Below are 57,671 nucleotides of genomic sequence, written 5' to 3'. Positions count from 1 at the left end.
AAATGGATTCTAAAAAATCGTTATGTTAATATATTTGGAGGTTAGAGTTTTCTAACCTCCTTTTTTATAAGAAGAAAATAAAGTTCTAAATATGAAACAAAAAAAATGTTATAAATCTTTTAATAATAAGCATATACATATATAAATAAATAAAAAGATAAATAAAAAAGTTATAAAAGTTTCACATATGAAACCTTTTTGTATAAAAAGATGTTTTATTTTTATACAAAGAAATGTATAAACTTACATAAGATGTATTTTTTAGAGAAAAATTCAGGAGGGAATTATGAAAAAGAAAATTTGGTCAATTTTATTTTTAGGAGCATCGATATTTACGTTTGGAAAAGAATTTCCAACTAAAAATGTAAACTTAGTAGTACCTTTTGGTGCCGGTGGAGGAACAGATGCAGTAGCGAGAAAATTATCAAGTATAGCTGAAAAAGAATTAGGAAAATCGATTGTTATAGTAAATAGAACAGGAGGAGCAGGAGCAGTAGGAATGACTTATGGGGCAAAGTCAAAAAATGATGGTTACACAGTAACTATGATAACAAGAGAGATTGTGTCATTACCATTAATGAAATTATCACCAATATCTTATAAAGATTTTGATTTAGTTAGTTTGATAAATATGGATCCAGCAATTGTATTAGTAAACAAAGATTCGAAGTATAATTCAATTAAAGATTTATTAGAAGATGCAAAAGCAAATCCAGGAAAAATAAAATTTGCAAGTACAGCAAAACCTAACTTTTATGCTTTAGCTATCGAAGTAGAAGAAGGTATCAAGTTAAATCATATTCCATATAATGGAGCTTCTGAAGCGATTCCCGCAGTATTAGGGAATCATGCGGATTTGACAATTGTAAATCCAGGAGAGGCTATCGGACAAATAAAAAGTGGACAATTAAAACCAATTGGAATAATGGCTGATAAAAGGTTGGAGAATTTAGAAGAAGTATCTACTTTGAAAGAACAAGGTTACGATATAGTTTCAGGAACTTGGAGAGGTTTGGCAGTTCCTAAAGGGACATCTCCAGAAATAATCGAAAAATTGAATCAAGTATTTAAAACTGCTTCAAATTCAGAAGAGTTTAAAGAATTTATGGATAACTCAAATTTTGGAATAAAATATTTAAATGCGGAAGAATTTAAAACTTTTATTGAGGAAGATACAGTAACTATAAATAAAATTATAGATAGTATAAATTAAATAATAAGGAGTAAGTACAGTAATGATAGAAAAAATATTTTCAATATTTCTTTTAATTATAAGTATGATAGGCTATCACTTGGCAAGAAGTTTTGAGAATGGATTTATGATAGATAATGGGTTAGGAGCAGGATTTTTTCCGAAGGTAGTATGCATAGTATTAGGAATTTTATCGTTAATAATGTTTATAAGGAGCTTTAAGAGTAATGCCAACTACAAGTTTTGTAAAGATAATAAGAATACATTTGTTGTAATGGGATTATGTATAATATATTTATTTTTGATGCAAAGAATAGGATATTTGTTATCAACAATAATTTTTTCTTTAGGAGTAATTAATGTTTTAGACAGAAAAAAAATAATTATAAATATAATGTTTTCTGTAATATTTACGATTGGAATTTATTATTTATTTTCTAAAGTATTTAATGTATCATTACCAACGGGAATTTTATAGGAGGAAATTATGTTTAATCATTTGTTAGAGGGGTTTAGTACAGCACTTCAACTAGGAAATCTTTTTTATCTTATAGCAGGAGTTACCGGCGGAGTTGTGATAGGAGCACTTCCAGGTTTAACTGCAACTATGGGAGTTGCTATACTTCTTCCATTTACTTTTGGAATGAATGCAGTAACAGGATTGATAATGCTTGTAGGGATATATATAGGAGCTATATATGGAGGTTCGATTTCTGCTATTTTATTAAATACTCCAGGTACACCGGCTTCAGCTGCGACCTGTATAGATGGATATCCATTAGTAAAAAAAGGGCAGGCAGCAAAAGCATTAAGTGCTTCAACAATAGCGTCAGTTGTAGGTGGATTGATAAGTTGTTTAGCATTAGTAACAATTTCACCATATTTAGCAAAATTTGCATTACGTTTCAGTGCGCCAGAATATTTTTCATTAGCATTATTTGGATTGACGATAATTGCAAGCATCTCCTCTGATAATTTTTTGAAAGGGGTTATAGCAGGAATTATAGGATTATTAATTTCAACGATTGGAATGGATCCTATCACAAGTTTTCCAAGATATTCGTTTAATATAGTAGATTTATTAAATGGACTATCTGTTATACCGGTATTAATTGGATTATTTGCAGTAGCAGAAGTATTTAATCAAATAGAAATTTTAGTAAAAGAAAAACATATAAAAAGTGACATAAAAATGGATAGAAATTACATGTCATTTAAGGAGATAAAAAAATCTTTACCAACAATGATAAAGTCGGGAGTATTAGGAACTTTTATAGGATCTATACCTGGTGCAGGAGCTGATATCGCTGCTTTTGTTTGTTATAATGAAGCTAAGCGAAGCAATAGAGATGAAAAATTTGGAGAAGGAAGCTTAATAGGAATATCGGCACCAGAAGCTGGGAATAACGGAGTTACAGGAGGAGCGCTAGTTCCTTTGCTTACCTTAGGGGTTCCTGGTGATGCAGTAGCAGCAGTTTTATTGGGAGCGTTAATAGTTCAAGGATTGACACCAGGACCTCTACTGTTTGAACAAAATCCTGAGATAGTTTATGGGCTGTTTAGTGCGATGATCTTAGGAAATATTGTTTTATTATTTGTAGGATTAGGAGGAATTAAGTTTTATAGCAGAATAGTGGAAATTCCGAAATTATTAATGATACCAAGTATTTTAATATTGTCAACAGTAGGTTCATATTCAATGAATAATAGTCTTTTTGACGTTGCTGTAACATTAGGTTTTGGAATTATTGGATATATTATGGGTAAAATAAAAATGCCAAGTTCTCCAATTGTTTTGGCAGTTATATTAGGTCCAATGTTAGAAACTAATTTAAGGAAGGCAATTTTAATGTATGAAGGTTCATATTCTTTTCTTTGGACCAGACCAATAACAATAGTATTTTTAATTTTAACAGTACTTTCTTTAATCTCAGCATATAGAAAAAAGAAGATGTAAAGCTAAAGAGTAAAAAAAGATTGCAGATTTAGTGCAATCTTTTTTTGTTGAAATTAAAATCTTAAAGAGAGACAGCTAAGGCCACCATCAATCTTTTTAAATTCAGAAGTATCGACAGTGATAATTTTATAATTCAACTTTTGAATAGCTTTTTCAATTTGTGGATAACCTTCAGGAACTATGATTGTTCCATTTACCCATATACAGTTTGCAGCATAAGCTTCATTTATATCAACAATAATTTTGTTGAACTTTTCAAACTCTTTTTTATTTATAAACTCTCCTGAAACAAGTAGATTATTATTTTCAATATAATTAACACCAGTTTTTAAATGTAAAACTTCATCTAAAGTAACTTCAGAACCAGATAAGCCATATCTATTTAATATAGAGATGAATTGATTAATTCCTTCTTTATTCGTTCTTGCTGATTTTCCAATATAAAAGTGATCTCCAACCATCATAACATCTCCACCTTCTAATGTTCCAGGAAATTTTATATATTCAATATTTTCATCTGAATAAAATTGTTTAAGAGCAGGAATAATATATTGAATCTCTTTATTTCTAGATTTAGCACCAGGATTACTTACAATTGCACATTTTTTGGTTAGAACAGCAGTATCTTCAACAAAACAAGAATCAGGAAATTTTTCTAAAGCTTCCAATTCAATTACATTGACTCCACATGATTTTAAAGCTTTTATATAGTCAGAATGTTGCTTTAAAGCAAGTGAATAGTTTGGGGCTCCTAACTCTGGAGAAGAGGTAATACCATCACATATAGTTTTACTTGGTTTTCTAACAATTACATTTTTGAACATAATATCCTCCTGAATTAATTTTCTATAAAATATTTTTTATTTAATTTCTCAAAAGTTCCATTTGATTTTAGAGTTTCTAAAGCTGTATTTATGTTCTTTACAAGAGTCAGATTTTGTTTTCCAACAGCAATAGCGTAGTCCTCTTTTGCTAATTCGTTATCAATATATTTTAAATTGGAATTATTTTTAACAAAATTTTTAGCAGGTTCAGAATCTAAAATTACAGCATCTATTTTATTAGCATTTAAAGCCATTATAGATTCTGAAGTTGTATTGTATCTATAAAGGGTTATAGAGTTGCCCATTTCAGTAGTAATAACATCACCAGTACATCCTAATACCACACCAACTTTATGCCCTTTTAAGCTTTCAAGAGTACTTAAAGTACTATTTTTATTTACAATTAGTAGTTGTTTTGATGTGTAGTAGGGATTGGAAAAATTAATATTTTTTTCTCTTTCAGCTGTAACCGTCATTCCAGCAATAATAGCATCTAATTTTCCAGTTTGAAGAGCAGGAATAAGACCATCAAATTGTATGTTTTTCAATACGATTTCTTTATTCAAAATTTTTCCAATCTCTTTAATTAAATCGATATCAAATCCTTTGATTTCACCATTTTCAATATATTCGAAAGGTGGAAATTCAGTGGCATCTGTACCAACATAAAGTTTTTCTTGAGCGTAGGTATTTGTTTGTAATAAAAATAAAGGTAGAAATAATAATTTGATAATTTTCTTTTTCATAGATAAACCCTCCTTTGAAAGTAAATAAAAAAACAGACTCATACCTTAAAAAGTGTAAGTCTGTTATATTAATATAAATATAATAAAAAATTCGTCTTGAAACTAAGAATTAATTAAATAAAAATTTTCTTAAGACGAGTAAATAAATATATTTTAGACATACAAAATAAGGTTGTTATTAAATTGATATAAAAAATATTAAATTTCCTTATTAAAGTTGTCCTTAACATATTTTCGCCTCCTATAAAAATTTATTAGCGTAATAATATCATATCGAAATTTTTTAGTCAAGAAAAATTAAGCTACTTTTTTATTTGATTTTGATTATTAACTATAATTAATAAAATTAATATGAAAGATATATAAAAATGTTTTTTCTAAAATAGAACATTTTTTTGACTTCTTGAAGTTTTTTTAAAAAAAAATAAAAAAATTTCAAGTAGTTAAAAAATACTAAATATGCTAGGATAATAGTAAAAATATTTTATAAAAATAAAATTACGCAGAAAGAAATTAAATAGTTAATAAAAATGGCTGATTTTATTGGGATCAGTCTTTTTTTATTGAGAAGGAGAAAACGATGATTTATTATGATAATGCATCAACAACATATCCTAAATTTAGTAGTGTTTATGAAGAAACTATGAAACTATATAGAGAAGTAGGGATTAATTTTAGTAGAAATAATTCAGATAAAAGTAGAAATGCCAGAGTTATAAAGGAAAATTTAATAGATAACATAAAAAAAATATTCTCAACAAAAAATGAAGTTATATTAAATTCTTCATCAACATTTTCATGTAATGAGATAATATTCGGACTAAATTATAACAATATAAAAACAATTTATATTTCACCTTTCGAACACAACTCAGTTTATAGAGCTATAAAAAAAATATCAAAAGAAAAAAATATAGAATTAAAAATTTTAAAATTTAAAAAATTTGAATTAGATATTGAAGATATGAAATTACAATTTATGTCTCAAAAACCAGATTTGATTATACTTAATCATGCTTCCAATGTTTTTGGAAACATTTTACCTGTTCGTGATATTTTTGAGGCTGGAAAAATTTATAATGCAATTACAGTTTTAGATGCAAGTCAAACAGGAGGTGTTTTAGATTTTTCTGAGATTTCTGGATTGGCAGATTTTATAATATTTGCAGGTCATAAAAATTTATATGGTCCTTCAGGAATAGGAGGATATATCTATAATAAAAAAATTTCTCTAAATCCTCTACTATATGGTGGAACAGGAGTTAAATCTGAAGATGAAGAAATGCCAGAGGAGTTACCTGAAAGATTTGAAGCTGGAAGTCCAAATATTTTAGGGATGATAGGACTTAAAATAGCAACAGATGAATTGATAGAGATAGGAATAGAAAATATAAGATCAAAAAAAGAGAATAATTTCAAAAATTTATATGATCTTTTAGAGGAGTATTCATATGATATAAAAATATACTCAGAAAAAGAGAATAATATAGGAGTTTTATCGATAACTGCTTTTGATTACTCACCTCAAGAGTTAGAAGAGATTATGAATGACAACGAGATTATAACAAGGAGAGGGATGCATTGTGCACCGCTTGCTCATCATCATATAGGAACTCAGGATGGAGGAACACTTAGGTTTTCAGTAAGTTACTTTAATAATGATGAAAATTTAGAAGTGTTAAGAGAAACTTTGGATAGTTTATTTTAGGAGAGGTTATGTTAAATAAAATTAAAAGTATATTTAAAGATGAAGAGTTAGAGAGAGAAATAGAACGTTTAAAAATGGATTTAATAGAAAAGGAATTTCTTTATAATGAACTTTTAAAAACAAATATTATTTCTCTTCAAAAAAATAAGGAATTAGAAAAGAGTTTAATTGAAGAAAGAAAAAGAAATGAAAATTTAAAAGATGAGTATACGAATAAAATCATTGTTGAAATGGATTTGGTTAAAGAATTAAAAAATGAAAAAGTAGAGTTTGAAAAAGAGATATCAGTTTTAAAAGCAGAATTTCCAAAACTAGAAGCTGCTTATTCTGATGAATATCAAAAACGTCTTAAAGCAAAATTGAAATTAGAAGAAGAAAAATTAGAAAAAAAGATTTTAGAACTTCAAAATGAGTATTCTAAATATTTTTCAGAAGAAACAGAAAAATTTAAACTAAAGATTGAAAGCATAGAGAAAGAAAAAAATGAATTATATATAAAAACTAAAGAGATTCAAAAAAATTTTGAAAGACAGAAAGTAGACCTCCAAAAGAGTTTACTTTTAGAAAAGTCAGCTAAAGAAAATCTATCAAAAGAAATATTAAGTTTAAAAGATAAGTTAACAAAATTAGAAGAGTTAAAAAATTTAAATTATAATTTGAAAGAAGCAAAGCAGGAAGAGCTGTTAGAGTTACTAGAGAAGTTAAAATTAGAAGAGTTAAAGATAAAAGATTTGACTGCTAGCTATGAATTAAAATTGAAAAAAGAGTTAGAAAAGCTAGAGCAAGAAAAACTAAAGAAAATTAATGTGTTGAAAGAGTCAGAGGTTTTAAGAAATAAACTTATTATGTTTACTAAAATAGAAAAAGAATTGATAGATTTAAGAAGAGTCAAAGCTATCAATAACCAAGAAAAAGAAATATTATCTAAGCAGAAAGATTCATTATCTGAAGAATTAAAGAATTTAAACCAGAAATTAATTAAAAGTGAAGATTTGAGAAAAAAATTAGAAATTAAAAATTTAGAAGAGTTAAGAATAAAAGATAAATTGTTAAAAGAAACAACAGAATTAGATAAAAAATTAAAAATAGAATTGGACAAACAAAAAAATGAAATACAAACAACTCAATCAAAATTGAATTCGCTTATTATAAATGAAGAGCAAGTTAAAATGGAAGAGTGGAATATAAAATCTTATACGAAAGATGACTGGTATAAACTGTATGAAATAGCTAAAGCATTAAAAGTAAAAGAAAATATTGTAAAAGATTTATTCGTATTATGGAGATATAAAGCAACAAATTTAAAAATATCTGATAGCCAGTATGGTGTAATTTTAAAAAATTATTTTGAATTACGTGAAGTTATAACAAAATTTGAAGTGAAGAAATATGGTGTAAATAATACTAAAATGAATTTAAAGAAAGAGAATTCAATAGTTGATTTGCTGAATAAAGTAGAAAAAGAGTTGTTGTATTTAAGAGAGGTAAGAACTAAAGAAAATCAGGAAAAAGAGAGATTAGCTAGAGAGAGGGATTCATTAATTCAAGAAATAGAGAGTTTTAATAGTAAGTTGAAAGAAGTAAAACTATCAATGTCAGAGGAGATAAAAGAGTTATCGGATAAATTAAAAGTAGAAGAGTTAAAAGTAAAAGATTTGACAAGTAATTACGAATTGAAACTGAAAAAAGAGTTAGAAAAGCTAGAGTTGGAAAAGTTGGAGAAAGAAAAATTATCTAAAGAGAGAGATTCGTTATATCAAGAGGTAGAGAATTTAAATTTCAGCTTGAAAGAAGTAAAGTCATCAATATCAAAAGAGATAAAAGATTTGACTCCAAAAGAAACTGAAATAACAAAAGATGATGAGCAAAATATAAATTTAGAAATACATATGGTAGACGAAAAAAAGGCAGATAAATTAGTTGAAACTAACAAACAAAATCTTTTAAGTAGATGGGCAGATAAAGATAAGTTTTTGGAATATAAGGATAATTTAACAGAGTTATTAAAAACCTTTAATGGAAATGATTTTAAAGAGATGTATTTAGAAGGTAAGAAAAGAGGAGTTTTAAAATCTCTTAAAGATAGAGATTTTAGCAATATTATAACTCGTTTAAAATTGAAACTACCTTTAACAACTATGAGTTTAGAGAAAATAGAAGATTTTTATGAAGGATTAATGAATGATATTTATTCACAAGAGTTCTCATTGGTAAAAGAAGATGTAGAAAGTACTAAAGAGAGTGAAGAGAAAATAAATGCAGAAGATGAAAATAAATTTGAACGAGAAGAATTTGATATAGAATCTTATACAGCAAAGGATTGGTATAGATTTTATCAGATAGCTCAAGAGTTTAAAGTGAAAGATTATCTTCAAAAAGCAATTTTTACTTTATGGAAATATGAAGAAAGAGATTTGATGATATCAGATAGTCAATATGCAACGATTAGGAGAAATTATTCGGAGTTATATGAGGTTATAAAGAAGTTTGAGTCTGAGAAAAATAAAATAGGTATAAACAACAAGATTACAGAGTTAGTTATTGATAAATATACCGAAAATAAAATATTAAAACACGAAATTGAAAAAAAATCTGAAAATTCAAAAGTAATAGAGTTGGATCAAAATATTGCAGATATATTATTCTAAAAAAGGAGAAGTTAAGTGAATTTATTTAAAGAGTTAGATTTGAAAATCTCTTATAGAAGTGATACAGACAACATATATTGTGATTTTTTAGAAAAATGTTTAAAAAATTCTATTTCATATGATAGAGCTGTAGGATATTTTACGAGTGATAGTTTATATCTATTATTAGAAGGAGTAGAAAATCTTATAAAAAATAATGGAATAATGAGAGTGGTTACATCTCCACAACTTTCAGAAAAAGATATCTTAACTCTTAAAACTTTACATAATAAAGAAATTGTTAATCTGAAAATAGAGGAAGAGCTCCAAAAATTTTACTCAGGGAAAGAAGAAGATACAACTAAAATATTTTCATGGTTAGTTAGTAAAGATATACTTCAAATAAAAATTGCGTATCAAAAAGATTATATTGGAATTTATCATGAAAAGTTTGGGATATTTAAAGATTCAGAAGGGAATAAAATAGCTTTTTCTGGTTCTGTTAACGAAACCATAGGTGGGATGAGTAGAAACTTTGAATCGATAGATGTTTATTCTTCATCTGATGGAAAAAAAGATTTAGAAAGAATAGAGAATAAAGAGATAGATTTTGAAAAACTATGGGGAAATAAGACAAATAAAATAGAAGTTATTGATATAGATGAGGCAATTAAAAAAAAAATAATCTCGAGAGCTCCAACGAATGAAGAAGTAAGTGTTATATTAAACAGAAAATTTGAGAAAAATAGATTAAATGGATTAGTAAAGCCAGAATGGTTCAGTGTGAGAGAGTATCAAAAAAATGCTTTTGAAAGTTGGAAAAATAATCAGTTAAAAGGGATATTAGAGATGGCAACAGGAAGTGGAAAAACACTTACAGCATTAAATATAATGACAGAGATATCAAAAGACAAAAGGATGTTCTTTGTAGTTGTGTGTCCACAAACGTTTCTAGTTAGACAATGGGCTGAAGAAATTAAGGCATTTGGAGTAAAATCAGTTATTTGTAATTCAGAAAACAAAAATTGGAAAGATCAAATAAATGCTAAAATCTTTTTATTAAACGAAGACCAGATAGATGTTACAGTTGCAGTTGTAACAAATAAAACATTACAAAACGCATCTTTTTTAAGAGCTTTAAAAAGAGTAAAAAAAGAGATGATGATTATTGTAGATGAGTGTCATAATATTGGAAGTTTTAGCTTTGAAGAGTTTTTAGAGAGAGATGAGTTGAAAAAAAATTCGATAAGACTAGGTTTGTCAGCAACTCCTGATAGGCAAGGAGATCAAAAAGGAAATGAAGTTATTGAAAAGTATCTAGGAAAAGTTATTTTTCAGTTTTCATTAGATGATGCTATTAAAGGAGGATTTTTAACTAATTATAAATATTTTCCTTACTTTGTAACTTTAACAGAAGATGAAGAGAGAGAATATATAGAACTTAGCAAAAAAATAGCATCGCTAAGCTTCTCTAAAAACTCTAACTTGAAAGATAAAAAGAAAGAATCGACACCTTTGGAGATGTTACTTTTTAAGAGAGCTCGATTGTTGAATTTGACTAATAATAAAATATTGAAACTGCTAGAAGTTATTGATGAGTTTAGTTTTAATAATTTGATTTATGTTGGAGCTGGAAAAAGCAAAGAAGAAAGCGAAGATAGAGAACAAAAGTTTATAGATAAAACGATAGAAACAGTTTCTGAAAAAATGGACTTTAAACTTATGAAATTTACCTCTGAAGAATCTAAGAATGAAAGAGAAATTGTTATACAAAAGTTTAAAGAGAAGGATATAAATGCTGTTGTGGCTATCAAATGTTTAGATGAGGGAATAAATATTCCATCAATTGAAAGAGCATATATTTTGGGAAGTACAGGTAATTATAGAGAGTATGTTCAAAGAAGAGGTAGAATACTTAGAAAATCAGAAAATAAGAGTATTGCCGAGATACATGATTTTATAGTTATACCTAGAAGTTATGAAAGTTATCAACCAATTCAAGATTGTAATTTTAATTTTGAAAAAAAATTAGTGGAAAATGAATTGAAAAGATTAGAAGAATATAATTCATTAGCTTTAAATAAAAATAGAAATGAAAGTGAGTTAAGAAAAATTAAAGAATTTTATGGAATAGGAGAGGGTAATAAATGAGTGCAAAATCAAAAGGACAAGAGTTTTTTGCAAGTTTAACAAAAGAAGAACAAAATGCGATTATTCAAATAATAAAACTAGAAAATGACCCAGATAGATTAACTAAAAAAGAGAGCACGATAACAGTTAAACAAATTAAAGAGATAATCGGACAATATTCAATGGAGTGGAATGACTAATGATATTTAAAAGTATAATTTTAGAAAATTTTAGACCTTATTATGGGAAAGTTAAATTAGAATTTTGTAATGGTGAAAAAAACATTACACTTTTAAAAGCTGAAAATGGATCAGGAAAAACAACTTTATTACAAGCAATAAGATGGGGATTATATGGTGGAAATTTAGATTTAACATCAGGAGATCCTAAAAAGTTTGGTGCAAGCAGTTTTATAAATAAAAAATATTTAGAAGAAACAAAAGGAAAAACATATGCTAAAGTAGAGTTGAATATAGTAGGAAAAGTTTCGGAAGAAAAAGAAGAGCAGGAATATAAAATTATAAGACAGATAAATTTTGAAAATGATGTGTATATTGGAGTAGATTTGATTTTAGAATCAAATGCTGGGAAAATAAATCAAAGATCGGAAGCAGGGTGCCAAGAAATAATAAATCGTTTACTACCAAAAGAAATTAATTTTTTCATTGATGGAGAAAGACTAGAAAAAATAGCTCCTGAAAAAGAAAATCAAAGAAAAGTAAAAAAAGAAAGCTTAGAAGCAATAGAGGAATCTATAAATAGAGTGCTAGGAATAAAAAGTTTAGAAAATGCGGTTACAGATACTGCAAAGGTATATAGAGATTTAGAAAAAGAATATTCTGAAAGTAGTAGTGCTAATAAGGATATTGTCGAGTTAGAACAGAAAGTAAAAAAAATAGAAAAAGAATTTGAAGATAAGTTACAAGAGAAAGAGGAAAAACAAAAGGAAACAGAGCTTCTAGATATAGAAAAAGAAGAGTTGAGCAACAGAATAGATGAAATTTTATTGATAAGTCAAGAAGATGAAAAAAATAAGAAAGTAGTAGAAATGTTGCAAGATGAAAAAAAAGAGTTAGAAAAATCATTAGAAGCAATTCAGAAAAAGTATAAGGAATTTTTATCAATAAAAGGTGTCGAAGCGATTGCACCAAAAATTTTAAATAATGCTTTTAAAGTAATAGAAATAAAGAAAGATAAGGGCGAAATTCCATCGAGATATGAAAAAGAGTTCTTAGAAGAATTGATACATTTAAAAGAGTGTATATGTGGGGCATCTTTAGTTAGTCATACAGATAATTACAGAAAAATAATGCAAAAGTTAGAAAATGCAGCAACAAGAGAAAATAGAGAGAAAGTTAGCGAAGTGTACTTTATGTTGAGAGATATAGCAAGTGAGGATATTTCAGAGAATGTTAAGCTAATAAAATTAGAAATATCTAAGATTCAGCATAGAATAGATTATATTGAGCAAGAGTTAGAAGTGTTAGTAAAAGATAGTAACTACGACTTCCAAGTGGAGTTGCAAAATATAAAAAATATATTAATTAGTAAAGAAGAAATAAAAAAAACACTTCATAAAAGTATTGGAGCCTTAGAAGTTGAGTTAGAAAGAATAGAAAAAGAATTAATTTCAATTAGAATAGAGAAAACTGAAGCAGATAAAAAGAATATAAAGAGTAAAAGAGAGAGAGAAAAAAGAGATTTTGCGAAAAAGATAATGCTGAATCTTGAAACTCTAAAAAAATACAAAGAAGCTCAAGGTAGAGAAGGGCTAAAGAGTAAAATAGAAGAAGTTTACTCTAAAATAAATAAAAAGGGTTATAAAGTTGAATTGACAGAAGAGTTTGATTTTAAAGTTTTTGATATTGATGGAAAAGAAGCAGGAATGTCAAAAGGAGAAGCAAAAAATAAAGCTCTAAGTTTCATAGGTGGATTAGTTTACTACGCAAAAGAGTTAAATAAAGAAAAAAATAAATCTGATTTGGATTCAGATGGAGGAATATACCCACTTGTATTGGATGCACCTTATGGTGATTTAGACAATGAATATAGACTAGATTTTACTAAAATGTTACCGGTTTTATCAGAACAAATAATAGTCATGGTTTCATCAGGGCAATGGAATTCAAAGATAGAAGATGTTGTTAAAGATAGAATAGGAAAAGTATATACTTTAGAAAACGAAAGAAGAACGGGAATAGATAAAAGATACGATATTACAAGAATAAAAGAGGAGATTTAAAATGGAAGATTTATTTCAAGAGGAGCTAAGAAAAAGAAGACGAGAAGATAAGGAATTAATAGGATTTGGTCATGAAAAAAATTATGATGGCATATATAATGAACTTTTAAGTCAAAGAGGAGATGGATTCTTTGTATTAAAAAAAGATGTTCATGTTTTAGCAGCTTTGATAGGATTTAATCTATACTCGAATCAACCTAAAGAAATTGAAAATCATAAATTAGATAAAGTTGGTTTTAGAGCACTTTCACCTGTCGATTATAGTGAATATTATCATCTTATATATTCAGTTGTTTTATCTTTAAATAATAATATTGAGGATATTTTAGATAATAAAAAAGTAGTAGATATATTCAATAACTGTGCTAGTTTAGGGATAGAAAAACTGAGAGACATATTAACTAAAGATAAAGAGGGATATATTAGAAATTTTGAAGATTTTTTAGAAAGTCCAGAAGATTTTTTAGAAGATATGTTTGATGGCGAAAGAGAAGAAAGAGAAATAAGAGAAGCTAAAGATATAATTTTCTAGAAAGTGGAGGATACAATGAAAGTAAAGAGGTTAAAGGAGATATTTCAAGACGAAGATGAAGGAAGAATAATACTTCCAAATTTCCAAAGAGATTTTGTCTGGGATACAAAGCAACAAAAAGAGTTGTTAGCAACATTTTTGGTGGAATTACCTATAAGTAGTATTCTTTTGTTAAAAGGAAGTTGCAACGATTTTAATTATAGAAAGTTGTGCTATTCAAACGAAGTTGAATGTGCTAAAGATGAATGTATGTATCTTTTAGATGGTCAACAAAGAATGTCAACTTTAAAAGCTATGTTTGTTGATTTATTTAAAGGTGAATGGGAGAATAGTTACTCAGATTTATATGGGAAAATAAAGAATAGATGGTTTTTAAAAGTATCAACTTCAGATGATGAAACAGAGGATATATTTGGTTACAATACTTTAGATTTTGATTATGGTAGTTTGAGAAAATATACACCAAGTGAAATAGTGGATTTTATTCAAGAGTATAAAATTCATAAAACAACAAATACAAATTTTTGGTATCATCCAAAATTTAAGTTTGAAAAAACAACTGATTCAGGAAAGATAAACGAGTTTGCAAATTTATGTTCTGATCAAAATCTTATTCCACTATTTGGATTAAATGAGAGTAATAAACTTCAGGATAAAGTTGTGGAAAAGATTGCAAATAAAAGAGCAGATAAAATAATAGATGAGATAGAAGAGTACGAAAACATAAAAAAAATAGAGAAAATAAAATGTTATTTTAAGGATTTTTCTTCTGAAGTAGATGAAGAAGAATTAATAGATGAATTTGAAACAAGAAAAAATAGTTTAAAGTATGAATTGTCAATGAAATGGAAAACTAAAATTATAAATTTCTTAGATAAATTAGTAGAACAAGAGGTTTCGATAATTGAAATAGAAAAAAATGAGATAAGTAGAGGAATAGCCATATTCGAAACAATAAATAAAGGAGGAACTCCTCTAGATAACTATGATTTAATTGTTGCCAAAGCAGCAAAAGACTCTAAATTAGAATCTTTAACTCAAAGAATAAAAAGAATCGTAGAGCAGGGAATAGAGTTGCCAGAAGATTTTAGAGAAAAAAATTGGAATGGAGTGAATTTTGGTTTAATCGAAGGTCAAGAGGAGCTAAATAAAAGATTTAAAAATCAATATTTAAATCTACTATCAATTTTTTCTCATGTAAAAGATCCTTTAAAACTAAAATTAGATCATATAAAAAGAGATAAAATATTTGAAATATCTTCAGTAGATATAAATTCATTAACTGAAAAAACAATAGTTTCTTTATTAAGAGCATTAGCATTTGTTAATACTAGATTAGGAATAACGAAATTTGGTAACTTCTCATTTGAATTAATGGTTTTACCTATGGCTTATATATTTTCTGAAGATAAAAATTGGAATGATAAAAAAGTATTAGATAAAGTAGAGTATTGGTATTGGACATCGATATTTATAGGAAGATATAGAGAACGTCAAAATATAAGAACCGTAGATGATTTAAAAACTATTTACAAATGGATTGTTCAAGAAAATTTAGACGATTTGAAAGTTAAAGAATTAGTTTATGAAAATATAGCGAAGGTATTAAATGTAGAGGAGTACTCAGATTTAGAAACATTATTAAATGATTCTAAAACTCCATCTCCAGTTAGTAAAAATTTATTATATTATATTTTAAGTTTAGAACCATTTGATTTATTACCAGAGAATCATTCGAAAAAACTTAAAGCATTTGAGATAACAGAAGCATCAGTAGAACTAGAAGATCATCATTTAATACCTTTAGGAACAGGAACTAAATATGGAGAACTGAGTTCTAAAATAAGAAACGATAAGAATCATATTTTAAATAGTGTTTTAAATAGGACTCTTATAAGTAAAGAAGCAAATAGAAAAATTAGAGATATGGGATTTGAAAAGTATATGCAAGATGTCCAAGATATATCTAGAATAGGTCAGATGATAAATAAAGACCTATTACAAAAAGAAAATGAACAACAAGATGAATATTATAGAAGAGTTTTACAAAATAGATTTAATACAATAAAAGATACATTGTTAAGAGAGCTTCACTATTTAAGTGAAAGATAGAAAATGAGGATGTAAAAATGGAAAAAAAAGATGTTAAAATTTGTTGGAATGAAATAGATAATGTTCCAGTAATTTTAGAAGAGGGTGTGACATCATCATTAAAAGAGGTCGCAAAAGATTTAAGACCAGTATTTTTACAAGAAAAATGGTTATTAATGAACTTGTTTCCAGATAGATTAGATGATAAATTCTTAAAAAAATCAGTTTGGGCAACAAAACAGAATAGATATATAGTTGACGGTGAGATGGTTGATTTAATAGCAACATCAAAATTTAAAAAAATGACTCAATCAGAAATTGAAAATTTAAGGAAAGAAGTGATGAAGTTTTCAATAACAGAGGAGCATTTAGAAGTTGAAAGAGATTGCTTCGATAAATTTATAAAAGCAAACAGTAGTCGTTTTAATATACTGGTAAAAAGTGAGAATAGAGACGAAGAGGGAGAGTTCATAGGAGCAATTCCTTTTATCGTTGAAAATGCAGAAAAATATAAAAATAGAATGATGCTAGTATCTTTCTCTGGTGGAAAAGATTCTACAGTTGTTTCTCATTTGGTAAGATTGGCTTTAAATAATCAAAGTATTTTACATATATTTGGAGATACAACATTAGAACTGCCTAAGTCATATGAATATGTAGAGAGGTTTAAAGAGGAAAATCCATTTACACCATTTTTCGAAGAGAGAAATGAAGAGAATAATTTCTTCGAAATGTGTGAAGAGATTGGACCACCAAGTAGAGTTAAAAGCTGGTGTTGCTCAATATTTAAAACTGGACCAATGGGAACAACACTTGCAAATTTTGATGAAAATATAATAACATTTTTAGGTCTTAGAAGAGGAGAGTCAGCGTCTAGATCTAAATATAAAAAAGTATCTCAAAGTCCAAAAATATTAAAACAGATGGTAGCTTCTCCAATTATAGATTGGTGTGACTTAGATGTTTGGTTATATATGCTAACAGAAGAATTAGATTTTAATGATTCATATAGACAAGGATTTGCAAGAGTAGGATGTTGGGTATGTCCAAATAACGGTTCATGGTCTGAACTTCTTTCATCAATATATAATTCAGAGGAATATGATAAATGGTATTCATTTTTAATTAATTTTTCTAAAAGAATAGGGAAGTTAGATTATGAGGATTATGTTAAAGATGGTAAATGGAAAGCAAGACAAGGTGGAGATGGATTAGAAAAAAGTACAGAGATAATTGTAGAGGCTAAAGAGTGTATCAATGAGAAAAATTCAAAAACGTTTGTATTAAATAAATCTGTAAACGAAGATTTTATTCAACTTTTCAAGCCGTTTGGAACTATGAAGATATTTGAAAAAAACAAAGCGGTTGAAATAATTTTAATGGATAGAGGCAACACTCCAATCTTCAAGTTATCTTATAGAGTTGAGGGAACGGAAGTTAAAGTTACAATCATGAAAACTGATGATAAATATATATTCAATAAAATTCAAAAGCAGTTTAATAAATTTAATAGTTGTCTTTACTGTCAAGGGTGTAACTCGGCTTGTCCGACAGGAGCTATATACGTTAGCAACGGAAAATACATAGTAGATGAAAATAAGTGTGTAAACTGCTTAAAATGTATAGATAAATTTGATTCGGGATGTTTAATAGCATCAGCATTAAAAATAAAAAAGAGGTAGAAATGAAAATTATAATGAGTGGTCATAGTTCTTTTTATATCAGAGAGAACTGGATAAATAAACTATTTTACAAGGTGTTTGAACAAGATGTAAATAAAAAAATAGAAAGTTCATTTTTCTCTAAAGCTAACTTAATAAATGCAATAGATATCTTGGGTGTAGGAAGTAAGATGGTAGAATCTATAAAGTTTTGGGCTGATTTTTTAGGTATTCTTGAAAAAAAAGCTAAAAGTATAGAGTTAAGTGAAAGTATGAAAGTCGTTTTTGAATTAGATCCATACTTACAAAATAATAACAGTTTATGGATTTTACATTCAAATATTTTTTTGAAAGAAAAAGAGAAAGCTCTAGTTTGGGAGAAAGCTTTTTCATTACCTGAAGGTGCTACATTTACAAAAGAGAGTTTGGAAAAGAGTATAGAGCTTTACTATATAGAGAATGGAAGTAAGTTTTCAAGCAGAATGGTTTTAGATACAATAAATGTTTTTATAAAAACATATTATAAAGATTCTAAAGAGAGTGTTAATCCAGAAGAGAATATAGTTTCTCCATTTGTAAGATTAAATTATTTAAAAGAGATTAATGGTGAGTTTAAATTTCAAAATATGGAGAGAAAAGATATTTCTGATTACGTGATATACTATTTACTTTATAAAAAATCTAAAAAGATGGGAATTGTAAATCAAACAACAATAAAAGAAGCTTACGAGTATGTAAATAAAATAGTGAAGATGAGTTATCTTAATTTTGAGAAAACTATACAGGAGTTAGAGTTCCAAAATGAGTTATCTGTAGATAGAGCAGCAGGACTACAAAATATAACTATAGATACAAAGAGATATTCAGAGAAAGAAGTCGTAAAAAAAATACTAGAAAGTGAGTTAGTTTGATGGATAAAGTAATAGAGATTACAAAAGTAGGGTTTTCAGTAAATATTGAGAGAGATTACAAAGATAACGAGAAAATTAATTCATATATTCCTACAGAGAAAAATATAAAACTTTTAGCAAAACTTACAAAAGGAGTTTTGAATAAAAAAAATGGATCATATATTTTATCAGGAGCATATGGAAGTGGAAAGTCATATTTTCTTTCGGTATTACTAAATCTTTTATCAGTAGAAAATAAAAGTAAGATAGATATATTTTTAAATAGAGCTGAGGAAAAGTTTCCAATAAAAGAGATATATTCAAAATTAAATGAACAAAAATATTTAGTAGTATTTGCAAAAGATAGATACTCTAACTATGAAAAATCAGTGCTACACGGGATACTAGAAGTTATAAAAAAGGAAGATTTGAATATAAGTTTAAATCTGGAAAGTAAAATAATTTTAGATAAAATTGAATCTTGGAAAAAGAACTATTCAGATATAATTTTTAAATTTGAAGAAGCTTTATTAAAAAGAGATACAGATTTAGAAAAAATAGAGCTTCAGCTTCAAAATAATAACTCTAATGCTATAAAAATATTTAAAGAGTTATATAAAGAGATTTTTTATGGAGAAGAATTTGTAAACTATGAATCTAATTTCCAAATTGTAGACTTACTGAAAGATTTTGAGGAGAAAGTTATTGAAACGACATCATATAAAGGTGTTATCTATGTTTTTGATGAGTTTGGAAGATATTTGGAATCAAATATAAACAAAGTCGATGTAAAAGAGATACAGGATATGGCAGAGTACTGTAATTCTGAGGCTTCATCATATCTATTTTTAATAACTCATAAAGATATTTTCCAGTATACAAATAAATTGAATAGAGAGGATAATATATTTGAATGGGAAAAAGTAAGTGGAAGATTTCATAAAGAGCAGATGACTTATGACAAAGTTACTTCTTTGAGTATATTGTCACAAGTAGTTTATAAAAAAGAGGGGTTTAAAGAATTCTATAATCAGAATATAGATAAGTTTAATAGATATAATAGAAATCTTGGTGAATCTAATATATTAACTGAAAATTTGGATAAGGCAATAAAAGATTTTTATCCTTTAAACTATTTAACAGCATACATATTACCTGAGTTATCTCAAAAGATTGCCCAAAATGAAAGAACTATGTTTGCTTTTCTAAGTTCTGGAGATGTTAAAGGTTTAGAGAGTGTATTAAAAGATGATTTTATAGTGGGACTAGATAGAATATACGATTATTTTGAAGAAAACTTTAAGTTTTTAAATCATGAAAGTTTAGAGTATAAAAGTTATTTCAATACTAAAAAAGCTTTAAACTTAGTAAAAGATTTTAATCATATAAAATTCTTGAAAAGTTTAGGAATGTTACAGATATACAATAGACCAATTGAGATCCCACCAACAAAGGAGATTTTAAAGTTATCTTTAAATATAGATGAGATTGAATTAGAGAAAATTTTAAAAGATTTAGAAAATGAGAATATAATAAGTTTTAAAAGAAATAAGAGACATTACAAGATTGTAGAGGATAGCGATATAAATATTCAAAAGGAGATTAAAGAGTATGTAATAAACAAATTACACAGTCTAAATTTGACTGAATCATTGAATAAATTTATAGAGCTCGATTTCTATTATCCTGTTAAATACAATTTTGAAATGGATATAACAAGATATTTCCAGCAAATATATTTAGATTGTTCAAACATAGGTTATTTAGATAAGTTGAAAGATAAAGTAGATGGTAGGGTTGTTTATTTAACAAATATATCAAAAGCTTTAGATTATGATTCTATAAAGACCTCTTTAAAATTAAAAGATATTATTATTGTATCAAATATAAAAAATTCTAATTTAAAAATAGATGGAATTTTAAAGGAGTTAGAAGCCATTGAATGTTTAGCTTTACTAGAGAAAAATTATAACAATAAGGCTATTTTAGAGGAGTATAGTTTATATAAAGAGGAATTGATTCAAACTTTAAAAGAGGAACTGAATAGGTATTTCTCTAAAGATGAGAGAGAGATAACGTACTTAGGAAAAACTCAAATAGAGAAAGATTTACTTCAAGTGACATATTATTATTTAAATGAAAAATTTAAGAATTATATTCCTATAAACTATGAGTTGTTAAATAAAGATAAAATAAGCACTCCAATGAAAAAGGTTAGGACGACACTTCTTCAAATGTTGTTAGAAGGAGATAAAAGCTTATTAGAGAATAGTTTCTATTTAGAAACAGGAGCGATAAATTCAGTAGCGAGAACTATTTTAAGTAAAATTGTATCTATTGATGAAGCAGAGATAATTTTTAAAGATAAATGGCAAGACTTAAGTGTTGAAATTTTAAATAGATTACAAAATGGAGAGTGTGAATTAGAAGAGCTGTATTTAGATTATACAAGTGATAAAAGAGCTTATGGATTAAGAAGTGGTATTTTTACTTTATTTTTAGGTGTACTTTTAATAAAAAATAAAAATAGTCTTTTAATAATTGAAAATCAAAATAAACAAAAAGAAAATTTAAGTGGAGATCTGATTGAAAAAATCGAAAAAAATCCTGAGAAGTACTATCTGACTTATGTTGAGAAAAGTGAAGAAGAGGAAAGATATTTAAATGAGTTGAAGAAAAGTTTAGGAATCTACTTTGTAGATAGTTTAGATATAGAGAACGGTATAGTTGAAGGATTAAAGAGTTACTTCTACTCTTTAAGTAGATTGATAAACAGAGTTTCATTAGATAATTGTAAACTACTTTCAAAAGTATTTAAAGGTTTATTCCAAGATAAGGATCCGTATAAGTTTTTATTTGAAGAGTTACCTAAAAGAGCAAGAGCTAAGAATTATGATGAGGTTATCTCTTTAATAAATACTGAGATGACTTATTTAGAGGATGAAAAATTAAAAATTGAAGAGCAATTAAAATTATTAGTAGTCGATGGATTAAAAGGAAGTACAGATTTAAAAGAAGCTTTAGAGAACTGGCAGAAACAAGATAATATATTGGATAACGGGATTAAAAGTTGGTTAAAAAAATATAGATATATTGGTGATAGAAGATTCATACTGGATATTACTGCTAAAATAAAAGGCTTTAGCTATGAAAATTGGTCAAACTTAGAGGATATAACTGATTTTGAAAATAAAATGAAAGAGTTTTTAAGTATAAAGGAAAAGGTTGAGAATGTTGAGACTGAAAACTCTGTTCAAATTATATCAAATGGAGAGAGGGTTGTATTAGAAATCATGAAAGAGCATACACCGATAGGAAAGATGCTGAAGACAAAGTTAGAAGCGACTATTAAATCTATGGGTATGGCTCTTAAAGAGGAAGAGAAAAAGTCGATTTTATTAGAGATATTGAAGGATATGTAGATACATTGATAACTAAATCCAGTTCAAAAAGTACTCATAATAAAGCACTATATAAATAATAGTTCGATTTTAAAGGCATAGTTTTTTAAAATGATATATTTTCAAAAAAAGTCCATAAAAATGACGCTTTTATTTTAATTTTAAGGCCATCTAAAAAAAAGGTCCTTAGGTAAATTAGAGTCGAAAAAATACGTCGTGAAAAGTCTTAAAATACCTTGAAAAGGCCTTCGAAACGCTTATGAAGCATATCTATTAGAGAGGGTTTTCGTGTAGTGTAATCAGATTTAAGAAGATCCTGTTAAAAAAATAAAACTCATATAGAAGTTTTAGAAAGTTACATTGATAAGATTTTAATCGGAGAAGATATTTAGTAAATCAACTTGATTTATGAAAGAATAATACAGGAGAATGATGTCACAGTATTTTTATTGTGGCATTTTTTATGTTATAATAATTTTGAAGTTTAGAAAATAAAATTATAGAAGTTAAAGGAGAACAAATGAACAGTTTTTTAAAACAAATAATTACCCCTATGAATATTGGTTTTGGAGTATTAATGTTAGGTTTATTTTTAATATCTCTAAAAAAAATGATTTCAAAGCCGAAAGAAAGCACAACAATCCCCAACTTGATAGCAGGATTAGGAATCATAGGAACGTTTTTAGGAATTTTTATGGGGTTATTACAATTTGATACCATAAACTTGGATAAGAGTATACCAAAACTTTTAGAAGGAATGAGAACAGCCTTCTTTACATCTTTAGTTGGATTAGTTTTATCAAATATTCTAAAATCATTCCAATCAAAGAAGATAAAAGAAGCAATAAAAAATGAAAAAGAGAATGTTGGAGAGGTTTCTTTAGAAAAAATAGCAACATTAATGTTTGAAATGAAAGAAGCCATTGTTCAAAGTAATAAACAGGTTGTTGAAGCAATAGTTGATATAAAAGAAAATACACAAAAAACATCAGAGATAAGTAGAGTAGCAATTGAATCTCTAGTACAAGAGTTAACAGGAGATAAACCTACATCTCTTGTAGGTCAAATGAAAATTTTAAGAGAGAGTATGATAAAAGCTCAAGAAAATGCTCAGGAAAGATTGAATTTGGGGCTTGAAAATATGGGGAGCCAACTGGATAACTTAGTAAAGACAAATAATGCAATTAGTACAGAGATAGAAAGAGGAAATAATGTTTTAATTGAAGAGTTTAGAATTTTTGCTAAAAATATGGCAGAAAATAATATGAAAGCTTTTACAGAAGCTATTCAAGAGTGTATAAGAGACTTGAATAATCAACTACAAGAGCAATTTGGTGAAAACTTTAAACACTTAAATTATGCAGTGGAAAAATTATTAGAGTGGCAAGTTCATTATAAAGAAACAATTGAAAAGACAAATGATAATCAAATAGAACTTTATAATGGAATGATGATGGCCAGAGATTTAATTGTTGAAATAAATGAAAGAAGTTCTTCAATAGTTGAAATTGCAAATAAACTTGGAGATAAAATAGTAACATTTGATACGCAACAACAAAATTTAAATAATTCAATAGAAGTTTTAAATAAAATTTCTTTAGAAGCAAGAGAGTTAATTCCAAATATAGATGTATATATGGCGAATGTCAAAGAAAATATAGTTAAGTCTACAAATAATATTGAGCAGTACATAATAGAAGTAGATAGCAAATTATTAGAACACACAGAACTTGCGACAGAAAAGATAACAAACCATGTAGTTACGGCAACGGAAAAAAGTCTTGAAGAAGTTAATAAATCATCTGCTAATATATTAGATAAAATAACTTTAGTAAATCATGCAGCTATAAGTAAAATATCTAAACTATCTGATTCTTTTGAAGAGCAATCATTAAAAACAATTGAACATATAACAAATATTCAGAATAGTCTGAAATCTACATCTGATGTTATATTAAATAATTTTACTGAAGTAGCAGAAAAAACTAGTAAAAATATAGATGAAAATAATGCTCAAATTATTTCAGTAAGAAATTCAATTAAAGAATTAACATACCTATCGACAGAAAGCATAAAAAAACAGCAAGTAGAAGTTATAGCGGCTTTAAAAGATTTAACAGTGAGTATTACAGGAGCAAGCGAACTTAATATAAAAGCTATGGAGAATCAAATTGTATCTATAGAAAAGGCGATTGTTAGATTTGAAAATGAAGGATTTACATTAACAAAAAAAATCTCTGATAATATTCAAGTAATGGTTGAAAATAATAACTCAAATGTACAAACAAGTGTTGAACACTTAAATAAAACTTTAGGAGTAACGTTAAATACATCTTTAGAGTCTTTAGGAAATCAATTAGCAGCTATTTCAGAGAAGTTTGTTAGTGATTATACTCCACTGACTATAGAGCTTCAAAAGCTAATTAACTTGGCAAAAAAGGTAGGGTAATCAAATGAATAAATACATACAAAATGATGATTTTTGGCCGTCTATATCAGACTTGATGTCGGGATTGATGATTATATTTATGTTTATCGCAATATCTTTTATGTCACAGGTAGCAAAAGAAAAACAGGGGATGACTGACTTGGCTGAAGAATATAGAAAAATCAAGATATCAATTTACCAAGAGCTTTTTAAAGAGTTTCAAAGTGATTTAAATGAATGGAATGCTTATATAGATGAAGAAACATTATCAATAAAATTTAGAGAGCCAGATATATTTTTTCAGCAAGGAAGTAGCGAGTTAAATGATGGATTTAAAAATATATTAAATGATTTTTTCCCAAGATATATAGCAATATTAAATTCTAAAAAATTTGAGTGTGAAATTGAAGAGGTAAGAATAGAAGGTCATACATCAACAGAGTGGACAAGAAATTCATCTCCTATGGATTCTTATTTTAAAAATATGGAGCTATCACAAAATAGAACTAGAACAACTTTGCAATATGTAATGACACTACCTAGAATGAGAAAGCATGAGAAGTTTATGATAGAAAAAGTAACTGCGAATGGATTGTCATATAGTAAAAGAATTATAACTAAGGGTATAGAGGATAAGAAAATGTCTAGAAGAGTTGAGTTTAGAATAAGGACAAAAGCTGAACAAAAGATAGATCAAATACTGGCAAAGAATGATAGAGAAAGAGGCGAAAAAAATGAAATTAATTAATTTTAATGAGTTTTTAGCTTTTAAAAAAATAAGAAAAAGTATGGGTATTTCAGAGGATTTTAAGCCAAATTTTCAGAGTTCAGAAGCTGTTATGAAAGAGCTAAAGCTTAGTAATATAAAAACAAAGGGTTTAGATATATCATTTGATGAATTAGTTGTAGCAAAAGATAAGACGCTAGAACATAAAGATTTTCCTGGGCAGAAAATGCTTGTGTATATAAGAGACTTTATGGGTGATTATGTAAAGGATGAAAGTGACAGATCGAATTATCCAAAGTTTCATCTATCTTGGTGTCAAACTTTAAATAAGATGCATGAAAGTAAAAAATATGATAGATATGTTGTGAGTCAAAGAAACGATGGAATATTTTTACTGAATAAGACGTCGAATGGTAGAGTAGTTAAAAAGGATATTGAGCTAGAGCTATTGGTTTGTAAAAATTGCTTACAAACCTTAAATTATAAAGGATATAATAGCTCTTATAATTCAAGACTTAATGTTTTTAATAGTTTTAATATAAAAGAGTTTTTAGATGAATATAATACAGAGATTTATATAGAACCAACTCATACTTCAAGCTCTCAACCATTAAATGAATATGTAGATGAATGGAGAGAGATAAGTTTCAGATATAAAAAGAGCAAGAGATTTATTTGTCAAGATTGTGGAAAAGATTGTTCTAAAGATACAAATGAACTGCATGTCCATCATGTAGATGGAGTCAAATCAAATAATAATCCGTCAAATTTAGAAGTAGTTTGTGTGAGTTGTCATAGTAAAAAACCTATGCATGGACATATGCTAACTAATCCTAACTTTAGCAGATATATGTAATTTGTATAAATATTGTTAATGAAATTGACAGCGAGTTTTTTTGAATATATAATGTTTTGAACATTATTTGTTCTTCTAGAAAAAAAGGTTTTGGAGGGAGATATTTTGAAAAAAATTATAAGTGGGTTTTTATTACTTTCATCGATAGTGTTGGCTCAAGAAAAGGCAACATTGCTATATTTTAATGATTCACATGTAATCTATCCAGTGGTGGATAAACATGGTGAAAGAGGGGGAGTAGCAAGGGCTAAAACTGTGATAGATAAAGCTCGTAAAGAGAATAAAAATACCTTAGTTCTTCAAGGAGGAGATTTAGGAGGGGGAGTTTTATTTGGAGCTATTTATCATGGCTTTCCTATGATTGAAGCTTTCAATAAGATTCCGATAGATATCTCTAACTTTGGACAACATGAATTTGATTTTGGAGTAACAGAAGCTAGAAATTTAGTAGATAAATCAAACTTTGAATGGATTTCAAGCAATTTAAAAGAGAGTTCAGGAGAAGCATTCAATAAATCAAAAGAGTATATTGTAAAACAATTTGGAGATTTAAAAATAGGTTTTCTAGGAACTACAGATGGAATGAGTACAACAATCCAGACAACTGAAATTCATCAAGCTGATATATTTAAGAGTATTGAAGAGAATTTAGGGAAGTTAAAAAAAGAAAAAGTAGATTTTATAGTTTTACTAACTCAATCTGAGCCAGAATTAAATATTGAAATTTTAGAAAAATTCCCAGAGATTAACTCAATTTTAGCTGAAGAAAAATCTGAGAAGTACAGCTATGTAACTTATGTAGGAGAAAAACCAATTGTGTCTCCTCAAGGAAACATGGGATCTATTGTAAAAATTGAAATTATAAAAGAGAATGATGGTAAGATATCACAGAACCTATCATTTATTCCTTTGAATAACTCTGTAGAATCAGATAAAGAGTTGTTAAAATTGGAGAATTATTATAAAGATAAATTGGAAAAAGATTTAGGGGTTGTGATTGCTGAGGCTAAGATTAAGTTGGATTCAGGTTTCGGAGAGAATCATCATGCTAGATATGAAGAGAGTAATGTTGGAAATCTAATTGCAGATGCGTATAGAAATCATTTCAAAACTGAGATAGGATTTATGAATGGTGGAGGACTGAGAGCCAATATAGATGCAGGTGAATTCAAATTAAAGGATGCAATATCTTTACTTCCATTTTCAAATAAAGTTGGTGCTTTTGAATATACTGGGAAAACAATAGTAGAGGCTATAGAACACGGTGTAAGCAGTGTAGAGAAGAAAGCAGGAAGATTTTTACAGGTATCTGGACTAAAATATGAATATAAACCAGACAATAAAGTAGGAGAAAGAGTTCTTTCTGTCACAATAGATGATAAACCAATCCAGTTGGATAAAGTTTATACAGTAGCACTACCTCTATATATAAAAAATGGTGGAGATGGATTTGAGATGTTGAAAAATCCAGTTGGAACAGTGGATATAGCTTCAGAAAAAGTTATTGATTCGGATATATTCATAGATTATGTAAAAGAGATAAAAGAGCTAAATCCGAAACTCGAAAATAGAATTGTGGTTAAATAAAATACAATTTCGAAAAAAGATTGTTATTTTTTTCTGTTGCAAAATAAATATATTCCTGATATGATTTTATATAGCTCATATATACCTCAGATACGGTGAGGAGTCTCTACAATCAACCTTAAATTGATTACTATGACTTATTAAAATAATTTTTAATAACATTATTAGTTTGTAGAGTTTTGGGTATACTTTAACTATAAGAGAGGACACAAAACTATGAAAAAAATTATTACAGGCTTTTTAGTATTATCTTCAGTGGCATTTTCAAAGGAAACAATTCTAGTTCAAGGTGCTATGGATATGGAGGTAAATTACTTAATAAAAAGCTTACAAAATCCAATAAAGAATCATATTGGAGGTTGGACATTCTGGCAAGGAAATGTTGGAGAACATGATGTTATTGTTTCTAGAACAGAAGTTGGATTGGTTAATGCGGCAGCAGCAACAGCGATAGGTATTGAAAGATATAATCCTACAATTATTATAAATCAAGGAACATCTGGAGGGCATGATTCATCTCTTCACACAGGAGATATTGTTCTTGGAACAGAAGTTGTAAATATTGGTGCTATTAGAACAGAAAGAAAAGAAGAAGGCGTTTCTGAAAATATGAGAGATGGAATATTCTTTGATGTTGTTCAAAGGCTTAGAGATAAAGAGGATAAGTTGACGACATATGAAACATTCAAAAGTGATTTATCTTTAATAAAGATTGCTAAAAATATAAAATACACTAATGGAAAAATAGCTGAGGGAGTTATTGGTTCGGCTGATCAATGGAATAGAGAGATTGAAAGAATAAAGTATCTGAATACTACGTTCAAAACGATGACTGAAGAGATGGAATCAGTTGCCGTTGCTCAAACTGCAAAAGCTTACAATATTCCATTTTTAGCTGTTAGAGTTCTTTCAAATACAGAAATTCATGATGAAGAGTTTAATCCTAAAACAGCTCTTTGGTGTCAAGAGTTTACCTTAGATATTATTAAAAATATAAAATAACAAAAAATAGAGGGCAATAATCATAAGCCCTCTATTTTTTTTAAATATGTTTTCAAAATTTTCCAGGATAGTTCTAATGTGAATTCAAATCTTTGTATAGCTCCATCTTTTTGCTATAGAAATACCACCTTATTTTTTTAGTTTATTATTTTGATAGATATTTATAGATTCCTCTTATCCAGTTATCAAAATACATATGCTCATAAGACATAACATCGTACATTTTAGGTGAGATTGTTTGGAAGTACTCTTTAAAAAGATCTAAATCTAGAGCTTCCATTCTTGTTTCTCTTTTAATTTTTAAGAACATTTTTCTGATATCATTTGGCGAATAACCAGTATTCTTTTTTCCAAGATTGATAACCTCACCATTTTTTTTAAGTTTATTTTTTTGACAAAGTAAGAAAGCAGCTTGTTTAACAGCAAATACTCTATCAGTTAAAGCTAACCTTATCACAATCTCTTTTAAAGCAGTATATTTCTCATCATTTAAATCATATTCTTTTATTTTATTAATAGCTTCTAATCTAACTTTATAAGAAAGTTCATTTTTTAAATCTTTTATAATTGCTTGCATTTTATCTCCTTTTTTCACTTAAAGTTTCATATTATATTATAGCATAAAATATATTTTAATATACAACTATATATTGTGTTTTTTCAATAGAAAAGTATTTAGGAAAATGGTATGAAATAAAACGGTTTGATGATAGTTTCGAAAAAGACTTAAAAGCAGTAACAGCGGAGTATAGGAAAGAAAAAAATTCTGTATAACTATATGAAAGCATGATTCAAAAAGCTAAAGAGTTGGGATTTGATACAGAGAAATTGATAGATGGGCAATAGATGGAATAAAAAAATAAAAAGACTTAAGTTCAAAAATTGAAAGAACTTAAGTCTTTTATAATACTTATTACCTAATTTGTTTCAAGGGTTAAAGTGTCCAAAGTTTGATTTTCTAATTCAATTTCCATTTTTGCAATCTTTTTATTTATTTTCACAAAAGATATTGTAAGAATCGCGGCTAAAATCAAGATAGCTAAGGATAAAGGTTTTTTCAAAAAAATTAGAACATCATTGTTGTATATAGTCATACTATTTACAAAATTTCGCTCTATTATTGGTGCAAGAATCATTCCCAACATTAATGGGATTGTTGAGATATCTAATATTACTAAAATATATGTAAATAATAAAGTTAAAATAACTAAGATAACTTCATAACTAGATCCATTAGCTGCAAAAGCTCCCGCAAAACAGAAAACTAAAATAATAGGTCCTAAGAAACTATATTTTACTTGTACAATTTTTGCAATAGATTTAGTAAATAAATTTCCAACTAAATAAAGTAATATGTTGGCAAAAATTACTCCGAATATAATCATGTATACAGTACTAGCTTGTTTTGTAAACATAGTTGGTCCAGGAACAATTCCATGAAGAATAAATGCCCCTAAAAGAAGAGCAGTAACTCCATCTCCCGGTATACCTAGTGTTAAAAGAGGAATTAATGCGGTACCAACAATTGCATTATTGCTTGCCTCAGCTGCTGCAATTCCTTCCAAACTTCCTTTTCCAAACTCTTGAGGATTTTTTGAAGTTCTTTTAACTTCATTATAGCAAAGAAATTGAGATACACCTCCACCGACACCAGGCATAACTCCTAAAATAGATGAAATCCAAGTTGATTTCCATATCGCAGGTAATAAACTAATTCTCTCTTTATTTGTGATTCCGTCTTTGTCAATTTTAGAAATTTCAGCAATTTTTCCTTTTGTATTAATATAATCTTTAGATTTTTCCATTATTTGGATTAATGCAATCATAGCTATCATAGCAGGCATGATAGATAAACCACCATAAAGAAGCATACTGTCAAATGTGAATCTAGAAACTCCGGTAACACTATCAAGACCGATTTGAGATATGAAAATACCTATTAAACCAGAGATTATTCCTTTAAGAACATTGTCTCCACTTACTCCTGCAATCAAAGATAGACCAAGAATAGCTAATGCAAAATATTCGGTTGATGTAAAAAATGAAACGAATCTAGCAACTGGTTGTGAAGTAAAAAGTAATAAAAATGCAGCAATTAATCCGCCTATAACTGAAGCATATAGTGAAACATCAAGAGCTTTTTTAGCCTTTCCTTTTTTAGATAAAGGATGTCCATCTAAACAAGTAGCAATTGCAGAATTAGTTCCAGGAGTATTAAGTAAAATAGCACTTATAGATCCACCATACATTCCGCCAACATAAACAGAAAGAAGTGCAACAATTGCTGTTCCTCCAGATTGAAATGAATACGTTAGAGGCAAAAGTAAAATAATTCCTAAAGTAACAGTTAAACCAGGAATACAACCAACAATCATTCCTAAAATTAATGAAGCCAAGATTATAAAAATATTTCCAAAACTTAAAACTTCGAATAATCCACTTAGTATTGCTTCCATTTACATCCCTCCAAATATAGGTAATGAAATATTAAAAATTTTGATAAAAAGAAAATAAATTCCAACACTAAGTATAAGGTCAATAATATAGACATGAATTTTTCGCTCACCTAAAGAGAAAATCATGATAGGTAAAGCAATAAAAATAGCTATTAAAAAACCAAATTTAATCATTAAAATTCCAAATAGACTAATTATAAGTAAACTGATAATTCCAGCTTTTTCTTTTTTTAAATCATAATAAAAAAGCTTTTCTTTCTTGAAAATTAGACTTTGAAATATTAAACTTATTGAACTAATAAAAATACCAATTAAAACCATATAAGGAATTAGTCTAGGACTAGGGCCACCATTATCAAAAGCAGGAAGCTGTATTTGTGATGGAATTATAAAAATCAAAAATAAGCTAAGTATTGCAAAAAATATGCCTGCGAATAAATTTGTACGAATATTCATTTAAGACCTCCATTTTTATGAAATTTTGGAAAAATTTTACTTTCCAGATAGAAGTTTATATGCGTTTTCGGCTTTGTTATTTGCTTCATCTAATAAAAGTTGAGCATCATTACCATATACTTCAAATTTATTTAATCCAATTTCTTGAATCCAGTTAGTGTATTCTTCTGTAGCCCAAACAGCTTTACTAATTTCAATAACTTTATTTGTCCATTCGGGATCAGCACCATTTCTAGATGCTATAAAACCACCAGCTAATAAGATAGATGAAGAGTAGTCTTTATTAGGATCTAAACCATTTGCCATATTTTCTACAACACCAGGAACAAAAATTTCACCATTAGGTCCTTTAAATCCAGAGTATCCTTTTTCCGAAATAGCTAAAATAGGAACAATTGTACCAACTTCTACATCACTCATTCCGGCTTGAGTAGTTCCTACGAAGACATCAACTTCACCAGATGTAAGACCCTGCTTTTGAGCTGCGCCACCATCATAACCAACAACAGTTACCTTACCATTTTCTAAAGCTAAAAGAGAGCCAAGGGCTAAGTGTGGATCTGATAGAGGATTACCACCAGACATTTTTAATGTTCCTTCTTTTGCTTTTCTTAAAAGATCTTCAACTTCAAAGTTAGGTTTTGCATAAACAATCCATGTTCTATCATCTATTGTAGCTAAAGGAAGAATTTTATTTAAATCGTAAGGAACTTGCTCAGTTCCATATTTTTTTCCTAGAGTGTGTCTATAAGCATTACCATACCCTAGAATAAAAAGTTCTTTAGATTTAGGATTTATATTTTGATAATATGCAGATGCAACGAATCCATCTCCGCCAGTTTTGTTTTCTGCCACAAATTCATATTCAGGGAAATTTTCAGTAGCAATTTTACCGTATTTTCTCGCGATGGCATCTGCAGTTCCTCCGGCTCCATATGGAACGATAATTTTAACAGTTTCTTTTTTTTTGGAATTTCCTCCATTACATGCAACAAATCCTAAAATCATTGTAGACGATAGAGCGATTTTTAATAAAAGCATACTTTTTTTCATTTGTTTCCTCCATAAATTAATTTTTAAATAATTAATCAATAAAATTAAATAATTATTTGAAAAGATTTTAATATTTATATACTACATCGATTGGCATAAAGTCAAATTTTTTTTATTTAAAATTATACATAAAAATTTAAAAACGAATTATATGTTCTATAAAAGATTTATTTTTTTTAAAAAAAAGTTGACATCCTAAAAAAAAAGGAGTATAACAGTAACATAAGAAAATTAATTAATTTTTTTAACTAATTAAAACAAAAATAAATCGGAGGTTGTAAAATGAAATATTTTTTAGACAGTGCAAAATTAAATGAGATTGAGTATGCTTATGAGAATTATGGAATTGATGGTGTTACAACAAATCCTAGACATATAATGTTAAGTGGGAAACCATTTTTAAAAGTAATTGAAGACTTAGCAGCATGGGTAAAAGAAAAAGATATCGTAGGATATGAAAAATTCCCAATCTCTGTTGAGATAAATCCGAATTTAGCTACATGGGAAGAGATGGTAGAAGAGGGACAAAAGATAGCAGCTTACTCACCTAACTTTATTATCAAAATACCTTGTATTGAGCAAGGATTAATCGCTGCAAGAAAATTAGAAGAAAAAGGAGTTAGAACAAACGTTACTTTAGTATTCTCACCTTCACAGGCTATACCAGTTGCAAAATTAGGAGCAAAATTCGTATCACCGTTTGTTGGATGGAAAGAAAACTCGGGAGAAGATACAGCACAATACATCCAGGATATAGTTGATATCTACTCTATCCATGAGTTTGAAACAGAAATTATAGTTGCAGCATTAAGAAATGGAAAGCAAATTGCTGATGCAGCAAAAGCTGGAGCAGATATAGTGACTTGTGGTTTAGACGTTTACAAAGCTAGTTTTGAGCATCCATTTACAGAGTATGGATTAGGAGTATTCAGAAAAGCTTGGGATGAAACTGCAAAATAAGAAAATCAGCTTATAAAACGGAGGGAGTAGAAAATGAGAATAGGATTTATTGGATTAGGATTAATGGGTGAACCTATGAGTTCAAATATTATAAAAAAATTAGAGAATGAAGTTTTAGTATTTGATATAGATCCAGAAAAAGTAAAAAGAATGGAATCAATTGGAGCAATCGGAGCAAAATCGATTAAAGAGATTGGAGAAAAAGCTGACGTTGTTATATCAATGGTTCCAAAAAGTGAGCATGTTCAAAGTGTTTATAACGAACTTTTAGAAGTAGCTAAAGAAAATCAAATATTTATAGATATGAGTACAATAGATCCTGGAGTTTCTGCTCAACTAGCAAAATCTGTAAAACTAAAAGGAGCATCTATGTTAGATGCTCCTGTAGTAAAGTCAGTTCCTGCTGCAGTCGCTGGAGTTTTAGGAATATATGTAGGCGGAGATGAAGAGACATATAAATCAGTTAAGTTTATTTTAGACTGTATGGGTAATAATATAATTCACTTAGGGGATAATGGAAGTGGATTAGTTATGAAACTTTGTCACAATACATTAGTTTCTCAAATTCAAAACGGAGTAAATGAGATGATAACTCTTTCTCAAAAAAGTGGAATTCCAACAGAAGACTTTATAAAAGCAATATCTTATGGTGGAGGACAAAACTTCTACTTAGATGGAAAAGGAAAAGCAATTATGGATAATAATTTTGCGACAGCTTTCTCTGTTGAAAATATGCATAAAGATGTACATTTAACAGGAAAATTATCAAATGAGTTAGGGTTAAATCTTCCAGGAGTAAAAAATGTGCAATCGGTATATGATGAAGCTATAAATAGAGGATATGGAAAGGAAGACTTCTGTGCAACTATTAAAGTTGTAAGAGATTAGGGGGGAGAAAATGGCATTTAAAGTTGTGTACGTACCTATTGGGGTACCTACTTTCCATTTGGAAAGTGCTCAAGATCAATTTCAAAAATCAGTTAAAATGATAGAAGGGATAACAAATAGTGGAGTTTATCCAGATGCACCGCTATTAACAATAGATGATTTGAAAAAATATTTACATGGATTAAAAGCAGATTTAATAATATTACAAAATACAACATTTGCCAACTCGGCTTATGCAAGCGAAGTTTTAAAAAGATTTGATTGTCCTATTTTATTATGGACTCTGAGAGAACCCGTTATAGATGGAGGAAGATTAAGACTAAACTCTTTAACAGGAGCTTACTCTGCAGGAAATCTGTTCCATCATTTAGGAAGAGAGAAGTTTGGATATGTTTTCGGTAGTCCAGAAGAAGAAGAGGTTATTTCAACGACTAAAGCATATATTGAAGCTGCAAAATTAAAAAAATCTTTAAAAAATTTAAATATGGCAAGTATAGGTCATACACCACAAGGTTTTGGTTTTGGTAGAGCTTTAGATGCAGAGTTATTAAAAAACTTTGGAATTAACCTTTTATCTGTCGAAGCTAGAGAATTGATGTCAAAAGCTAGAGAGTTAAAAGATGAAGATTTAGTAGAAGTGTTAGAAGAAGCAAAACAAAAAATGGTTGGCTTGATGGATCTTCCAGAAAATAACGTTAATGATTTCGCAAGAATTTATAAAGCGTACAAAGATTTTATTGAAACAAATAATGTAAAGGCTATCGCTTCAAGATGTTGGCCTGATTTCTTTATAGAATTTAAAACTCCAGTTTGTGGAGCATTAGGATTATTAAATGATAATTTAATAGCAGCAGCTTGTGAATCAGATTTAATGGGAGCACTTTCAATGTATATGGGTGTGGAATTAACTAAAAAAGCTGTATTCTTCGGAGATCCAGTTTCTCTTGATGAAACTAAAAATACAGTTACATTCTGGCACTGTGGAATGGCAGCTTGTTCTTTAGCAAATAAAACTAAGGGAGCGGAAACAGGAGTGCATCCAAACAGAAAAATCGGTCCAACTATGGAGTTCGGATGCAAAGGAGCGGATGAAGTAACTATATTTAGAGTTGGAAGAAAACCAAATGGAGAGTTTAGATTCTTTATAGCTTCAGGAGAAGCTTTAGATGAGCCTAAACAATTCTTAGGAGCTTCTGTTGTAGTTAAAACCGATTCAAAAGCTCTTGATTTAGTAAAAAATAGTGTGAAAGATGGTTGGGAACCACATTTTGTAGTAGTATATGGAAATATTGCAAAAGAGCTAGAGGTTTTAGCAGAGCTTTTAAATTTAGAAGTTTGTAAATATTAAAGAAAAATTGGAGGGTATAATGCTTAATAAATTAAATCAATTAAATAATTTAGAAATATTATCTTGTTCTAGTGAGGAATTTAAAGAATATGGTAAAATAATATTAGGATATGATTTTAATGAGTTAGTGCAATATGCTGAAAAGAATACGAATATTCCTCCAAGTGGTAATATATATGTTGGTTCTGTAGAAGAGATGGAGGGGTTCGCCCCTCTATTTTCATCTTTAAGAAACAATTTTTATGGTGGAATGGATACTCAAATCGGATATTGTAATGGAAATAATTCATTTTTAAATGGGCTTGAATATCATAAATCAAGTGAACTAAATATTGCAGTGACTGATTTAGTTCTTTTACTTGCAAAGACAACAGAGATTTTAGATAATAAAATAGATAGCTCATTTGTAAAAGCATTCTTTTTGCCAAAGGGAATGGCAGTAGAACTTTATGGAACAACAATGCACTTTGCTCCTTGTAAAGTTACTAACGAAGGATTTAAATGCATTGTTATTCTACCAAAAGAAACAAATACAGAGATATCTCTAGAGGGTAAAGAGATATTAACAAATGAAGATAACTATCTATTTAAAAGAAATAAATGGCTACTTGTTCATGGGGATAAACAAGATTTAATAGCTAAAGGGGCTTATGAAGGAATTTCGGGGGAAAATCTAGAAATTAAGTTTTAATGGATGTGTTAAAAATAAAAAATTGAATAGATTTAAAGGAGGACTCAAATGGGTTTAACGATATTATCTTTTTTATTCTTCACGGTTTTGGTTGCGGTGATCTCTTGGTGGAAAACAAAAAGTGAGAAGTTAGATACTGCAGATGGATACTTTTTAGCGGGAAGAGGGTTATCAGGAATGGTAATAGCAGGGTCTATGCTTCTAACTAATATTTCAGCAGAGCAAATGGTAGGTTTGAGTGGACAGGCATATTCAAGAGGAATTAGTGGGATGGGATGGGAAACAACTGCAGCTATCGCAACAATTGCTCTTGCGATGTTTTTTTTACCTAATTATTTAAAAAGAGGATTTACGACAATGCCTCAATTTTTAGAGGAAAGATATGATTCAGGAACAAGAAAACTTGTATCTGTTTTATTGCTTGTTGGATACGTGTTAATATCTACACCTGCAGCTTTATATGCTGGAGCGGTTGCCTTTAATCAGGTGTTTAATTTAACTGATTTATTAGGAGTAACTTATGTTCAATCTATTTGGATTTTAGTATGGGTTATAGGTATAATTGGAAGTATTTATGCAATATTTGGTGGATTGAAGGCTGTAGCTGTATCAGATACTATTAATGGAATAGGACTTATTATTGGTGGTTTAGCAGTTCCTTTCTTTGGATTATTACATTTAGGTGAAGGGAAGGTTTTAGCTGGACTAAACCAAGTGATTAGTACACATACTGAAAAATTAAATGCAGTTGGTTCTACAACAGATCCAGTTCCATTTGGAACTCTGTTCACAGGAATGATTTTTGCGAATTTATTCTATTGGTGTACAAACCAAGTTCTTATTCAAAGAACTTTGGGAGCTGCAAATTTAAAAGAAGGACAAAAAGGTGTTTTAATGTCTGGATTTATGAAGGTATTAATCCCCTTAATTGTTAGTTTCCCAGGTGTTATTGCATTCCATATATTTAAAGGAGAACTACAAATGGGAGATGCAGCTTATCCAGCATTAGTTTCACTTGTTTTACCAAAATATTTAACAGGATTCTATTGTGCAGTGATATTCGGAGCAGTTTTGAGTACATATAACTCTCTATTAAATAGTGCAGCTACATTATTCTGTTTTGATATTTATAAACCAGTTTTAAATCCAAATGTAAGTGATGAAAAGTTAATAAAAGTAGCTAAAATAGTTGCTACATTCTTAGCACTTTTCAGTATGTTTGTAGCACCGCTTACAATGTATGCAGAAGGTGGATTATTTGAAGTTATGAGAAGATTTACAGGATTCTTTAATATCCCAACTATAGCAATTGTACTAGTAGGGTTCTTCTCTAAGAAAGTTACAGCTTTATCAGCAAAAGTTGCTGTAATAAGTCATATCTTACTATATACATTATTAATATTCGTTCTTAAAGTTAAAATCAACTATATTCATATAATGGGTATCTTATTTATTGTAAACACTTTAACTATGTTTACAATATCTTGGTTGAAGCCAGGTAAAGTTTATGAGGCTAAAAATTTAAAACCAGCTGTTGATATGAAACCTTGGAAAAGATTCCCAGAAGTTGCAACTTTACTTTTAGGATTGATGGTATTTGCATATATATTCTTATCACCGATAGGAGTTGTTTCAGCTGAGAAAGTAACTGGTGATATCGTAGGACCAAACTTTAAGTATGCTTTATTAGCTTTATTTTTAGGAATGGGAGTTGTTTATTCAATGTTTAAAAAAGCTATATCTTCTATTGAAGAAAAAGCAATAACAGAAGAAGAAGAGTTTTTACAAGCGGAAGAATTACAAGTTAGTTTTGAATAATTTTACTTAAATTATCTTAAACACGGAGGGAAAAATGTTATTAAAAGTTAATGGTAATGAATTTGGAATTTCAATAAATGGAATAGAGGTTATAAAACATTCGACAGAGAATCCATTTGTATTTTTAGGTAAAGGTGAAGCTGAATATGATATGTATAGAGGTAACTTCAAGATAACAGATTACTTAGAAGAAAGAGTTGCATTGAAAAAATTTGAAGTTATAAAAAATGAAAAAGATGTATTTGAGATAAATTTATTTGATCACGAAGAGTTAAAATTAACTCTTTTTGGAAAAAAAGAGGATGGAAGAGCTAAAATTTATTTCACATCAAAAAATGAAATAGATAATAGAATTTGGATTAGAGTTTTAGCTGAAGAGGATGAAAAAGTTTATGGTTGTGGAGAGCAATTGAGTTACTTTAATTTAAGAGGAAAAAATTTCCCTCTTTGGACATCAGAACCAGGTGTTGGAAGAAATAAAAATACTTATACAACTTGGCAAGCGGATGTTAAAGATAAAGCGGGAGGAGATTACTATAATACAAATTATCCTCAACCAACTTATGTTTCTACAAGAAAATATTACTGTCATTTAGAAAGTACAGCATATTTAGATTTTGATTTCAGAAATAAAAAATTCCATGAGTTACAATGTTGGAATATTCCAGAGTTTATTTTATTTGAAACGGGAGAAACATATCTAGATATTCAACAAAAATTAACTGGGTATTTTGGAAGACAACCTAAGTTACCTGAATGGGTTTATAATGGTTTGATGTTAGGTCTTCAAGGAGGAACAGAAGTTGTTTTAGATAAAGTTAATAAAGCTTTAGATGCGGGAATTAAAGTTTCGAGTGTTTGGTGTCAAGATTGGCAAGGAAAAAGAATAACATCATTTGGAAAAAGATTAAACTGGAACTGGAAATGGTCTCCAGAAGAGTATCCTAATTTAGATGTTGAGATAAAAAAACTGAAAGAAAGAGGAATTAAATTCTTAGGATATATTAATCCATATGTTATCGAAGGGTTTGATCTTTATGAAGAAGCAAAAGCAGAAGGATATTTAGCTACAAAGCTAGATGGAAGTGACTATACTGTAGATTTTGGAGAATTCTATTGTGGAGTTGTTGACTTTACAAATCCAGCAGCGTGTGAATGGTATAAAAATGTTATAAAAACAAATCTTATTGATTTTGGTTTAGATGGATGGATGGCAGATTTCGGAGAGTATTTACCAACAGATTGTAAACTAAGCAATGGATTAAGTGCAGAAGTTATGCATAATGCTTGGCCAGCTATGTGGGCAAAAATAAATTATGAAGCTGTAAAAGAAGCTGGAAAATTAGAGGAAATAGTTTACTTTATGAGAGCAGGATTTACAGGAACTCAAAAGTACTGTACTTTAATCTGGGCAGGAGATCAAAGTGTTGATTTCTCTCTTGATGATGGATTGGCTTCAGTTATACCAGCAGCACTTTCTGTAGGAATGACAGGAAACGGATTGTCTCATAGTGATATTGGAGGATACACTTCATTACATGGAAACAAAAGAAATAGAGAGTTATTATTAAGATGGACAGAGATGGCTGCATTCACTCCTGTAATGAGAACTCATGAGGGGAATAGACCAGATGATAACTATCAACATGATGGTGATATTGGTGCCATGAAATTTTTTGCAAGAATGACAGATATATATACATCTTTAAAACCATATCTTAAAACTTTAGTTGAAGAAAATGCTAACTTTGGAATTCCAGTACAAAGACCAATATTCTTCCATTATGAAAAGGATTTAAGAAGTTATGATATAAAATATCAATATCTTTTAGGTGAAGATCTTTTAGTTGCTCCAGTTCATCAAGAGCATATCGAAAGATGGAATGTTTATCTTCCAGAAGATAAATGGATTCATCTTTGGACAGGAGAAGAATACAAGGGAGGAGATATAGAAATATCTGCAAGACTTGGTTATCCACCTGTATTCTATAGAAAAGGTAGTAAATGGGAATCTCTGTTTAAAGAGATTGGAGCTAAATAAATTTATAAACTAGGAGGAAATTATGCTAAAGGATATCTTATTCTTAGTAGTTGTTTTCCTTACAAATATAATCCAGGGGATAACAGGCTTTGCAGGAACTGTTCTTGCAATGCCCCCTGGTATTTTTTTACAAGGAATCGATACTGCGAAAATGGTTTTAAATATTTTGGGAATACTTGCTTCGATTTGGATAGTTTTTATATCTTATAAAGATATTGATTGGAAGGAAGTTAGAAAAATTTTAATTTTTATGATAATAGGAGTAGCTTTAGGTATAAAGTTATTTACTTTGTTGCCATTAGGATTTTTATTAAAGGTATATGCTATATTTATAGTTTTAATTGCTTTGAAAGGAATTTTGGTAAAAGGTGAAATATATACACCAGAAATTGTATTAATAGGAGTTATTATTTGTGCAGGAATTATTCACGGGATGTTTGTATCTGGAGGACCGTTGATAATGATCTATGTAGCTAAAAAGTTAAAAAGCAAAAGCAGTTTTAGAGCTACTCTTTCAGTTGTTTGGATAATATTAAATAGTTATTTAGCATATTCGCACTATAATCAAGGCATCTTTACATCAACAAATATAAATTTATTGTGGATGAGTATACCTCCATTTGCTTTGGGAATGATTTTAGGGAATATATTACATTATAAAATGTCTCAAATAACATTTTTAAAATTATCATATGTATTGCTTTCTATATCAGGAATAGCTTTAATCGTTAAATAATTGACAAATTAAAAATAGTAACGTATTATGAAAATAGTAATTTTTAATAAAATAGCGTAATTAAGGTGGGAATATGGTTAAAGGAATGAATTTAGAGAACTTAAAAAATAATAATAAAATAGCTATTCTCTCTTACTTAAATAAAAATGGAGAAAGCTCAAGAAAAAAGATAGCAGAAGGTTTAAATCTAACAACAGCAACTCTTACGATTCTGACAAATGAATTAATAGAAGAAGGGATTGTTGTAGAACTAGGAGCTTTAACAGAAGGAAAAGTAGGAAGAAAGCAGATATTAATAGATATAAAAAAAGAGTCAAAACTAGTTGTAGGAATAGAGATTTCGAAAAATAGTATTCATTATAACTTAATTGATTTAAAAACAAATATAGTTGAAAATTTGAGTTGGAAATATGAAAAACCATTTGAAGAAAATTTTTTTAAAAATATTTTAGGTGAAATTTTAAGAACTTTAAAAGATAGGAAAGAATTACTTTTAGGAGTAGGAGTTACTGTGTATGGAAGTTTGAGTGAAAATGATATTTGGGAAAGAGAGGTTCCAGATATAAAAAAAATTGTAGAAGAAGAAATGAGATTACCAGTATTTATTCAAAACAATATAAGAGCATTGGCTTTAACTGAAGAGTATTTAAATAAAGCAGAAAGGGATTTTTGGTTAGTTAAGTATGGTCCTGGTGTAGGAGCTGCGATTATTATGAATGGAGAGCTAGTTGAAGGAAATAAAAGATTAGCTGGTGACATAGGACATATATCTTTTGAGAGTGGAGAAGAAATTTGTAGAGTATGTGGACAAATAGGTTGTTTAGAGTCAGAGGTAAATTTTGAAAAGCTCTTAAAAGAATTCGAAAAGGAAATTTTAATTAAAAATCCAATTCAAGAAGGTGAAAAAGATTCAGAATATATTTTAAGATTGATTAATACTAGTAAAACTAATGAAATGAAACTAGAAAAAGCTCTACAAAAAATTGGAAAAGCTATTAGTATTGGAGCAAGTATTTTGGATTCAAATAAAATAATATTAGCAGGAGATATTTTAGAAAATTTTGATTTATTTAAAATTCTTCAAGAAAATATTTTAAAAAATAGTTTAGTTTTAAAAAATGAAGATATTATTTTTATGGAGGAATATGTTGAAAAAAGAAAAAAATCGGCCGGAATATTAGTTTTAAAAAATTTTTACAATTGTTAATAGTCTTTATTTAAATTCGATAAAATATTAAAGAGGTTGTATGAAAATAATAAAAAAATTTTATGGATTAACAACAGAAAGAGAAAAAGTATATGTTTATAAAATGATTGGGAAAAATATAGAAATCGAAATTTTAAATTACGGAGGCATAATAAAAAGTATTTTACTTCCTGATAAATATGGGATTAGAAAAAATATAGTTGCATCATTTGATAGTTTTAAAGAGTATGAGAAAACTTCTATGTTTATAGGATGTATCACAGGAAGAGTTGCTGGGCGAATAAAAAATGGCGTTTTAAAAATAAATGATAAAATATATCAATTAGATTGTAACGAAGGAAATAATCATCTTCATGGAGGATATGGCTCTTTGAATAAAAAACTATGGAATGATGTAGCTATAAGAGCGAGTAAAGATATGTTAAAATTAACCTTAAGATATAAAAGTTGTCATTTGGAAAATAAATTTCCAGCTGAAATAGACTATTATGTTAGTTATATTTTAAGGAAAGATTCGTTAGAAATAAGATATCTAGGTATTCCAGATAGAAAAACATATACAAGTTTAACAAATCATACATTTTTTAATTTAAGTGGAGATTTTAATAAAAACATATTAGATCATAAAATATGTTTGATGGCTGACAAATATATACAAATTAACCATGAAAAAATTCCAACAAAAATTTTAGATATACAGAATTCAATTTTCGATTTAAGAAAATCATGTAAAATAGGGAAAGTTTTAAATTCTAGAGAAGAGCAACTAAAATTAGGTGGAAATGGAGTAGATCATGGTTTTGTTTTAGAAAAATTTCATTTACCTCAATCTTTAGTGGAAGATATAGAAACAGGAAGATATATGACTGTGAAAACAGATCAACCTGTAATAGTTTTTTATACAGCTAATCATGTTAGGGAAGATTTGATTTTGTCTAAAAATATTAAACCAATGAAGCATTTCGGATTTTGTTTAGAAACTCAAGATTATCCAGACATACAGAATTTAAAAAAAGAATCTATGAAAATTTATGATAGAAATAACCCTTATATTCAAAAGACGATATTTAAATTCGGGGTTATATCTTAATAGACAAAAAAGAGAGAAGATTGGAGCCTTCTCTCTTTTTTGTTTTTATAAAGCTTTTTTATAAAGTTCAATCATATCGTTTAAATTTGTTTCTCTTGGATTTGCTAAAACATTTCCACTTTTCATCGCATCTTTAGCCATTGCTTCTATAGATTCTTCTTTAACTCCAAGTTCAGAAAGTGATTCAGGAATTCCAAGCTCGGCATTTAATTTTTTCAATTCATCAATTAACATTTCTGGTTTAAAAACTTCACTAGAGTTTTTATTTTCAGAAATATAATTATATATTTTTTCATAACGTCCGTTGTCTGTAACTGCATTATACTCCATAACAGTTGGTAAAAGAACAGAGTTAGCTATTCCGTGAGAGATGTGGTAAAAAGCACTAACTGGATGACTCATTGCATGAACATTTCCTAATCTTGCCCAAGCAAATGAAATTCCTGCAAAATTAGAACCAGCCATCATTCCACACGCAGCTTCTTCATTAGCTCTATCTTTTATAAAGTTACGAAGATTTTTTCCAATTAATTCCATAGCTTTTTCTGCCATTGCATCAGAGAAAGGAGATGCTTGTTTTGATAAATAAGCTTCGATTGCATGTATTAGAGCATCGACACCACATGCTGCTGCTATTGATGCTGGAGCTGTCATTATTAGCTCAGGATCTAAGATGGCATATTTTGGTAGCGTTTCATAACTAACTATTGAAAACTTATAATTTTTATCTTCGTCTGTAATTACTGATGAAGCTGTGACTTCACTTCCAGTTCCAGCTGTTGTAGGAATTGCAATGATAGGAACTATTCCTCCGGGAACTTTATTTAAACCTTCATAATCTGTAATTTTGCCGCCAAATGTACTCAGAATTCCAACAGCTTTAGAAACATCTAAAGGGCTTCCACCCCCCAAAGCAATTATAGTTGTAGCTCCGCACTCTTTATAAAGAGCTGTGGCCTCGTTCACAATAGTTATTGTTGGATTTGGAATTACATCTAAATAAGTTGTATAGTTTATTCCACCATTTTTTATAATTTCAGTAACTTTATTTACAACTCCAATTTTTTCTAGACCTCTATCTGATATTAAAAAAACATGCTGTGAACCATTATTTTTTAATATGTTTGGTAGTTTGTTTAAACTTCCAATTCCAAATTCGATATTTTGTGGTATTTTAAAGCTGAAATCTTTCATTTTATTCCTCCTGAGTATAATTATATTTTAGAAAAATTTAAAATTTTATTAAAAATGTAATTCGGTTCTATGAATCAAATCATCTTGTAATGGTTTTCCTAATTCTACGAAGTATGCACTATACCCAGCAACACGTACAAGCATATCTTTATAATCTTTTGGATTAGCTTGAGCTGCTTTCATTGTTTCAGCACTCATTATGTTGAATTGAACATGCATTCCTTGTTTAGAAATATATTCATCTATAAAACTTATTAAAATATCTCTTCCTTCAATTCCAGAAACAGCTTCTTCAGGAAATCTTAAATTTAAAAGTGTTCCGTTGCTTGCTAAACTATGATCAACTTTTGAAACAGAATTTACGATTGCAGTTGGACCTGAAATATCATGAGATCCGCATGCAGTATGCACAGGTCCCATATTATCGGATATAGGTTCCATACTTTTACGTCCATCTAAAGATGCGTTTGTATAAAGTCCCATTCCAACGTTGGCATTAACAGTATAGACTCCAGGGCTAAACTCTCCACCTCTAGGGTTTTTTCTTCCTTTTATATGTTTACAATAACATTCGAACATATATTTAAATAATTCATCAGCATAGTCATCGTCATTTCCATAATGAGGAATTTTTGAACTATTTACAAGAGCATAAAGTTTGTCGTATCCTTCCCAATTATTTTTAAGGGCTTTAAGCAGTTCAGCTCCAGTATGGGTCTTATCATCAAATACAAGTTTTTTTATTGTGGATAAAGAGTCAGCACAAGTTGCAATTCCAGCGCCTTGAGGAGCAGTTCCATTATATTTAACTCCCCCTTCGGTCATATCTTTTCCAGATTCAATACATCCTTCAAAGAAAGCTGAAACATATGGAGTAGGTTTTACAATTCGATGAACTTCATCAGTTATATTTAAACAGCTACACAGTTGATCTGTCCAATATTCAAATTGTTTATCAACACTTTCTAAAACCTCTTCAAAACTTTTGTAGGTTTCTAAACTTCCGGTATTTGGTCCAATTTTTTTTCCATCTAAAGTAACGCCTCCGTTTAATACCATTTCCATCATCTTAGCTGTATTTACATATCCCGCATCTAACCATCCAAACTCTTTTCCAGGAACAGAGGGTTCAACACATCCAACAACACAGTAATCTCTTGCTTCTTCAAGAGAAATACCTTTACTAAGAATAGCTTTTATAGCTGGACCATCGTTAAATAACTTAGGATGTCCATAACCAGCCCTAATACATTCAACTGTTTTGACTTTTAGTTCATAAGGAGTGTTTTCGTGCATACGTACACAAATCCAAGGATTCATCATTCTTGTATGAACAGACGCTTCTAGCATCATCATTGTTAAATCGTTTGTAGCATCATTTCCAGTTTTATCTACGCCACCAATAGTAAGACTTTCTCCACCGAAACCACGACCGTTTCTAACTTTAACAGTTCCTTTATCTTTTAATTTTGTAGGATTATTCATCTTAACATATTGAACTTCAATAAGTTCAAGAGCAAACTCTTTAGTTAAATCATTATTATTTATGTCCATTTCGTAAAAAGGATATAGCCATTGATCCATACGACCATAAGATATAGAATGTCCATTTCCCTCTATTTGTATCATTGTTGTAGCAAAATTGAAAAGTTGTAGTGCTTGCCAGAAAGTTTTAGGAGTTCCTCCTGCAACAACATTACAGTTTTGGGCTATCGTTTCTAATTCAGTTTTTCTATTAGGATTTTTCTCTATTTTAGCTTTTTCTTCTGCTAAGTTAGCATAACGAAGAATATATTTTTTAGATGCTTCCAACATAATAATTGTAGCTTCGTAATAATCTCTTTTAGAACCGTATTCAGCATCTTTTTTAGAAAGTTTGTTTAAGTAGTTCTTTGCTTGAGCAATTACTCCATCATATCCGAGAGTCATCAGCTTATTATAATCAATTGCAAAATGGCCAATTCCCGCAAAATGATAGTTATTTGTTTGAAATATTTTTTCCCCTATATGAGAGCCAATTTTTTGATTTTCATCAAGTCTAGAAGTAATTAATTCATTAGCAGATTTCCCTTTCCAGTATTCACAAAGCTCTAAAATCTCTTTTCGTTCATTTTCATTTCGAATATAGAATTGATCGTTAGAACGTTTTTCAAAAGGAGAGTTTAAAATTTCATCAATAATCCAATCGACAGAAAACTCTGGGTATATAGGTGAGGCTTTTGCAGGAGCTGCAATCTCTCCTAGAATAAGATCTTCATCATAAATATATAATTTTGTATTCATCAAAATATTTTCGAAAGCATATGCACACTGAAGTTTTCTTGGTAATGTTTCGTGTTTTTTATAAGCTTCCGTAACTAATCTTAATCTTTCAACATCAATTTCGTAAGATCTATTTAAAAAGGTTGCTCTTAATTTGTTAACTCTTTGAAACGGAGACCAATCTTTGTGATTAACTTCATATCCTAAACCATATACTTTATCAAATGCTTCAGTGCCTAATGCTTTTGTAGTATTGTTGTAAAGATTCATTAACATCCTCCCAATATATTTATTTTTCTTTAGTTCCAACCAAACAATTAATTCCACGACTATTAAAATAGTCAGCAATTTTATGTATATGTTTTTGAAACTCTATTCTATCAAAATTTAAATTTTTCATTTTATAAGGTAATCCTAGAGATTCATATTTCTCTTCTCCTAATCTCATAAAGCTTAATAGTTGTAAGCACTTAATTTGTCTATTCAATTCATTAATTATAAAATCAGCAGTTTTTTCAATATTTTTAAAATCATCATTAACTCCAGGAATAACAGGAATTCGTAGAATTAATTCTTTTTTTTTAGATGTAATTTTTTTTAAATTTTCTAGTATTTTATAGTTATCAACACCGGTATACTTTTTATGAATATCTGTATTCATATGCTTAATATCTGATATTATTAAATCTGTGAATGGTAAAATTTTTTCGATGTCTTTCCATTCTGAATAAAGGCTAGATTCACAGCAAGTATGAATACTATTCTCTTTACAATTTTTTAAAAGTAGTGATACAAAACCACTTTGAAGTAAAGGCTCACCACCAGAAATTGTAACTCCACCACCAGACTTGTCGTAATATCCTTTATCTTTTAAAATTTCCTTCATACATTCATTTACAGACATAGATTTACCCCATATTCTTATAGCGTTTGAGGGGCAGTTTTTTTCACAAATGAAGCAATCCTTACATTTGCTAGAATCAATAGAAGATAATTTATCATGAGTAAATTGAAGCTTACTTTTGTCGGGGCAACTCTCTTTGCACGAACCACATTTATTTGAAGATAAACATTTTGAACTAAAAACACTTAGTTCGATATTCCCTTTTAAACTCTCGGGATTACCACACCATTGACATCTTAAAGGACAACCTTTAAAAAAAAGTTCAGTTCGAATTCCTGGACCATCGTGAAGCGTAAACCGTTGAATGTTGAAAATAATACCTTTTTCTGACATTATATATTCCTTCCTAAAAACTTTTTTGGTTAATTCGATTAATTATTGTTGTGTTACAAAGAATTTTTTTTCTTTTTTCATCGCAAGTATATGAGTTTTTAATTTTATCTATGAGTAACTCAAAAGATTTTTTTGCAATCTCTTTATTTGGAAGTTTGCAAGTGATGTAGTTTTCTTCATCTAATAACATATCTAAAACATCTGAGATTCCAAAAATAGCAATGGTAATTCTTTTGAATTTTTTAGAATTTTTTTTTAGAATTTTTAGAAAACCTAAAGCCATAGTATTATTGGCTATATAAATTGTAAGTTCATCATTTTTGTGATTTTTTAAAATATCTTCACCTAATCTGTATCCACTATCAAACTTAAAGTCGCCATACTTTATTTCGTACTCTTCATTTGAAATTTCTAATTCGTCTATTGTTTTTTTAAATCCTAGATATCTTTCGTTAGCAGAACTTATATCTAAGGAACCAGAAATAAAATAAATTTTTTTAGGAGTTGTTTTTAAGATTTCTTTTGTGATGTTGTAACTAATGTTTTCATTGTCTAAAAAGACTCCGTCAAAATCAAATCCCTTAATTTCTCTGTCTAAAAAAACAATAGGAACACTATTTAAACTAATTTCTTTTAAATGAGTGTAGTTTTTATCACTTTCATATTTTCCAGGGATATAGATAACTCCTTTTACTTTGTAATCAATTAAAATTTTTGTAAATTTTTTTTCTTTTTCATATTCTCCATTTGTGTTACATAATAATATCGTGAAATTTTCTTTTTCAGCTTGATTAGAAATGACTTCAATCATTTCAGCAAATAATATATTTCCAACATCAGGAACAATTAAGCCAATAATATTATCAGTGACTCCTTTACTTAATCGAGTAGCGTAAGAATTTGGTTTATAATTGAATTCTTTCATTATTTGTTCGACTTTTTCTTTTGTAGCTTGTCTCACTTTAGGATCATTATTAACAACTCGTGAGACAGTAGCTACAGATACATTTGCTAGTTTTGAAATTTCTTTTATATTCATAAAAAACTCCTTTTGTAAATATTTACATTTATCATAAAAAACAATGAAAAAACAATGAAAATATTAATTGTAATTAGTTACATTATTGTATATACTTCATAGATTTGTATTTGTCAATTTTTTATTCTTACATTTTTAATGAAAATTAAAAAATGTAAGAATAAAACCCCTTTACTAATTATAAATATTCGTATATAATCTAAGTTAATAGAAAAATATTAAGGAGTATTAATGGTAAAGAATATTGTATTTATTTTCTTGACTTTAGTTAGCTCTACTATGGCTTCGGTAGGAAGTTATTCAATCAATCAAAAATTAAATTTAGATCCAACTCTTTCGATAGACAACATCAAACTGAAGAATGGAAATAATTTTGCTTTTTCACCAAATAACTCAATAGAGAGTCTATATAAAGAATTAAATTTAACAAATAAAATGGAATTTACAACCTTTTCAAATGCGATTACGGGGATGAAAAAAATAAAGGGTGTAAAAGAGGATGTCATAACTATAGTTGATTTTACAAAATCTTCAATTAAAGAGAGATTCTTTGTAATTGATCTAAAAAATAAAAAAACGCTATTTTCAACATATGTTATGCATGGAAAAAATAGTGGTGAGAGCATACCTAAAGAGTTTTCAAATACTATAAACTCTTTTAAGAGTTCACCTGGATTTTATAAAACAGAAAATACTTATAATGGCGAATATGGGTACTCATTAAGATTAGAGGGATTAGAAAAAGGAATCAATGATAAAGCTAAAGAAAGAGCGATAGTAGTTCATGGATCACAGTATGCTAAACCAAAACCAGGAGCGAAAAAACTAGATAGAAGTTTAGGATGTCCAGCTATACCAAAAGAGATATCAGATAAAGTTATAAATAAAATAAAGGATGGAAGATTATTGTATATACATACAAATGAAAAGAGCTATGTTCAAAAAAGTTCTTTAATTTAATTTTCTGAAATTTTGAATATAAAAAATAGCAGCTACTTATTGAGCTGCTATTTTTTATTTTAAATCTATTTTTTGAGTAACCTTTTCATCTAGAGTAAATTTAAAATCATCATAGTTTGGTTTGAATTTAGGTCTGAAATTATTTGAAGATCCAGTAGGTTCTTTAGGTATTTTCATAAAATTTGTATCAAGAGTTCCATTTTCATTTTCATCATGAAAAACGATATAAGCATAATCTCCAGCTGGAAGTTCAGTTATATTGATAATAGTTTCATTAGGTACTAAATCGAATTTAACTCCTTTAAATACAGAATCTTTTTTCAAAAACCCCTCTTTTCCTTTATAAAGTGCAAGATATGCAGTTCCTTTTAATTCTCCATTGTTAATTACAACAGTTAAATCCGCCGAATAAAGTAGATTTGAAATAAGTATTGTTAATAGTAATAGTTTTTTTATCATAGATTCTCCTTTTATTTTTGTGTCACATAAGACATAACTTCTGCAAAGCTATCTCTGATAACTAAAGTAGCATATTGATCGTATTTAGTTTCATCAGCATTGATGATAATAAGATTTTTTCCTTTGAAATATTGTATATAGTATGCCGCAGGATAAACGGTAAGGCTTGTTCCAGCAACGATAAGTGTATCAGCTTTTTTAATGGCATTAATAGCCAGTTCAGTAATTTCTTCATTTAGATTTTCACCATATAATGTAACAGGTGGCCGTGTTATCCCGCCACATTGACAGCTAAAGTTTTCTTTTTCTTTTTTTCCACAAGATAGACAATAAAAATGAGATATATTCCCATGAAGTTCTAATACATTTTTAGAACCAGCCTTTTGATGAAGATCATCAATATTTTGTGTAATTATGGCTTTTAATTTTCCATCTTTTTCTAAATCTACAAGAGCATAATGACCTTTATGTGGTTTTATACCATTAAAGTTCATTTTCTCACTCAGGAATTCATTAAAGATTTTTCTATTTTTTAAGAAAAAATTTATATGTAAAATCTCTTCAGGATTATATCCTTTGTATTCACGACTATAAAGGCCACCAGTTCCCCTGAAATCTTGAATGCCACTTTCTGTTGACGTACCAGCTCCTCCGAAGAAAACGATATTATCACTATTTTGAATTATATTTTTTAATTTGCTCCATTTATCATTCATATAAACACCTCATTTACGCTAGTTATTAAGACTATTATAGTATATTATCTCAATCTATTCAATAAAACTTTATATGATTATTTAAAAAGGGATGATTAAAAAATCATCCCTAAAAAATATAAAATATTACTCTAAATTTTTTTAGTTTACATAAATTTTGAAGAAGTCTCTTAGTAAAGGTTTTCTTATAAAAAATCAATATTTTCTTTCGATAATATCTTGAACTAAAACTTTACATCTCCCACAAGCAGCACCTGCTTTAGTTATTTCTGCTACTTTTTCAGCTGTGTCAGCACCGTTATTAACAGCCTCAATAACATCTTTCATAGAGGCACCAGTACATCCACAAACAGAAGCTAATATTTTTTCAATCTCGCCAGTACATCTCCCGCAACCAGTTCCAGCTCCAGTCATCTCTTTTATTTCTTCTAAAGTACGTGCACCTTTAACCATCGCCATTCTAATTGTTATATAATCTACATTTTTGCAATGACAAATTATAGTATTTGCTGCCATAATTTCCTCCTTTTAATATCTAAGATATATCAATTATAGCATAGTTTCATCATTTTTTTATTAAATTTTGGGTCTGTTTCCTTTGATAATCTCTCTTATTTGAAAACCTAGAAGAAGGAGATCTCCAAGTAGGAAAATCAAAAATGTTTTACTATCAGGACTATCAAATCCCATTACAGAAAATTGAAATATTATAAATGCAATCATCATTATATTTGCAAAAAAAAGAGTTCTTTTTCTTTTATTTTGCATAAAACTATTATTTTTCATAAAACCATCCTTAAAGTGTTTTGTGTGCTTTTAAAGCCTTCTTTTGTTCAGATTATAAAATTTTTGTTAGAAAAAGTCAAATTTTATTATTCTGCAAAAGGAATCCACTCCAAATCAAAAGATAGAGTGTCTATATAATAAAAGCCATTCAACTTAAAAGTCTTGTTTAAAATTAACTTAAGGAATAAAGAAACTTGAAGTGAAGAAACAATAGAAACTGTGGTACAAAGATTGCCGATCTTAGATTCAATCCCTTTTAAATTTGTTCGCGGATATATTTGATTGAGAAGTGGGTGTCCAGGAAGAATGATTCCAACTTGACCAAAAAATCCGCCAACAGCTCCATATATAAGAGGAATTTTAAAAAGTTGAGATTGAATTTCAATATGAAATTTACTTTCTATATTATCGCAACAATCAAAAACAACGTCTACATCTTTGAAAAGAGTTTTAAAGTCACAATTTTCAAATCTCTCAGAAAATATCTCAACTTGAACGGTCGAATTTACAAGATTGATATGTTTTTTCGCCTCTTCAACTTTATAAAAGCCAAGATTGTTCTCATTAGATAAAAGCTGTCGATTGAGATTACTGAGGTCGAAACAATCAAAATCGATAATCTTAATTTTTTTTACTCCCAATCGAGCAAGATGATCAAGAAGGAGGCCTCCAAGGCCCCCAGCTCCAACTACCAAAATAGTTTGATTTCTAATAATCATCTGTTCATCTAAACTTAAAGATTCAAAGTTTCTTGAATATCGAGGTTCCATTATCCACCCCCAACAGGTGGAAATATAGATATAATATCATTGTCATTTAAATTTTTTTCTAAAGGTGTGTGAAAGCCATTAACTAAAAATATAGATACTTCAGCTTCTGAGATATTAAAATAATTTATAATTTCATATCCAGTTATTCCTTCAGTAAAATCAATTTTAATAGAATTATCACGTTCTTTTCGAAGAGTGGCAAAAAAACGAATCTCTAACATAAGTCTTGAAGTCCTAATCTAACAAGAGTTTCTTTTGTAGGAAAAGCTTCAACCCAGCCACGAGCTTCATAATATTCTGGCAACATAATATCGAGCTTGCTTTTATGCCCTTTAGAAGGACCATCAGGAATAGGGTCTGCAATTAAACGCTTAGGTAATCTGTCATCTTCAGATTTCATACCAGCTTTTTGATTAAAAACTCTTTCAAGGTTATAGATACGTTCACCAGCTTCTAAAAGAGATGTTACAGAATGTTCAGTTCCAGTTGCAGCATTTAAGAAATTTTTATAATCGTCTGCACCAAGAGCAAAAGAAGTAAATAGACACATTCCCATAGAATCAATAACAGCGGTTAAATCTTGGAAAGTTTTAGTCCAAACAGCTTTATTATCTGTAGCAGTTCTATCTAAAAGTTCAGGATGAGCTAAAATTTCTGGAGAAATCATATAACCTCTAACATGACATCCCCCACGATTACTAGTAGCATAGTTTAAACCAATTCCTTGAATTCCTCTAGCATCATAGGCTGGTAGTTCTTGTTTTTTAACAGACATAGACATTTCAGGGTGACCATAATGTTCACAAAGTCTTTGAGACCCCTTTGCCATAAGTCTACCAAGAGTAGTTTCTCCTAAACCGATTCGCTTTGTCCATTCAACAATTGCATCTTTACTTCCGAATTTTAAAGGAACACCTTGACAATCTTCATCAGTTATAAGTCCTTTTTCATATAGCTCCATAGCAGAGGCTATAGTGCAAGGAACAGAGATTGAATCCAATCCAAGTTCATTACACCAGAAATTAGCTTCATTTATACTAGGAATATCATAGACACCACAGTTACCACCATAAGCCCAAAGTGTTTCATATTCAGGACCGCCAATCTCTTGTCCCTCTCTTTCAACAACTCTTCCACAACCAATTGGGCATCTGTGACAGTTGTAGGTTCTTTTTAGATATTTTTCTGCTAAAGTTTCTCCACTGATACTTTCAGCTTCTTTGGAATGAGCACCTTGCCAGTTATTTGTAGGAAAACTTCCAGTTTCATTTATTATATTAACAAGAACAGCAGTTCCATAAGTAGGAAGACCAGTTCCTGTAACCCCATCCTCTTTAATTTTTTTCATAGCGACTACTAGCTCTTTTCTTAGTTCATCGGGATTATTCACAGGAATAGAGGTTCTAGTTGAATTTACAACAATAGCTTTTAAAGCTTTTGATCCCATTACAGCACCGACTCCAGAACGACCAGCAGCTCTGTCGCCATCATTTATAATAGCAGCCATAAGTGATTGATTTTCACCACCTGGTCCTATGTTTAAAACAGAAGAATTTGGATGAATAGCACTGAAAAATATATTTGCCTCATTGCTTGTTCTACCCCAAATATGTTCTGCATCTAAAAGTTCAATTTTATCATCATTTATATATAAGTATTTAGGAGATGAACTTTTACCTTCTATAATAATACCATCAAAACCAGCGTATTTTAATTTCGCCCCCCATTGACCACCCGAGTTTGAGCAGGCAATCATACCAGTGAGTGGAGATTTTGTAACTACAACATATCGACCACCTGTAGGAACAGAGGCTCCTGTTACAGGTCCAGTCATGATAACAAGCTTATTTTCGGCAGATAAAGGATCGATATTGGGGTCTATTTCGTCAAGAAGAATTTTACTTCCAAGTCCTCTTGCTCCAATAAATTTTTTAGCTAGTTCTAAATTCAAAGTTTCACAGATTACCTCTTCAGTTGTTAAATTAACTCTTAATAACTTTCCGTTATATGATGTTACCATAATTACCTCCTAAATTATATAGTTGATGATAAACACTTATTAATGCGAGTATACCTCATAAAGACCAGAATATCAATAGGTAAAACAAAACAATTTTCATTCTGTTTTAGTGAAAAAAATCTCGAAACCAAACACAAAAGCTATAAAAAAGTTGTAAAAAATATCTGGACGTAGTATAATTACTCATCTTTTAATAAGGGGGAACGCCATGAAAAAATCTATATTTTTATTCAGTTTATTACTAGGGACGACACTTCAAGCTGGTGAAATTTTAATGGGAACTACTACATCATTAGATGACACAGGATTTTTAACAGAAATTTCTCAAAATTTAAAAAAAGAAACAGGCATTGATTTAAAATGGATAGCAAAAGGAACTGGAGAAGCACTTGAATTAGGTAAAAGAGGCGATGTGGATATTCTTTTCACTCACGATCCGGGAAGAGAGATTAAATTTATTGAAGATGGATATGGACTGAAGAGATATCCATTGATGCATAATTATTTTGTTATTGTAACGAATAATGAAAAAGATTTGTCGGGGTATCCAAGAGATTTAAATGAGCTATTAAACAAAATAGCCACAGAAAACTCTGTTTTTATTTCAAGAGGAGATAAATCGGGAACTCATTCTAAAGAGTTGTCAATGTGGAAAGAAGCAAAAATAGATAAGAATTTTAAAAATTATAAAGAAGCAGGTTTAGGAATGGCAAAAACACTGAATCTAACATCTGAATTACAAGGATTTACTTTATCAGACAGCGGAACATTTTTAAAAGTTAAAGATAATTTTAAATTACAAGAGGTTCCTTTAGATGAGAAAGAACCATTGAAGAATATATATTCTATTTTAGAGTTAAGCAATGTAAAAGATTCTAAAAAAGAGGATATAAAAACTTTTATAAAGTTTATGCAATCGAAAGAAGCAGAAGAAATAATGAGAAAGTTTGGTGAATCAGAGTTTGGAACACCACTATTTTATATAGGTTATTAAGGTGAAAGCTGAGATTTTAGAGATAGTTTTACTATCTTTAGTTTTGACAGGAACCGCAAGTATATTTAGCTCAATTGTTGGTTTTTTTATAAGTTTATGGCTGTTTTTTAGAAGAGACAGATTATATAAAAAGATACTAGATTTTTTTAGAGCTTTAACAGGAGTACCAACGATAATTTTTGGATTGTTGGTACTTTTATTACTTTCAAGAAGAGGACTATTGGGACCTCTAAATTTATTATTTACACCAACAGCAATAGTGATAGCTCAGTTTTTACTGCTATTACCGCTTGTTGTAACTCTTTGCTCTGAAGTGTTAGAGGGAGACGGAGTGAAGATTTTAACGACATGTAAAATTTTACACATACCAAAATCACAACTGAAAAAAGTTTTTTTTCGAGAGCTAAAAACAAGATTTTTAAGTATTTTTTTAATAGCTTTTGCTAGAGGAATATCAGAGGTCGGTTCTGTTATGCTAGTAGGTGGAAATATAAAAGGTTCTACAAGAGTTATGACAACGTATATAGCTCTTTCAACTTCAATGGGAAATTATAATACATCTCTTATAATAGCTTTAATTTTATTTTTACTATCTTTTTCATTGAATATACTTATAAAAAAGGTGAGTTAGATGATAAAAATTAAAAACTTAAAAAAATTTTATGACAATAGATTAATTTTAAATATTCCAGAGCTAATTCTAGAAACGGGAAAAATTTATTCTTTAATAGGAAGAAACGGAGCAGGAAAGAGTACACTATTAAATATTTTAGCAGGGATTTTAACATCCGATGAGGGAAAGATTGAAATAGATATGAATGAGGTAATCTTATGTAGTCAGGAACCAATGTTTTTTAAAGGGAGTGTAGCTTATAATTTGATAGAGCCGTTTAAATTGAGAGATGAAAAGATAGAGATTTCAAAAATTAGAGAGTTTCTAAAAATTTTTGGAATATCAGAGCTAGAAACTTCATTAATTTCAACTTTATCAGGTGGAGAGAAAGCAAAAGTTCAATTTATAAGAACAGTTCTTTATAATAAGAAAATAGCTTTTTTAGATGAGCCAACAGCGAGTCTAGATAAGAAGAGCACGGCCTTAGTAGAAGATATAATAGTAAAAATGAAAAATGAAGGGAAACTAATTCTCATAATAACTCATGATTATGAGCAAGCATTAAGAATAAGTGATGTTATTTTTGAAATTGATGAAGGAAATATTTTGGAAAAAAGAGGGATATATGTCAAAAAAAATTAATGTATGTGACGAAGCACCAATAGAATTAAGAGTAAATACAGAAAAATTAGTTACATTTATGTGCTCACCTTATGATTTAGAAGACTTAGCGCTAGGTCATCTTTATACAAGAGGAGTAATAAAAAGTAAAGAGGAATTAGAAAGTATTGGAGCGTGCAAAGATGCAAAACTTATTGTGGCATGTACTCATTCAGAAGTAAGGGAGGATCTTTTTACAATTCCAAAAGTTGTTTTAAGTGGCTGTGGAAGCGGAGCTCTTTTTGATGAAAAAATTATGGAGAAGGAAAGAGTAGATTATTCAGGTGAAGTATCTTTAGACAGATTAAAAAAAGTTGCTATTCAAATGTTAGATGGAGCAGAGATGTATAAAAAAAGTGGAGGAATGCACTGTGCAGCTATTGGTAATTTACAAGGAGAGATTGTTATAAGAGAGGATATAGGAAGACATAATGCTGTGGATAAAGTTATTGGTGCTGCTTTAGATAAAGATTTTGATTTGAGAAATTCGATTATAACTACAACTGGAAGATTATCTTTGGATATGGTTTTAAAAGCTGTTTCAACAAAGATTCCAGTTGTAGCAACAATAAGTATTCCAAGTAGCCTTGCAGTAGAGTTAGCTCAAAAGTTAGGT

Annotated in this window: 51 protein-coding genes, 1 pseudogene and 1 riboswitch (2 of these 53 cut by a window edge); of the genes and pseudogenes, 34 read left to right on the top strand and 18 right to left on the bottom strand. The window is 28.8% G+C overall.

The window, feature by feature from the left end; all coding sequences use genetic code 11:
- The 4 genes from L988_RS05055 to L988_RS05040 all read left to right on the top strand — a co-directional run.
- Positions 1 to 29, top strand: the 3' portion of a protein-coding gene (locus L988_RS05055; protein WP_047382274.1) for a queuosine precursor transporter. The gene continues 670 nt to the left of window position 1, outside the view; the window shows 29 of its 699 coding nt (coding positions 671–699); the start codon falls outside the window, past its left edge; it ends in the stop codon at positions 27 to 29.
- A gap of 257 nt (positions 30 to 286) precedes the next feature.
- Positions 287 to 1,213 (top strand): tripartite tricarboxylate transporter substrate binding protein, encoded by a 927-nt coding sequence (locus tag L988_RS05050; protein ID WP_047382212.1) that lies wholly within the window; start codon positions 287 to 289, stop codon positions 1,211 to 1,213.
- A 22-nt stretch (positions 1,214 to 1,235) separates the two neighbouring features.
- A complete protein-coding gene (locus L988_RS05045) occupies positions 1,236 to 1,670 on the top strand; it encodes a tripartite tricarboxylate transporter TctB family protein (RefSeq protein WP_047382210.1) in 435 nt (144 codons plus the stop codon).
- A 9-nt stretch (positions 1,671 to 1,679) separates the two neighbouring features.
- On the top strand, positions 1,680 to 3,149 hold the full coding sequence (locus L988_RS05040) for a tripartite tricarboxylate transporter permease (RefSeq protein WP_047382207.1): 1,470 nt from the start codon (positions 1,680 to 1,682) through the stop codon (positions 3,147 to 3,149).
- 53 nt (positions 3,150 to 3,202) lie between these two features.
- On the opposite strand, the gene L988_RS05035 is transcribed toward L988_RS05040, so the two are convergent.
- A complete protein-coding gene (locus tag L988_RS05035) occupies positions 3,203 to 3,973 on the bottom strand; it encodes a dimethylarginine dimethylaminohydrolase family protein (RefSeq protein ID WP_047382204.1) in 771 nt (256 codons plus the stop codon).
- A 14-nt stretch (positions 3,974 to 3,987) separates the two neighbouring features.
- A complete protein-coding gene (locus tag L988_RS05030) occupies positions 3,988 to 4,719 on the bottom strand; it encodes a basic amino acid ABC transporter substrate-binding protein (protein WP_047382201.1) in 732 nt (243 codons plus the stop codon).
- A gap of 580 nt (positions 4,720 to 5,299) precedes the next feature.
- Here L988_RS05030 and L988_RS05025 point away from each other — a divergent pair.
- From L988_RS05025 to L988_RS04955, 15 genes are all read left to right on the top strand, one after another.
- Entirely contained in the window at positions 5,300 to 6,427 is a 1,128-nt protein-coding gene (locus L988_RS05025; RefSeq protein WP_047382199.1) for an aminotransferase class V-fold PLP-dependent enzyme, read from the top strand.
- 8 nt (positions 6,428 to 6,435) lie between these two features.
- Positions 6,436 to 9,075 carry a hypothetical protein gene (locus L988_RS05020; protein WP_047382197.1) on the top strand — a complete coding sequence of 880 codons (2,640 nt, stop codon included), beginning with the start codon at positions 6,436 to 6,438 and terminating at the stop codon, positions 9,073 to 9,075.
- A gap of 15 nt (positions 9,076 to 9,090) precedes the next feature.
- Positions 9,091 to 11,205 carry a DEAD/DEAH box helicase family protein gene (locus tag L988_RS05015; RefSeq protein ID WP_047382195.1) on the top strand — a complete coding sequence of 705 codons (2,115 nt, stop codon included), beginning with the start codon at positions 9,091 to 9,093 and terminating at the stop codon, positions 11,203 to 11,205.
- Positions 11,202 to 11,384: a hypothetical protein gene (locus L988_RS05010; RefSeq protein WP_047382193.1), complete on the top strand. Its 183-nt coding sequence runs from the start codon at positions 11,202 to 11,204 to the stop codon at positions 11,382 to 11,384. Before L988_RS05015 ends, L988_RS05010 begins: the two co-directional genes overlap by 4 nt.
- Complete coding sequence (locus tag L988_RS05005; protein ID WP_047382191.1) at positions 11,384 to 13,426, top strand: AAA family ATPase; 2,043 nt, start codon at positions 11,384 to 11,386, stop codon at positions 13,424 to 13,426. Before L988_RS05010 ends, L988_RS05005 begins: the two co-directional genes overlap by 1 nt.
- 1 nt (position 13,427) lies before the next feature.
- Complete coding sequence (locus tag L988_RS05000; RefSeq protein ID WP_047382189.1) at positions 13,428 to 13,958, top strand: hypothetical protein; 531 nt, start codon at positions 13,428 to 13,430, stop codon at positions 13,956 to 13,958.
- A gap of 15 nt (positions 13,959 to 13,973) precedes the next feature.
- Positions 13,974 to 16,070: a DUF262 domain-containing protein gene (locus tag L988_RS04995; protein WP_047382187.1), complete on the top strand. Its 2,097-nt coding sequence runs from the start codon at positions 13,974 to 13,976 to the stop codon at positions 16,068 to 16,070.
- Between the two features lie 17 nt (positions 16,071 to 16,087).
- On the top strand, positions 16,088 to 17,731 hold the full coding sequence (locus L988_RS04990) for a phosphoadenosine phosphosulfate reductase family protein (protein ID WP_081982637.1): 1,644 nt from the start codon (positions 16,088 to 16,090) through the stop codon (positions 17,729 to 17,731).
- 2 nt (positions 17,732 to 17,733) lie between these two features.
- Entirely contained in the window at positions 17,734 to 18,621 is an 888-nt protein-coding gene (locus L988_RS04985) for a DUF4007 family protein (protein ID WP_047382184.1), read from the top strand.
- Positions 18,621 to 22,022 (top strand): hypothetical protein, encoded by a 3,402-nt coding sequence (locus L988_RS04980; protein WP_047382182.1) that lies wholly within the window; start codon positions 18,621 to 18,623, stop codon positions 22,020 to 22,022. The genes L988_RS04985 and L988_RS04980 overlap by 1 nt, the downstream gene beginning before the upstream one ends.
- A gap of 499 nt (positions 22,023 to 22,521) precedes the next feature.
- Positions 22,522 to 24,450 carry a hypothetical protein gene (locus tag L988_RS04975; protein WP_047382180.1) on the top strand — a complete coding sequence of 643 codons (1,929 nt, stop codon included), beginning with the start codon at positions 22,522 to 22,524 and terminating at the stop codon, positions 24,448 to 24,450.
- Between the two features lie 4 nt (positions 24,451 to 24,454).
- Positions 24,455 to 25,177: an OmpA family protein gene (locus tag L988_RS04970; protein WP_047382178.1), complete on the top strand. Its 723-nt coding sequence runs from the start codon at positions 24,455 to 24,457 to the stop codon at positions 25,175 to 25,177.
- On the top strand, positions 25,164 to 26,012 hold the full coding sequence (locus tag L988_RS04965) for an HNH endonuclease (protein WP_047382175.1): 849 nt from the start codon (positions 25,164 to 25,166) through the stop codon (positions 26,010 to 26,012). Before L988_RS04970 ends, L988_RS04965 begins: the two co-directional genes overlap by 14 nt.
- Positions 26,013 to 26,117: 105 nt before the next feature.
- Positions 26,118 to 27,599 (top strand): bifunctional UDP-sugar hydrolase/5'-nucleotidase, encoded by a 1,482-nt coding sequence (locus L988_RS04960; RefSeq protein ID WP_047382173.1) that lies wholly within the window; start codon positions 26,118 to 26,120, stop codon positions 27,597 to 27,599.
- Between the two features lie 55 nt (positions 27,600 to 27,654).
- Positions 27,655 to 27,752: riboswitch (purine riboswitch) on the top strand.
- 63 nt (positions 27,753 to 27,815) lie between these two features.
- On the top strand, positions 27,816 to 28,601 hold the full coding sequence (locus tag L988_RS04955) for a 5'-methylthioadenosine/S-adenosylhomocysteine nucleosidase (protein ID WP_047382171.1): 786 nt from the start codon (positions 27,816 to 27,818) through the stop codon (positions 28,599 to 28,601).
- 20 nt (positions 28,602 to 28,621) lie between these two features.
- Here L988_RS04955 and L988_RS14115 read toward each other — a convergent pair.
- Together L988_RS14115 and L988_RS04950 are read right to left on the bottom strand one after the other, a co-directional pair.
- Positions 28,622 to 28,702: pseudogene (locus L988_RS14115) on the bottom strand (hypothetical protein); the annotation flags it as partial.
- A 44-nt stretch (positions 28,703 to 28,746) separates the two neighbouring features.
- Positions 28,747 to 29,178, bottom strand: coding sequence for a hypothetical protein (locus tag L988_RS04950; protein ID WP_047382169.1), 432 nt, complete (start codon positions 29,176 to 29,178; stop codon positions 28,747 to 28,749).
- Positions 29,179 to 29,246: 68 nt separating this feature from the next.
- Between L988_RS04950 and L988_RS14110 the strand changes: the two genes are divergently transcribed.
- Positions 29,247 to 29,375 (top strand): lipocalin family protein, encoded by a 129-nt coding sequence (locus tag L988_RS14110; RefSeq protein ID WP_081990293.1) that lies wholly within the window; start codon positions 29,247 to 29,249, stop codon positions 29,373 to 29,375.
- 143 nt (positions 29,376 to 29,518) lie between these two features.
- Here L988_RS14110 and L988_RS04945 read toward each other — a convergent pair whose 3' ends face one another.
- From L988_RS04945 to L988_RS04935, 3 genes are read right to left on the bottom strand one after another with little or no spacing between them, the layout of a single operon-like run.
- Complete coding sequence (locus L988_RS04945; RefSeq protein WP_047382168.1) at positions 29,519 to 31,057, bottom strand: tripartite tricarboxylate transporter permease; 1,539 nt, start codon at positions 31,055 to 31,057, stop codon at positions 29,519 to 29,521.
- The gene (locus L988_RS04940) at positions 31,058 to 31,513 is read right to left on the bottom strand and encodes a tripartite tricarboxylate transporter TctB family protein (protein WP_047382166.1); all 456 of its coding nucleotides are present in this window, start codon (positions 31,511 to 31,513) and stop codon (positions 31,058 to 31,060) included. It abuts the gene before it with no gap.
- A 36-nt stretch (positions 31,514 to 31,549) separates the two neighbouring features.
- Entirely contained in the window at positions 31,550 to 32,566 is a 1,017-nt protein-coding gene (locus L988_RS04935) for a tripartite tricarboxylate transporter substrate-binding protein (protein ID WP_047382164.1), read from the bottom strand.
- 282 nt (positions 32,567 to 32,848) lie between these two features.
- On the opposite strand from L988_RS04935, the gene L988_RS04930 reads away from it, so the two are divergent.
- The 9 genes from L988_RS04930 (at position 32,849) to L988_RS04890 (ending at position 43,345) form a co-directional block, all read left to right on the top strand.
- Positions 32,849 to 33,526, top strand: a complete 678-nt coding sequence (locus L988_RS04930) for a transaldolase family protein (protein WP_047382161.1) — start codon at positions 32,849 to 32,851, stop codon at positions 33,524 to 33,526.
- 33 nt (positions 33,527 to 33,559) lie between these two features.
- Positions 33,560 to 34,414, top strand: coding sequence for an NAD(P)-dependent oxidoreductase (locus L988_RS04925; RefSeq protein WP_047382159.1), 855 nt, complete (start codon positions 33,560 to 33,562; stop codon positions 34,412 to 34,414).
- Positions 34,415 to 34,424: 10 nt separating this feature from the next.
- Positions 34,425 to 35,762, top strand: a complete 1,338-nt coding sequence (locus L988_RS04920) for a fucose isomerase (protein ID WP_047382157.1) — start codon at positions 34,425 to 34,427, stop codon at positions 35,760 to 35,762.
- Between the two features lie 19 nt (positions 35,763 to 35,781).
- On the top strand, positions 35,782 to 36,453 hold the full coding sequence (locus L988_RS04915) for a DUF4867 family protein (protein WP_047382155.1): 672 nt from the start codon (positions 35,782 to 35,784) through the stop codon (positions 36,451 to 36,453).
- A gap of 48 nt (positions 36,454 to 36,501) precedes the next feature.
- Positions 36,502 to 38,271, top strand: coding sequence for a solute:sodium symporter family transporter (locus tag L988_RS04910; protein ID WP_081990292.1), 1,770 nt, complete (start codon positions 36,502 to 36,504; stop codon positions 38,269 to 38,271).
- A 34-nt stretch (positions 38,272 to 38,305) separates the two neighbouring features.
- Positions 38,306 to 40,312 (top strand): alpha-glucosidase, encoded by a 2,007-nt coding sequence (locus L988_RS04905; protein ID WP_047382153.1) that lies wholly within the window; start codon positions 38,306 to 38,308, stop codon positions 40,310 to 40,312.
- A 22-nt stretch (positions 40,313 to 40,334) separates the two neighbouring features.
- On the top strand, positions 40,335 to 41,048 hold the full coding sequence (locus L988_RS04900) for a sulfite exporter TauE/SafE family protein (RefSeq protein WP_047382150.1): 714 nt from the start codon (positions 40,335 to 40,337) through the stop codon (positions 41,046 to 41,048).
- A 73-nt stretch (positions 41,049 to 41,121) separates the two neighbouring features.
- On the top strand, positions 41,122 to 42,255 hold the full coding sequence (locus L988_RS04895; RefSeq protein WP_047382149.1) for an ROK family protein: 1,134 nt from the start codon (positions 41,122 to 41,124) through the stop codon (positions 42,253 to 42,255).
- Positions 42,256 to 42,295: 40 nt separating this feature from the next.
- The gene (locus tag L988_RS04890; protein ID WP_047382147.1) at positions 42,296 to 43,345 is read left to right on the top strand and encodes an aldose epimerase family protein; all 1,050 of its coding nucleotides are present in this window, start codon (positions 42,296 to 42,298) and stop codon (positions 43,343 to 43,345) included.
- A gap of 45 nt (positions 43,346 to 43,390) precedes the next feature.
- On the opposite strand, the gene L988_RS04885 is transcribed toward L988_RS04890, so the two are convergent.
- Genes L988_RS04885 through L988_RS04870 form a run of 4 tightly spaced genes read right to left on the bottom strand, consistent with a single transcriptional unit; the run spans position 43,391 to position 49,077 of the window.
- Positions 43,391 to 44,539, bottom strand: a complete 1,149-nt coding sequence (locus L988_RS04885) for an iron-containing alcohol dehydrogenase (protein ID WP_047382144.1) — start codon at positions 44,537 to 44,539, stop codon at positions 43,391 to 43,393.
- Positions 44,540 to 44,587: 48 nt separating this feature from the next.
- On the bottom strand, positions 44,588 to 47,071 hold the full coding sequence (locus tag L988_RS04880) for a formate C-acetyltransferase/glycerol dehydratase family glycyl radical enzyme (protein WP_047382141.1): 2,484 nt from the start codon (positions 47,069 to 47,071) through the stop codon (positions 44,588 to 44,590).
- Positions 47,072 to 47,090: 19 nt separating this feature from the next.
- The gene (locus L988_RS04875; RefSeq protein ID WP_047382138.1) at positions 47,091 to 48,038 is read right to left on the bottom strand and encodes a glycyl-radical enzyme activating protein; all 948 of its coding nucleotides are present in this window, start codon (positions 48,036 to 48,038) and stop codon (positions 47,091 to 47,093) included.
- Positions 48,039 to 48,051: 13 nt separating this feature from the next.
- Positions 48,052 to 49,077 (bottom strand): LacI family DNA-binding transcriptional regulator, encoded by a 1,026-nt coding sequence (locus L988_RS04870; RefSeq protein ID WP_047382136.1) that lies wholly within the window; start codon positions 49,075 to 49,077, stop codon positions 48,052 to 48,054.
- Positions 49,078 to 49,308: 231 nt separating this feature from the next.
- On the opposite strand from L988_RS04870, the gene L988_RS04865 reads away from it, so the two are divergent.
- On the top strand, positions 49,309 to 50,037 hold the full coding sequence (locus tag L988_RS04865; RefSeq protein ID WP_081982772.1) for a murein L,D-transpeptidase catalytic domain family protein: 729 nt from the start codon (positions 49,309 to 49,311) through the stop codon (positions 50,035 to 50,037).
- Positions 50,038 to 50,091: 54 nt separating this feature from the next.
- On the opposite strand, the gene L988_RS13230 is transcribed toward L988_RS04865, so the two are convergent.
- From L988_RS13230 to L988_RS04830, 7 genes are all read right to left on the bottom strand, one after another.
- Positions 50,092 to 50,496 (bottom strand): DUF2141 domain-containing protein, encoded by a 405-nt coding sequence (locus tag L988_RS13230; RefSeq protein WP_052191699.1) that lies wholly within the window; start codon positions 50,494 to 50,496, stop codon positions 50,092 to 50,094.
- 11 nt (positions 50,497 to 50,507) lie between these two features.
- On the bottom strand, positions 50,508 to 51,212 hold the full coding sequence (locus tag L988_RS04855; RefSeq protein WP_047382132.1) for an NAD-dependent protein deacylase: 705 nt from the start codon (positions 51,210 to 51,212) through the stop codon (positions 50,508 to 50,510).
- 195 nt (positions 51,213 to 51,407) lie between these two features.
- Positions 51,408 to 51,728, bottom strand: coding sequence for a (2Fe-2S)-binding protein (locus L988_RS04850; protein WP_047382131.1), 321 nt, complete (start codon positions 51,726 to 51,728; stop codon positions 51,408 to 51,410).
- A gap of 60 nt (positions 51,729 to 51,788) precedes the next feature.
- Positions 51,789 to 51,998 carry a hypothetical protein gene (locus tag L988_RS04845; RefSeq protein ID WP_047382130.1) on the bottom strand — a complete coding sequence of 70 codons (210 nt, stop codon included), beginning with the start codon at positions 51,996 to 51,998 and terminating at the stop codon, positions 51,789 to 51,791.
- A gap of 86 nt (positions 51,999 to 52,084) precedes the next feature.
- Positions 52,085 to 52,768, bottom strand: a complete 684-nt coding sequence (locus tag L988_RS04840; RefSeq protein WP_047382128.1) for a ThiF family adenylyltransferase — start codon at positions 52,766 to 52,768, stop codon at positions 52,085 to 52,087.
- On the bottom strand, positions 52,768 to 52,989 hold the full coding sequence (locus L988_RS04835) for a MoaD/ThiS family protein (RefSeq protein WP_047382125.1): 222 nt from the start codon (positions 52,987 to 52,989) through the stop codon (positions 52,768 to 52,770). Before L988_RS04835 ends, L988_RS04840 begins: the two co-directional genes overlap by 1 nt.
- Positions 52,983 to 54,788: an aldehyde ferredoxin oxidoreductase family protein gene (locus L988_RS04830; RefSeq protein ID WP_047382121.1), complete on the bottom strand. Its 1,806-nt coding sequence runs from the start codon at positions 54,786 to 54,788 to the stop codon at positions 52,983 to 52,985. The genes L988_RS04835 and L988_RS04830 overlap by 7 nt, the downstream gene beginning before the upstream one ends.
- Positions 54,789 to 54,996: 208 nt before the next feature.
- Here L988_RS04830 and L988_RS04825 point away from each other — a divergent pair, with 208 nt between their 5' ends.
- The 4 genes in view from L988_RS04825 to fdhD are tightly spaced (at most 1 nt apart) and all read left to right on the top strand, a layout consistent with a single transcriptional unit that may run on beyond the window.
- Positions 54,997 to 55,782, top strand: coding sequence for a substrate-binding domain-containing protein (locus L988_RS04825; RefSeq protein WP_047382119.1), 786 nt, complete (start codon positions 54,997 to 54,999; stop codon positions 55,780 to 55,782).
- A gap of 1 nt (position 55,783) precedes the next feature.
- On the top strand, positions 55,784 to 56,413 hold the full coding sequence (locus L988_RS04820) for an ABC transporter permease (protein WP_197053401.1): 630 nt from the start codon (positions 55,784 to 55,786) through the stop codon (positions 56,411 to 56,413).
- Positions 56,414 to 57,037, top strand: a complete 624-nt coding sequence (locus tag L988_RS04815; RefSeq protein ID WP_052191698.1) for an ATP-binding cassette domain-containing protein — start codon at positions 56,414 to 56,416, stop codon at positions 57,035 to 57,037.
- Positions 57,021 to 57,671: the 5' portion of a formate dehydrogenase accessory sulfurtransferase FdhD gene (gene fdhD / locus L988_RS04810; protein WP_047382114.1), read on the top strand. The gene runs 72 nt beyond the window's last position; 651 of the gene's 723 nt are visible here — the first part of the coding sequence; the start codon lies at positions 57,021 to 57,023; the stop codon falls past the right edge of the window. The genes L988_RS04815 and fdhD overlap by 17 nt, the downstream gene beginning before the upstream one ends.

Source organism: Cetobacterium sp. ZWU0022 (assembly GCF_000800875.1).
Lineage (GTDB): Bacteria > Fusobacteriota > Fusobacteriia > Fusobacteriales > Fusobacteriaceae > Cetobacterium_A.
This window is presented reverse-complemented; position numbering and strand designations above follow the sequence as displayed.

What these genes read in the sequence shown, in the direction of transcription:
- L988_RS05050 (WP_047382212.1), top strand. Translation starts at nt 287, where the DNA reads ATGAAAAAGAAAATTTGGTCAATTTTATTTTTAGGAGCATCGATATTT.
- L988_RS05045 (WP_047382210.1), top strand. Translation starts at nt 1,236, where the DNA reads ATGATAGAAAAAATATTTTCAATATTTCTTTTAATTATAAGTATGATA.
- L988_RS05040 (WP_047382207.1), top strand. Translation starts at nt 1,680, where the DNA reads ATGTTTAATCATTTGTTAGAGGGGTTTAGTACAGCACTTCAACTAGGA.
- L988_RS05035 (WP_047382204.1), bottom strand. Translation starts at nt 3,973, where the DNA reads ATGTTCAAAAATGTAATTGTTAGAAAACCAAGTAAAACTATATGTGAT.
- L988_RS05030 (WP_047382201.1), bottom strand. Translation starts at nt 4,719, where the DNA reads ATGAAAAAGAAAATTATCAAATTATTATTTCTACCTTTATTTTTATTA.
- L988_RS05025 (WP_047382199.1), top strand. Translation starts at nt 5,300, where the DNA reads ATGATTTATTATGATAATGCATCAACAACATATCCTAAATTTAGTAGT.
- L988_RS05020 (WP_047382197.1), top strand. Translation starts at nt 6,436, where the DNA reads ATGTTAAATAAAATTAAAAGTATATTTAAAGATGAAGAGTTAGAGAGA.
- L988_RS05010 (WP_047382193.1), top strand. Translation starts at nt 11,202, where the DNA reads ATGAGTGCAAAATCAAAAGGACAAGAGTTTTTTGCAAGTTTAACAAAA.
- L988_RS05005 (WP_047382191.1), top strand. Translation starts at nt 11,384, where the DNA reads ATGATATTTAAAAGTATAATTTTAGAAAATTTTAGACCTTATTATGGG.
- L988_RS05000 (WP_047382189.1), top strand. Translation starts at nt 13,428, where the DNA reads ATGGAAGATTTATTTCAAGAGGAGCTAAGAAAAAGAAGACGAGAAGAT.
- L988_RS04995 (WP_047382187.1), top strand. Translation starts at nt 13,974, where the DNA reads ATGAAAGTAAAGAGGTTAAAGGAGATATTTCAAGACGAAGATGAAGGA.
- L988_RS04990 (WP_081982637.1), top strand. Translation starts at nt 16,088, where the DNA reads ATGGAAAAAAAAGATGTTAAAATTTGTTGGAATGAAATAGATAATGTT.
- L988_RS04985 (WP_047382184.1), top strand. Translation starts at nt 17,734, where the DNA reads ATGAAAATTATAATGAGTGGTCATAGTTCTTTTTATATCAGAGAGAAC.
- L988_RS04980 (WP_047382182.1), top strand. Translation starts at nt 18,621, where the DNA reads ATGGATAAAGTAATAGAGATTACAAAAGTAGGGTTTTCAGTAAATATT.
- L988_RS04975 (WP_047382180.1), top strand. Translation starts at nt 22,522, where the DNA reads ATGAACAGTTTTTTAAAACAAATAATTACCCCTATGAATATTGGTTTT.
- L988_RS04970 (WP_047382178.1), top strand. Translation starts at nt 24,455, where the DNA reads ATGAATAAATACATACAAAATGATGATTTTTGGCCGTCTATATCAGAC.
- L988_RS04965 (WP_047382175.1), top strand. Translation starts at nt 25,164, where the DNA reads ATGAAATTAATTAATTTTAATGAGTTTTTAGCTTTTAAAAAAATAAGA.
- L988_RS04955 (WP_047382171.1), top strand. Translation starts at nt 27,816, where the DNA reads ATGAAAAAAATTATTACAGGCTTTTTAGTATTATCTTCAGTGGCATTT.
- L988_RS04950 (WP_047382169.1), bottom strand. Translation starts at nt 29,178, where the DNA reads ATGCAAGCAATTATAAAAGATTTAAAAAATGAACTTTCTTATAAAGTT.
- L988_RS04945 (WP_047382168.1), bottom strand. Translation starts at nt 31,057, where the DNA reads ATGGAAGCAATACTAAGTGGATTATTCGAAGTTTTAAGTTTTGGAAAT.
- L988_RS04940 (WP_047382166.1), bottom strand. Translation starts at nt 31,513, where the DNA reads ATGAATATTCGTACAAATTTATTCGCAGGCATATTTTTTGCAATACTT.
- L988_RS04935 (WP_047382164.1), bottom strand. Translation starts at nt 32,566, where the DNA reads ATGAAAAAAAGTATGCTTTTATTAAAAATCGCTCTATCGTCTACAATG.
- L988_RS04930 (WP_047382161.1), top strand. Translation starts at nt 32,849, where the DNA reads ATGAAATATTTTTTAGACAGTGCAAAATTAAATGAGATTGAGTATGCT.
- L988_RS04925 (WP_047382159.1), top strand. Translation starts at nt 33,560, where the DNA reads ATGAGAATAGGATTTATTGGATTAGGATTAATGGGTGAACCTATGAGT.
- L988_RS04920 (WP_047382157.1), top strand. Translation starts at nt 34,425, where the DNA reads ATGGCATTTAAAGTTGTGTACGTACCTATTGGGGTACCTACTTTCCAT.
- L988_RS04915 (WP_047382155.1), top strand. Translation starts at nt 35,782, where the DNA reads ATGCTTAATAAATTAAATCAATTAAATAATTTAGAAATATTATCTTGT.
- L988_RS04910 (WP_081990292.1), top strand. Translation starts at nt 36,502, where the DNA reads ATGGGTTTAACGATATTATCTTTTTTATTCTTCACGGTTTTGGTTGCG.
- L988_RS04905 (WP_047382153.1), top strand. Translation starts at nt 38,306, where the DNA reads ATGTTATTAAAAGTTAATGGTAATGAATTTGGAATTTCAATAAATGGA.
- L988_RS04900 (WP_047382150.1), top strand. Translation starts at nt 40,335, where the DNA reads ATGCTAAAGGATATCTTATTCTTAGTAGTTGTTTTCCTTACAAATATA.
- L988_RS04895 (WP_047382149.1), top strand. Translation starts at nt 41,122, where the DNA reads ATGGTTAAAGGAATGAATTTAGAGAACTTAAAAAATAATAATAAAATA.
- L988_RS04890 (WP_047382147.1), top strand. Translation starts at nt 42,296, where the DNA reads ATGAAAATAATAAAAAAATTTTATGGATTAACAACAGAAAGAGAAAAA.
- L988_RS04885 (WP_047382144.1), bottom strand. Translation starts at nt 44,539, where the DNA reads ATGAAAGATTTCAGCTTTAAAATACCACAAAATATCGAATTTGGAATT.
- L988_RS04880 (WP_047382141.1), bottom strand. Translation starts at nt 47,071, where the DNA reads ATGAATCTTTACAACAATACTACAAAAGCATTAGGCACTGAAGCATTT.
- L988_RS04875 (WP_047382138.1), bottom strand. Translation starts at nt 48,038, where the DNA reads ATGTCAGAAAAAGGTATTATTTTCAACATTCAACGGTTTACGCTTCAC.
- L988_RS04870 (WP_047382136.1), bottom strand. Translation starts at nt 49,077, where the DNA reads ATGAATATAAAAGAAATTTCAAAACTAGCAAATGTATCTGTAGCTACT.
- L988_RS04865 (WP_081982772.1), top strand. Translation starts at nt 49,309, where the DNA reads ATGGTAAAGAATATTGTATTTATTTTCTTGACTTTAGTTAGCTCTACT.
- L988_RS13230 (WP_052191699.1), bottom strand. Translation starts at nt 50,496, where the DNA reads ATGATAAAAAAACTATTACTATTAACAATACTTATTTCAAATCTACTT.
- L988_RS04855 (WP_047382132.1), bottom strand. Translation starts at nt 51,212, where the DNA reads ATGAATGATAAATGGAGCAAATTAAAAAATATAATTCAAAATAGTGAT.
- L988_RS04850 (WP_047382131.1), bottom strand. Translation starts at nt 51,728, where the DNA reads ATGGCAGCAAATACTATAATTTGTCATTGCAAAAATGTAGATTATATA.
- L988_RS04845 (WP_047382130.1), bottom strand. Translation starts at nt 51,998, where the DNA reads ATGAAAAATAATAGTTTTATGCAAAATAAAAGAAAAAGAACTCTTTTT.
- L988_RS04840 (WP_047382128.1), bottom strand. Translation starts at nt 52,768, where the DNA reads ATGGAACCTCGATATTCAAGAAACTTTGAATCTTTAAGTTTAGATGAA.
- L988_RS04835 (WP_047382125.1), bottom strand. Translation starts at nt 52,989, where the DNA reads ATGTTAGAGATTCGTTTTTTTGCCACTCTTCGAAAAGAACGTGATAAT.
- L988_RS04830 (WP_047382121.1), bottom strand. Translation starts at nt 54,788, where the DNA reads ATGGTAACATCATATAACGGAAAGTTATTAAGAGTTAATTTAACAACT.
- L988_RS04825 (WP_047382119.1), top strand. Translation starts at nt 54,997, where the DNA reads ATGAAAAAATCTATATTTTTATTCAGTTTATTACTAGGGACGACACTT.
- L988_RS04815 (WP_052191698.1), top strand. Translation starts at nt 56,414, where the DNA reads ATGATAAAAATTAAAAACTTAAAAAAATTTTATGACAATAGATTAATT.